At 70.0% G+C, this 40,924-nt stretch carries 36 protein-coding genes (1 of these 36 running past the window's edge); 11 read left to right on the top strand and 25 right to left on the bottom strand.

From position 1 onward, the window contains the following. Nucleotides 1-562: 562 nt before the first annotated feature. The 3 genes from ACZ4QV_RS04160 to thyX form a co-directional block, all read right to left on the bottom strand. The gene (locus ACZ4QV_RS04160) at nt 563-2,248 is read right to left on the bottom strand and encodes a ribonuclease J (protein WP_361145355.1); all 1,686 of its coding nucleotides are present in this window, start codon (nt 2,246-2,248) and stop codon (nt 563-565) included. Between the two features lie 113 nt (nt 2,249-2,361). Then, nucleotides 2,362-3,261 (bottom strand): 4-hydroxy-tetrahydrodipicolinate synthase, encoded by a 900-nt coding sequence (gene dapA / locus ACZ4QV_RS04155; protein ID WP_361145357.1) that lies wholly within the window; start codon nt 3,259-3,261, stop codon nt 2,362-2,364. Between the two features lie 236 nt (nt 3,262-3,497). Next, nucleotides 3,498-4,256: an FAD-dependent thymidylate synthase gene (thyX, locus tag ACZ4QV_RS04150; RefSeq protein ID WP_361145359.1), complete on the bottom strand. Its 759-nt coding sequence runs from the start codon at nt 4,254-4,256 to the stop codon at nt 3,498-3,500. Between the two features lie 234 nt (nt 4,257-4,490). Between thyX and ACZ4QV_RS04145 the strand changes: the two genes are divergently transcribed. Together ACZ4QV_RS04145 and ACZ4QV_RS04140 are read left to right on the top strand one after the other, a co-directional pair. Beyond that, complete coding sequence (locus ACZ4QV_RS04145) at nt 4,491-4,730, top strand: hypothetical protein (protein ID WP_030023054.1); 240 nt, start codon at nt 4,491-4,493, stop codon at nt 4,728-4,730. A gap of 125 nt (nt 4,731-4,855) precedes the next feature. Next, nucleotides 4,856-5,437: a hypothetical protein gene (locus ACZ4QV_RS04140; RefSeq protein WP_361145362.1), complete on the top strand. Its 582-nt coding sequence runs from the start codon at nt 4,856-4,858 to the stop codon at nt 5,435-5,437. A 114-nt stretch (nt 5,438-5,551) separates the two neighbouring features. Here ACZ4QV_RS04140 and ACZ4QV_RS04135 read toward each other — a convergent pair whose 3' ends face one another. The 6 genes from ACZ4QV_RS04135 to eccD form a co-directional block, all read right to left on the bottom strand. Next, the gene (locus ACZ4QV_RS04135) at nt 5,552-6,004 is read right to left on the bottom strand and encodes a hypothetical protein (protein ID WP_467762543.1); all 453 of its coding nucleotides are present in this window, start codon (nt 6,002-6,004) and stop codon (nt 5,552-5,554) included. A gap of 12 nt (nt 6,005-6,016) precedes the next feature. Further along, the gene (dapB, locus tag ACZ4QV_RS04130) at nt 6,017-6,769 is read right to left on the bottom strand and encodes a 4-hydroxy-tetrahydrodipicolinate reductase (protein ID WP_467762542.1); all 753 of its coding nucleotides are present in this window, start codon (nt 6,767-6,769) and stop codon (nt 6,017-6,019) included. A 70-nt stretch (nt 6,770-6,839) separates the two neighbouring features. Next, nucleotides 6,840-8,219: a M16 family metallopeptidase gene (locus tag ACZ4QV_RS04125; protein WP_361145370.1), complete on the bottom strand. Its 1,380-nt coding sequence runs from the start codon at nt 8,217-8,219 to the stop codon at nt 6,840-6,842. Beyond that, on the bottom strand, nt 8,216-10,426 hold the full coding sequence (locus ACZ4QV_RS04120; RefSeq protein WP_361147285.1) for a polyribonucleotide nucleotidyltransferase: 2,211 nt from the start codon (nt 10,424-10,426) through the stop codon (nt 8,216-8,218). The genes ACZ4QV_RS04125 and ACZ4QV_RS04120 overlap by 4 nt, the downstream gene beginning before the upstream one ends. A 300-nt stretch (nt 10,427-10,726) precedes the next feature. Next, nucleotides 10,727-11,014 carry a 30S ribosomal protein S15 gene (gene rpsO, locus ACZ4QV_RS04115; protein WP_003982664.1) on the bottom strand — a complete coding sequence of 96 codons (288 nt, stop codon included), beginning with the start codon at nt 11,012-11,014 and terminating at the stop codon, nt 10,727-10,729. Between the two features lie 198 nt (nt 11,015-11,212). Next, nucleotides 11,213-12,688 (bottom strand): type VII secretion integral membrane protein EccD, encoded by a 1,476-nt coding sequence (gene eccD / locus ACZ4QV_RS04110; RefSeq protein WP_361145373.1) that lies wholly within the window; start codon nt 12,686-12,688, stop codon nt 11,213-11,215. A gap of 281 nt (nt 12,689-12,969) precedes the next feature. Between eccD and eccCa the strand changes: the two genes are divergently transcribed. Then, nucleotides 12,970-16,926 (top strand): type VII secretion protein EccCa, encoded by a 3,957-nt coding sequence (eccCa, locus tag ACZ4QV_RS04105; RefSeq protein ID WP_361145376.1) that lies wholly within the window; start codon nt 12,970-12,972, stop codon nt 16,924-16,926. A gap of 129 nt (nt 16,927-17,055) precedes the next feature. Here the strand turns inward: eccCa and ACZ4QV_RS04100 are convergent, their stop codons facing one another. Both ACZ4QV_RS04100 and ACZ4QV_RS04095 read right to left on the bottom strand, forming a co-directional pair. Next, complete coding sequence (locus ACZ4QV_RS04100; RefSeq protein WP_467762541.1) at nt 17,056-17,838, bottom strand: WXG100 family type VII secretion target; 783 nt, start codon at nt 17,836-17,838, stop codon at nt 17,056-17,058. Next, nucleotides 17,835-18,143: a WXG100 family type VII secretion target gene (locus tag ACZ4QV_RS04095; protein WP_361583689.1), complete on the bottom strand. Its 309-nt coding sequence runs from the start codon at nt 18,141-18,143 to the stop codon at nt 17,835-17,837. The genes ACZ4QV_RS04100 and ACZ4QV_RS04095 overlap by 4 nt, the downstream gene beginning before the upstream one ends. Before the next feature lie 272 nt (nt 18,144-18,415). Here ACZ4QV_RS04095 and ACZ4QV_RS04090 point away from each other — a divergent pair, with 272 nt between their 5' ends. The 4 genes from ACZ4QV_RS04090 (at nt 18,416) to ACZ4QV_RS04075 (ending at nt 24,323) form a co-directional block, all read left to right on the top strand. Next, nucleotides 18,416-18,844 carry a hypothetical protein gene (locus tag ACZ4QV_RS04090; protein WP_361145385.1) on the top strand — a complete coding sequence of 143 codons (429 nt, stop codon included), beginning with the start codon at nt 18,416-18,418 and terminating at the stop codon, nt 18,842-18,844. A gap of 469 nt (nt 18,845-19,313) precedes the next feature. Then, entirely contained in the window at nt 19,314-20,576 is a 1,263-nt protein-coding gene (locus ACZ4QV_RS04085; protein WP_361638693.1) for a hypothetical protein, read from the top strand. 145 nt (nt 20,577-20,721) lie between these two features. Continuing rightward, nucleotides 20,722-22,917, top strand: a complete 2,196-nt coding sequence (locus tag ACZ4QV_RS04080; RefSeq protein WP_361638691.1) for an ATP-binding protein — start codon at nt 20,722-20,724, stop codon at nt 22,915-22,917. Beyond that, on the top strand, nt 22,914-24,323 hold the full coding sequence (locus ACZ4QV_RS04075; protein ID WP_361145393.1) for an SUKH-4 family immunity protein: 1,410 nt from the start codon (nt 22,914-22,916) through the stop codon (nt 24,321-24,323). The genes ACZ4QV_RS04080 and ACZ4QV_RS04075 overlap by 4 nt, the downstream gene beginning before the upstream one ends. Before the next feature lie 74 nt (nt 24,324-24,397). Here the strand turns inward: ACZ4QV_RS04075 and ACZ4QV_RS04070 are convergent, their stop codons facing one another. The 4 genes from ACZ4QV_RS04070 to ACZ4QV_RS04055 form a co-directional block, all read right to left on the bottom strand. Continuing rightward, nucleotides 24,398-24,712, bottom strand: a complete 315-nt coding sequence (locus ACZ4QV_RS04070) for a hypothetical protein (RefSeq protein ID WP_361145396.1) — start codon at nt 24,710-24,712, stop codon at nt 24,398-24,400. 154 nt (nt 24,713-24,866) lie between these two features. Then, nucleotides 24,867-25,505, bottom strand: coding sequence for a hypothetical protein (locus tag ACZ4QV_RS04065; protein ID WP_361583704.1), 639 nt, complete (start codon nt 25,503-25,505; stop codon nt 24,867-24,869). Between the two features lie 159 nt (nt 25,506-25,664). Continuing rightward, on the bottom strand, nt 25,665-26,237 hold the full coding sequence (locus tag ACZ4QV_RS04060) for a hypothetical protein (RefSeq protein WP_361638689.1): 573 nt from the start codon (nt 26,235-26,237) through the stop codon (nt 25,665-25,667). Continuing rightward, nucleotides 26,237-26,920, bottom strand: a complete 684-nt coding sequence (locus ACZ4QV_RS04055; protein WP_467762540.1) for a hypothetical protein — start codon at nt 26,918-26,920, stop codon at nt 26,237-26,239. The genes ACZ4QV_RS04060 and ACZ4QV_RS04055 overlap by 1 nt, the downstream gene beginning before the upstream one ends. Nucleotides 26,921-27,392: 472 nt before the next feature. Here ACZ4QV_RS04055 and ACZ4QV_RS04050 point away from each other — a divergent pair, with 472 nt between their 5' ends. Beyond that, a complete protein-coding gene (locus tag ACZ4QV_RS04050) occupies nt 27,393-27,737 on the top strand; it encodes a WXG100 family type VII secretion target (RefSeq protein ID WP_361638685.1) in 345 nt (114 codons plus the stop codon). 150 nt (nt 27,738-27,887) lie between these two features. Beyond that, on the top strand, nt 27,888-28,880 hold the full coding sequence (locus tag ACZ4QV_RS04045; protein ID WP_361618258.1) for a WXG100-like domain-containing protein: 993 nt from the start codon (nt 27,888-27,890) through the stop codon (nt 28,878-28,880). 151 nt (nt 28,881-29,031) lie between these two features. Here ACZ4QV_RS04045 and ACZ4QV_RS04040 read toward each other — a convergent pair whose 3' ends face one another. From ACZ4QV_RS04040 to ACZ4QV_RS03995, 10 genes are all read right to left on the bottom strand, one after another. Then, on the bottom strand, nt 29,032-30,150 hold the full coding sequence (locus ACZ4QV_RS04040; protein ID WP_467762539.1) for a WXG100-like domain-containing protein: 1,119 nt from the start codon (nt 30,148-30,150) through the stop codon (nt 29,032-29,034). A 30-nt stretch (nt 30,151-30,180) separates the two neighbouring features. Continuing rightward, nucleotides 30,181-30,522, bottom strand: a complete 342-nt coding sequence (locus ACZ4QV_RS04035) for a WXG100 family type VII secretion target (protein WP_467762538.1) — start codon at nt 30,520-30,522, stop codon at nt 30,181-30,183. 474 nt (nt 30,523-30,996) lie between these two features. Then, on the bottom strand, nt 30,997-31,197 hold the full coding sequence (locus ACZ4QV_RS04030; RefSeq protein ID WP_467762537.1) for a hypothetical protein: 201 nt from the start codon (nt 31,195-31,197) through the stop codon (nt 30,997-30,999). A 95-nt stretch (nt 31,198-31,292) separates the two neighbouring features. Further along, nucleotides 31,293-32,633: a type VII secretion-associated serine protease mycosin gene (gene mycP / locus ACZ4QV_RS04025; protein WP_361583725.1), complete on the bottom strand. Its 1,341-nt coding sequence runs from the start codon at nt 32,631-32,633 to the stop codon at nt 31,293-31,295. Between the two features lie 90 nt (nt 32,634-32,723). Beyond that, entirely contained in the window at nt 32,724-34,211 is a 1,488-nt protein-coding gene (locus tag ACZ4QV_RS04020; RefSeq protein WP_467762536.1) for a hypothetical protein, read from the bottom strand. Nucleotides 34,212-34,213: 2 nt separating this feature from the next. Beyond that, on the bottom strand, nt 34,214-34,543 hold the full coding sequence (locus ACZ4QV_RS04015) for a hypothetical protein (RefSeq protein ID WP_361583731.1): 330 nt from the start codon (nt 34,541-34,543) through the stop codon (nt 34,214-34,216). Then, on the bottom strand, nt 34,543-35,682 hold the full coding sequence (gene mycP / locus ACZ4QV_RS04010; RefSeq protein ID WP_361145433.1) for a type VII secretion-associated serine protease mycosin: 1,140 nt from the start codon (nt 35,680-35,682) through the stop codon (nt 34,543-34,545). The genes ACZ4QV_RS04015 and mycP (ACZ4QV_RS04010) overlap by 1 nt, the downstream gene beginning before the upstream one ends. Before the next feature lie 324 nt (nt 35,683-36,006). Next, nucleotides 36,007-36,300 carry a WXG100 family type VII secretion target gene (locus ACZ4QV_RS04005; RefSeq protein WP_030024340.1) on the bottom strand — a complete coding sequence of 98 codons (294 nt, stop codon included), beginning with the start codon at nt 36,298-36,300 and terminating at the stop codon, nt 36,007-36,009. A gap of 134 nt (nt 36,301-36,434) precedes the next feature. Beyond that, nucleotides 36,435-36,758, bottom strand: a complete 324-nt coding sequence (locus ACZ4QV_RS04000; RefSeq protein WP_125053955.1) for a WXG100 family type VII secretion target — start codon at nt 36,756-36,758, stop codon at nt 36,435-36,437. Nucleotides 36,759-37,032: 274 nt separating this feature from the next. Then, entirely contained in the window at nt 37,033-38,661 is a 1,629-nt protein-coding gene (locus tag ACZ4QV_RS03995; protein ID WP_361145437.1) for a type VII secretion protein EccB, read from the bottom strand. A gap of 375 nt (nt 38,662-39,036) precedes the next feature. On the opposite strand from ACZ4QV_RS03995, the gene eccE reads away from it, so the two are divergent. Further along, the gene (eccE, locus tag ACZ4QV_RS03990; RefSeq protein ID WP_361145439.1) at nt 39,037-40,257 is read left to right on the top strand and encodes a type VII secretion protein EccE; all 1,221 of its coding nucleotides are present in this window, start codon (nt 39,037-39,039) and stop codon (nt 40,255-40,257) included. Then, nucleotides 40,257-40,924, top strand: partial view of a hypothetical protein gene (locus ACZ4QV_RS03985; protein ID WP_361145442.1) — the 5' portion only. 181 nt of this gene lie beyond the right edge of the window; the window shows 668 of its 849 coding nt (coding positions 1-668); it begins with the start codon at nt 40,257-40,259; the stop codon falls past the right edge of the window. Before eccE ends, ACZ4QV_RS03985 begins: the two co-directional genes overlap by 1 nt.

Below are 40,924 nucleotides of genomic sequence, written 5' to 3'. Positions count from 1 at the left end.
CATCCTCCGGCGTGTGCCGGTGGACGGGGTATCAACATATCTGGCGTTGACTTTTGGCACGCTGTTGAGTTCTCAAGGAACGGACGCTTCCTTTGCGCCTGTCTCACCAGGCTCTCCGGGCGCTTCCCTTCGGTCTTGCGTTTCCGACTCTATCAGATCCTCGCGGTCCTGATTTTCGCCGGTGCGTTTCGGCCTTTCGGCTTCTTCGCGGTTCCAACCTTACCAGATCCGTTCGGCGTTTCCGCTTTCCGTTTCCGGCCCCTGCTGGAGCGGGGCGACCGTCCGGCTTTCGCTTTTCGGCCTTTCCGACTCTATCAGATCCGATTCCCAGTCCGTTGCCGGTCTGAATTCGTTTCCGATTTCCGTCGGAGGGTTTTGCCTTTCGGCTGTTCCGACGCTATCAGATTTCTCCGGGCCGGAATTCCGTCCCGTCGGGAGGTCGTCCGGACGCGCAGGCGTACCGGGTTCCCCTTCAGGCGGAGCCGTAAACGTACTGGAGCGGGGCGCCCGGATGCAAATCCGGTTGCCCCGCTCCCGTACCTGTGCAGGCGGCCCCTGGGGGTCAGACCTCGACGACCACCGGGAGGATCATCGGGCGCCGGCGGAAGTTGTCGGAGACCCACTTGCCGATGGCCCGGCGGACCAGCTGCTGGAGCTGGTGCGGCTCCGCGACACCGTCCTGGGCGGCCTTGGCGAGGATCTCGTCGATCTTGGGCATCACGGCGGCGAAGTCCGCGTCGTCGATGCCCGAGCCGCGGGCCTGGATGTGCGGCCCGCCGACGATCTTGCCGGTGCTGGAGTCCACGACCAGGAACACCGAGATGATGCCCTCGTCGCCGAGGATGCGGCGGTCCTTGAGGGAGGACTCGGTGACGTCGCCGACCGACAGGCCGTCCACGTACACATATCCCGCCTGAACCTTGCCGACGATCTTGGCGACACCCTTGACCAGGTCGACGACCACGCCGTCCTCGGCGATGACGATCCGGTCCTTGGGGACGCCGGTCAGCGCGCCGAGTTCGGCGTTGGCGCGCAGATGGCGCCATTCGCCGTGCACCGGCATCAGGTTCTTCGGCTTGCAGATGTTGTAGAAGTACAGCAGTTCGCCGGCCGAGGCGTGGCCCGAGACGTGCACCTTGGCGTTGCCCTTGTGGACGACGTTGGCGCCCCAGCGGGTCAGGCCGTTGATGACGCGGTAGACCGCGTTCTCGTTGCCCGGGATCAGCGACGACGCGAGGATCACCGTGTCACCGGGGACGATGCGGATCTGGTGGTCGCGGTTGGCCATCCGGGACAGGGCCGCCATCGGCTCGCCCTGGGAACCCGTGCAGACCAGCACGACCTCGTCGTCCGGCAGGTCGTCGAGGGCCTTGACGTCGACGACCAGCCCGGCCGGGACCTTCAGATAGCCCAGTTCACGGGCGATGCCCATGTTGCGGACCATCGAGCGGCCCACGAAGGCGACCCGGCGTCCGTACTCGTGTGCCGCGTCCAGGATCTGCTGGATGCGGTGCACATGGCTCGCGAAGCTGGCGACGATGATGCGCTTCTGGGCACCCGCGAAGACCGTGCGCAGCACGTTGGAGATGTCGCGCTCGGGCGGGACGAAGCCCGGGACCTCGGCGTTCGTGGAGTCGGACAGCAGGAGGTCGATGCCCTCCTCGCCCAGCTTGGCGAACTTCGGGAGGTCGGTCAGGCGGCGGTCCAGCGGGAGCTGGTCCATCTTGAAGTCGCCGGTGTGCACGACCATGCCCGCGGGGGTGCGGATGGCGACCGCGAGGGCGTCCGGGATGGAGTGGTTGACCGCGACGAACTCGCAGTCGAAGGGGCCGATGGCCTCCGTGTCGCCTTCCGCGACCTCCAGCGTGTACGGCCGGATGCGGTGCTCCTGGAGCTTCGCCTCGATCAGGGCGAGGGTCAGCTTGGAGCCGATCAGCGGAATGTCCGGCTTTTCGCGCAGGAGGTAGGGGACACCGCCGATGTGGTCCTCGTGGCCGTGCGTGAGCACGATGCCGTCGATGTCGTCGAGGCGGTCCCTGATGGACGAGAAGTCCGGCAGGATCAGATCGATTCCGGGCTGCTCCTCCTCCGGGAAAAGCACTCCGCAGTCGACGATCAGCAGCCGACCGCCGTACTCGAAGACCGTCATGTTGCGGCCGATCTCACCCAGGCCGCCGAGGGGGGTGACGCGCAGGCCGCCCTTGGGGAGCTTCGGCGGCGCGCCGAGCTCAGGATGCGGATGACTCAAAAGACTCTCCTCACCACACACGCCACGTCGCCGTGAGGCACACGTGGCGCGCATGACATTCGTGCACTTGCGGTTTGGCGGTTGTTTTCCATGTTCAGTTGTGAAGTCTGTGGTTACAGCTGTACCCCGCCGGCGGCGAGATCGCGCTTGAGCTGTTCGGTCTCGTCCGCCGACAGTTCCACCAGCGGCAGGCGCAGCGGCCCGGCGGGCAGGCCCTGGAGCCCGAGCGCGGCCTTGGTCGTGATGACGCCCTGGGTGCGGAACATGCCGGTGAAGACGGGCAGCAGCTTCTGGTGGATCTCGGTGGCCTTGGTGACGTCACCGTGCAGGTGGGCGTCGAGCAGGGCGCGCAGCTCGGGCGTGACGACGTGGCCGACGACCGAGACGAAGCCGACGGCGCCGACGGACAGCAGCGGGAGGTTGAGCATGTCGTCGCCGCTGTACCACGCGAGGTTCGAGCGGGCGATGGCCCAGCTGGCGCGGCCGAGGTCGCCCTTGGCGTCCTTGTTGGCGACGATGCGCGGGTGCTCGGCGAGCCGCACCATGGTCTCGGTGTTGATCGGCACACCGCTGCGGCCGGGGATGTCGTAGAGCATGACCGGCAGGTCGGTGGCGTCCGCGATGGCGGTGAAATGCCGGAAGAGACCTTCCTGCGGCGGCTTGCTGTAGTACGGCGTCACGGCGAGCAGACCGTGGGCTCCGGCGTCGCGCGCGGCGCGGGCAAGCTGGAGGCTGTGGTCGGTGTCGTTGGTGCCGGCTCCGGCGACGACGAAGGCCCGGTCTCCGACCGCATCCACCACGGCCCGGACCAGCTGGGCTTTCTCCGCATCGCTGGTGGTCGGTGACTCACCGGTGGTGCCGTTGACGATGAGACCGTCGTTGCCGGAGTCCACCAGGTGCGTGGCGAGCTGCTGCGCACCGTCGAGGTCGAGAGCGCCATCCGCCGTGAACGGCGTGACCATGGCGGTCAGCACCCGCCCGAAGGGGGTCTGCGGTGTGGAAGTCGGAGCCATGGGCACCACGCTACTCGTAGCTCACCTCGGGTCGCGCCCCTGGGGAGCCGGGATGTGGACTCCGGCACTGCTTGCTCGGGGGTTCAAGCAGTGCCGGGTCCGTTTCTTCAGCGTAGATGAACTTCTCGAAATGCCGCAATACGGACACCTGGCACGTCTGTGCGGTCCGGTACGGCCCCGAAGGGCGACGGCCGGTCCGCACACCGGTCCGGCGGGTCGCCCGCGGGGCCGGGGCCTTACGGGGCGATACGGCCGTTGGCGTTGAAGGCGGCGTGGGTGAGCGGCATCAGGCGGGCCCAGTGGGCCTCCATCTGCTCGCCGACCATCTCGATCTCGCGCTGCGGGAAGGACGGCACGGCCGCGAGCTCGTGCTGCGTGCGCAGGCCGAGGAAGTGCATCAGCGAACGGGCGTTGCAGGTCGCGTACATCGAGGAGAACAGGCCGACCGGCAGGACCGAGCGGGCCACCTCGCGGGCGACGCCGGCGGCCAGCATCTCCTGGTACGCCGCGTACGCCTGCCGGTAGGAGTCCTCCATGACCTTGCCGGTGAGCGCGTGCTGCTCGGGGGTGCCCTCGACGAACTCGTACTTGCCGGGGCGGCCCTGCTGGACCAGCTTGCGGGACGCGTCGGGCACGTAGAAGACCGGTTCGAGCTGACGGTAGCGGCCGGACTCCTCGTTGTAGGACCAGCCGACGCGGTGCCGCATGAACTCGCGGAAGACGAAGATCGGCGCGCTGATGAAGAAGGTCATCGAGTTGTGCTCGAAGGGGCTGCCGTGCCGGTCCCGCATCAGGTAGTTGATCAGGCCCTTGGAGCGCTCCGGGTCCTTCTGCAGCTCCTCCAGCGACTGCTCGCCGGCGGTGGAGACACGGGCCGCCCACAGCACGTCACTGTCCGCGGCGCTGTGCTTGACCAGCTCCACCGTCACTTCGCTCCGGAAGCTGGGGGCTGTGCCTTCGGAGCTTTCGACGCTCTCGGCGGGGGTAGGGGACACCGACGGTTCCTTCCGTTCATTCCACGTGGCGCGCCCCAGCCTACGGCCCGCCACCGACAGTCCCGGAAATACGACAGGATGCCGCGTACCGTACAAAATCGGACTCTGTCTCGCCCGGCTCGTCCTGTGGTTGATATTTTTCACAGAACTTGCAGAAAACGGGCACCAAACGGGCGCGACAGACGTCTAACCCTGTGACAGTGCCCACTTCGAGGTTCCAAGGAGAGCCCGCTCATGTTCCGCCGGCGAGAGCCAGTGCCGTTCGCCTTCGTCGCCGAGGCCGACCGGTTCCGCAGCAATGTCGCGCCCCCGCCCCGAGAACGCGTCAGTCGTGCCCAGCTCGCGGGCCGGTCCCTGATCGGCCTGACGGTCGTCGGCGGTCTCGCCGGCGCCCTGCTGCTCGGCGTCCCGGCGCTCCAGCAGGAGACCGGCGGTGTCGGCACGCACCAGTCCGAGGCGGCGCACGGCCGCTGATCCGGCCGGGCGGTCCGCGCGCTGTCGTCGCGCGTGCCGCCCGGTGCGAAGTGGTTCCGGCACGTAAGTCTCGATAACCTCACCGGTCACAGCCTTCATCTGCGTGCCTGGAGTGAGGATCCGCCGTGCCCCTGACCTTTCTGACGGCCGACCGCGACCTCGACGACCAGGCCGATCAGGCACTCGAAGCGCCGTTGCCCCATGCGGGGCCGGACCGCTGGCGCCGTCCCTACCGTCCGGGCCCCGGACGCGTGGGGGCGGCCGCCGTGCTTCTGCTGCTGTCCTCGTTCGTCCTGCTGTCCGCGGTGATCATCGTGACCGCCGGGACGCTGCCCGCCGCCGCCGTCTGCGCCGGTGTCGCGGTGCTGATCATCGCGCTCGCGTTGCGCTTCCTGCGGGTGGGGGTGTGGGTGAGCGCCCACGGCCTGCGCCAGGTGGAGCTGCTACGGACGACGACGCTGCGCTGGAGCGAGGTCGCCGCCGTCCGTACGGCCCAGCGGCCGGTGCGCTGGCTGGGTCTGCCGCGGACGGTCCAGGGCCAGGCCCTGGTGGTCGAGCGGCAGGGCGGCAGCGCGCTGCGGACGCTCGTGACGGACCACAACGCGGACTTCCTGGCGCGTCCCGAGGCGTTCGAGCTGGCCGCGGACGTCCTGGAGGCGTGGGCGGCGGAGTACGACGGTAGCCGCGCCGAGCCGTCCTGCCGGTGACCGCAGGCCGGGAAGTCCTGCCGGTAGCCGCAGATCGGGGCCGGCTCCTGGTGGGAACCGGCCCCGGTGGGCAACGGTGCCCGTACGGCTCAGGCCGTACGGGCACCGCGTCGTTCAGGCCCGTACGGGCTTGCCCTCGTGCAGGGCGATGGCCCGCTGCATCGCCTTACGGGCCCGCGGGGTGTCCCGGGCGTCGTGGTAGGCGACCGCCAGCCGGAACCAGGCCCGCCAGTCCTCCGGCGCCTGCTCGGTCTCGGCACGTCGCCGGTCGAAGACCTCGTCGGCGGAGTCCCGGTCGATACGACCGCCCGAGGTGCGCTTCAGCTCGTCGACCGGCAGCCCGCCCTCGGCCTCCAGCTCGCGCGCGAGGCGGCCTGCCTTGCGGGCGAACTGGGTGGTGTGCCAGAGGAACCACAGTCCGATGAACGGCAGGATCAGGACAGCGACGCCGAACGCGACGGTCAGCACGGTGCCCTGCTCGATGAGCAGGACGCCCCGGCTGCCGACGAGGACGAAGTAGACGACCAGGACCGCCGCGAGGACGCAGTAGGTGATCTTTGCACGCACGCGCGAACCCCGTCAGTCCAGGTCGAGGAAGTTCTCCAGGCCCATGGTCAGGCCGGGAGTGGTCACCACGCGGCGCACGCCGAGCAGGATGCCCGGCATGAAGCTGCTGTGGTGGAGCGAGTCGTGGCGGATGGTGAGGGTCTCCCCCACCCCGCCGAGCAGCACCTCCTGGTGGGCCAGGAGACCGCGCAGCCGTACGGAGTGGACGGGGATGCCGTCCACGTCCGCGCCGCGGGCGCCGTCCAGCGCGCTGCTGGTGGCGTCCGGCTGCGGCGGGCAGTCCGCGGCGGCACGGGCCTCGGCGATCAGCTTGGCCGTGCGGGCCGCGGTGCCCGAGGGCGCGTCGGCCTTGTTCGGGTGGTGCAGCTCGATGACCTCGGCCGACTCGAAGAACCGGGCCGCCTGCTGCGCGAACCGCATGGTCAGCACCGCGCCGATGGAGAAGTTCGGGGCGATGAGCACGCCGGTGCGGGGCGACGCGTCCAGCCAGGTGCGCAGCCGCGCGAGGCGTTCGTCGGGCCAGCCGGTGGTGCCGACGACCCCGTGGATGCCGTTGCGGACGCAGAACTCCAGGTTCGCCATGACGGCGTCGGGGTGCGTCAGCTCGACCGCGACCTGGGCGCCGGCCCCGGTCAGCGTCTCCAGCCCGTCGCCCCGGCCCAGGGCCGCGACCAGTTCCATGTCCTCGGCGGCCTCGACGGCCCGTACGGCCTCGGAGCCGATGCGGCCCTTGGCGCCGATGACCGCCACGCGCAGCTTGCTCATCGTTTCCCGCTCTCTCTTTCCCAGTACCAGTGGGTACGCCTGGTACCTCCGGTACGCCTGATACGAAAGGTCAGGCGACCGCGTCGTGCAGCCGGTCCGCCTGCCGGTCCTTCAGCGGGCCGATGACGGACAGCGACGGGCGCTGTCCCAGTACATCGCGGGCCAGTTCCCGTACCTCGTCCGGGGTGACCGCCGCTATCCGGGCCAGCATGTCGTCGACCGACATCTGGGCGCCCCAGCACAGCTCGCTCTTGCCGATGCGGTTCATCAGCGCGCCGGTGTCCTCCAGGCCGAGCACGGTGGAACCGCGCAGCTGCCCGATCGCGCGGCGGATCTCGTCGTCCGTCAGGCCCTCGTCGGCGACCTGGTCGAGCTGGTCGCGGCAGATCTTCAGGACGTCGTCGACCTGGTTCGGGCGGCAGCCCGCGTACACGCCGAACAGACCGCAGTCGGCGTAGCCGGAGGTGTACGAGTACACGCTGTAGGCCAGGCCGCGCTTCTCCCGTACCTCCTGGAAGAGGCGGGAGCTCATGCCGCCGCCGAGGGCCGTGTTCAGCACGCCCATGGCCCAGCGGCGGTCGTCGGTCCGGGCCAGGCCCGGCACGCCGAGGATCACGTGGGCCTGCTCGGACCTGCGGTTGAGCAGTTCCACGCGGCCCGCCGTACGGATGGTGCGGGAGCCGTCGCGCGGGGCCATCGGCACGGCGTCCGTACGGTCGAGGGCACCGGCCTTCTCGAAGGCGGCGCGGACCATCCGGACGACCTTGGCGTGGTCGACGTTGCCGGCGGCGGCGACGACCAGGCGGGTCGGGTCGTAGTGCTTCTTGTAGAAGCGGCGGATGCGCTCGGGGGTGAGGGCGTTGACCGTGTCGACGGAGCCCAGGACCGGGCGGCCGAGGGGGGTGTCACCGAGCATGGTGTGCGCGAACAGGTCGTGCACACAGTCGCCCGGGTCGTCCTCGGTCATCGCGATCTCTTCGAGGATCACGCCGCGCTCGGCGTCGACGTCGGCGGGCTCGATGAGCGAGCCGGTCAGCATGTCGCAGACCACGTCGATGGCGAGCGGCAGGTCGGTGTCCAGCACCCGCGCGTAGTAGCAGGTGTACTCCTTCGCCGTGAAGGCGTTCATCTCACCGCCGACCTCGTCGATCGCGGCGGAGATGTCGAGCGCGCTGCGCTTCCTGGTGCCCTTGAAGAGCAGGTGCTCCAGGTAGTGGGTGGCGCCGTTCAGCGAGGGGGTCTCGTCACGGGAGCCGACATTGGCCCAGATCCCGAAGGTGACGGAGCGGACGGAGGGCAGGGTCTCGGTGACCACGCGCAGGCCGCCGGGCAGGACCGTCTTGCGGACCGTGCCGGCGCCGTTGGTGCCCTTGAGAAGCGTTTGGGTACGGGCGACGGCCCGCCCCTCCGAAGAGGTGCGGGCCGTCGTCCGTGAGCTACGGGACGTCACTTGGCGGCGTCGTCCTTCGCCTCGTCCTCGCCCTCGATGACCGGAGCCAGCGACAGCTTGCCGCGCTGGTCGATCTCGGCGATCTCCACCTGGACCTTGGCGCCCACGGCGAGCACGTCCTCGACGTTCTCGACGCGCTTGCCGCCGGCCAGCTTGCGGATCTGCGAGATGTGCAGCAGACCGTCCTTGCCCGGCAGCAGGGAGACGAACGCACCGAAGGTGGTGGTCTTGACGACCGTGCCCAGGTAGCGCTCGCCGACCTCCGGCATGGTCGGGTTGGCGATGCCGTTGATCGTGGCGCGGGCGGCCTCGGCGGCCGGGCCGTCGGCGGCACCGATGTAGATGGTGCCGTCGTCCTCGATCGTGATGTCGGCGCCGGTGTCCTCCTGGATCTGGTTGATCATCTTGCCCTTGGGGCCGATGACCTCACCGATCTTGTCCACCGGGATCTTGACGGTGATGATGCGCGGCGCGTTCGGGGACATCTCGTCCGGAACGTCGATCGCCTCGTTCATCACGTCCAGGATGTGCAGGCGGGCGTCGCGGGCCTGCTTGAGGGCCGCGGCCAGCACGGACGCCGGGATGCCGTCCAGCTTGGTGTCGAGCTGCAGGGCGGTGACGAACTGCTTCGTACCGGCGACCTTGAAGTCCATGTCGCCGAACGCGTCCTCCGCACCGAGGATGTCGGTGAGGGCGACGTAGTGCGTCTTGCCGTCGATCTCCTGGGAGATCAGGCCCATGGCGATGCCGGCGACCGGGGCCTTGAGCGGCACACCGGCGTTCAGCAGCGACATCGTCGAGGCGCAGACCGAGCCCATCGAGGTGGAGCCGTTGGAGCCCAGCGCCTCGGAGACCTGGCGGATGGCGTACGGGAACTCCTCGCGCGTCGGCAGCACCGGCACGATGGCGCGCTCGGCGAGCGCGCCGTGGCCGATCTCGCGGCGCTTGGGCGAGCCCACGCGGCCGGTCTCACCGACGGAGTACGGCGGGAAGTTGTAGTTGTGCATGTAGCGCTTGCGGGTCACCGGGGAGAGGGTGTCCAGCTGCTGCTCCATGCGGAGCATGTTCAGGGTGGTGACGCCCAGGATCTGGGTCTCGCCACGCTCGAACAGCGCCGAGCCGTGCACCCGCGGGATCGCCTCGACCTCGGCGGCGAGCGTACGGATGTCCGTCACGCCACGGCCGTCGATGCGGACCTTGTCCTTGATGACGCGCTCACGCACGAGGGACTTGGTCAGCGCGCGGTAGGCGGCGGAGATCTCCTTCTCGCGGCCCTCGAACTGCGGCAGCAGCTTCTCGGCGGCCACGGCCTTGACGCGGTCCAGCTCGGCCTCGCGGTCCTGCTTGCCCGCGATGGTCAGCGCCTGGGCCAGCTCGCCCTTGACGGCGGCGGTCAGCGCCTCCAGGACGTCGTCCTGGAAGTCGAGGAAGACCGGGAAGTCGCCGACCGGCTTCGCGGCCTTGGCGGCCAGGTCCGACTGGGCCTTGCACAGCACCTTGATGAAGGGCTTGGCGGCCTCCAGACCGGCGGCGACGACCTCCTCGGTGGGGGCCTCGGCGCCGTCCTTGACCAGCTGGATGGTCTTCTCGGTGGCCTCGGCCTCGACCATCATGATCGCGACGTCGCCGTCCGGGAGGACACGGCCGGCCACGACCATGTCGAAGACCGCGTTCTCCAGCTCGGTGTGGGTCGGGAAGGCGACCCACTGGCCGTCGATCAGCGCGACCCGGGTGCCGCCGATCGGGCCGGAGAAGGGCAGGCCGGCCAGCTGCGTGGAGCAGGAGGCGGCGTTGATCGCGACCACGTCGTAGAGGTGGTCGGGGTTGAGCGCCATGATCGTCTCGACGATCTGGATCTCGTTGCGCAGGCCCTTCTTGAAGGAGGGGCGCAGCGGCCGGTCGATCAGGCGGCAGGTGAGGATCGCGTCCTCGGAGGGCCGGCCCTCACGGCGGAAGAAGGAGCCGGGGATCTTGCCGGCGGCGTACATGCGCTCTTCGACGTCCACCGTCAGGGGGAAGAAGTCGAGCTGGTCCTTGGGCGTCTTGGACGCGCTGGTGGCCGACAGCACCATGGTGTCGTCGTCCAGGTACGCGACGGCGGAACCGGCGGCCTGCTTGGCCAGGCGGCCCGTCTCGAAGCGGATGGTGCGGGTGCCGAAGGAGCCGTTGTCGATGACGGCTTCGGCGTAGTGGGTCTCGTTCTCCACCAGGGATATCTCCTCGTCTGCGTCAACCGCCCGTGTGGCGGTGGACCTTCGTCGGTGGAGCGCCGGGGTTGCGGGCCGGTCTTCGATCGAAGCACCCGGATACGGGGTCGCGCGGTTCGTCCGCGCGCCTTCCGGGGGCCACTACCGAGGACCGGCGGCTGAAAGGCGCTCCACCTCTTCGCTATGGCGTTATGGGACCAGACTACAAAGCTCCGGTCCACCGGGCAGGGGACCGGACGTCCGGTACGTACGGCAAAGGGAGCGGCCCCCGGGTGTGGGAACCGCTCCCTTCACGTCGTCTTACTTGGCGCCCGCCGCACCGCGGCGGATGCCCAGGCGCTCGACCAGCGCACGGAAGCGCGTGATGTCCTTCTTCGCCAGGTACTGCAGCAGGCGACGGCGCTGGCCGACGAGCAGCAGCAGACCACGGCGGGAGTGGTGGTCGTGCTTGTGGACCTTGAGGTGCTCGGTCAGGTCCGAGATGCGGCGGGACAGCATCGCGACCTGGACCTCGGGGGAGCCGGTGTCACCCTCCTTGGTGGCGAACTCGGCCATGATCTGCTTCTTCGTAGCGGCGTCGAGCGACACGCGGTACTCCTCTTGATGTCCATCGGCCCGCGAGCGCCCCTGGATCGACTTCACAGGGGATCTTGGATGACTCAACAAAGGCCGTCACCCAGAGTACCAGCTGCAAACGGCCCCCCGACCGGGCGGTCGGGGGGCCGTGCGGACGGGTGACCCCCTGTCGTGGGCGGGTCATCCGTACGAGGAGCTTTTCGCGGTCTCCTACGAGGAGCCGGTCAGACCGCGCACGGTGCCGTACACGTCCAGTACCGCCAGGCACAGCGGCACCAGCGACAGCAGGACGACGCCGTCGAAGATGTCGAAGACGCGGCCCCAGAAGGGGGTGACGCCCTTGCGCGGGACGACCAGGCCCACACCGACCAGGATGGCGGCGCCGGCCGCGATACTGCCGGAGAACCAGACCGTACGGACGTTGAGCGGGCCGGAGTCGCCGAAGCGCACGAGGTCGGCGATGACGTCGACCGGCGGGTGCAGCGCGATGCCCAGGATGAGCAGGACGACCGTCAGGATGCCGGCGATCGTCAGGCAGGCGACCTGCGCGGTGTAGTCGAAGAGCCGGGCCCGCAGCATGATCGTGATGCCGGCGGCCAGCGCCAGCAGCTGTGCCCAGCTGTTGTCGGAGAAACCGAGGACGACGCCGGCGGCGCCGACGACCAGCGCGGAGCAGCCGGCGACCAGGCCGAGCAGGAGTTCGTGGCCGCGCTTGGCCTGGTTGCCGATCTTGACGAAGTCGACGGACTCGGTCGCCGCGCCCGGCTCGCCGTCGTTGTGCGGACCGGCGGCGATCTGGTCGGGCGACTTGTAGCCGATGGGCAGCCGGGCGAAGCGCGAGGACAGGCCGGGCAGCCAGGCGACCACCGCGATGGCGACGACGGCGGTGACCGCGGCGACCTCGCGCGGCTCGGCCTCGGTGAGGATGGCGGCGAAGACCGCGAGGGTGCCGATGGTGGCCAGGAAGGCGGCGGCCACGAAGGGCGCGTCGCCGCGCGGCAGGAGGACCACCAGCAGTACGGACGCGATCAGTACGGTCACGCAGCCGACCAGGAACTGCAGCCGGCCGGGGCCCTCGCCGTCGGCCACCGGCATGATCCCGGAACCGGCGATCAGCAGGTGCGGCAGCGACGCCAGGCCCAGGGCGATGGACGAGGCGTGGTCGTCGTAGACCCGGGCCCGTACGCCGGACAGGGCGACCAGGACGATGCCGGTCACGCCGGCGATGATGCCGGGCAGGCGGTGCATGTCGCGGTCGGCCGGGTTGGAGAACCACAGAGCGAACGCCATCATGACGAGCAGGAGCACGCCGGCGGTGAGGCCGACGATGTTCATCAGGTCGTCGCTCCACCGGTTGCGGTTGCGCTTGACCGCGGAGGCGACGGCGTCCGAGACGTCGTCGAAGACGGGCAGCGGCAGCGACTCGGCGAACGGGCGCAGCAGGAGCAGGTCGCCGTCGAGGATGCGCTGCTGGGCGAGTGACTGGCCGGCGTCCAGGACGGTGCCGTCCCGGCGCACCAGGTGGTATCCGGTGGGGGCGCCCTCCGCCTGGGACTGACCGGAGAGTCGCAGGATCTCCGGATAAATATCGACGAGTGCGACATCCTCCGGCAGTGCCACGTCGATCCGTGCGTCCGGCGCGGCGACTGTGACCCGGCAGAAGCCGGTGCCTGTAGTCGTGCTCACCTGGCGGTTCCCCCTATCCGTTGGGCAGTTTGTCGCGTGCGTGCCTTATATATAGGGGCGCCGCCACCGTGCCTTATATATAGGGACGTCGTTACGGGGCCTTGGGCGCGCTCGCGAGGCGTCAGCGTACCCCCCAATTAGGCCGCCGCCCCACCCGCCCCGGCACTTGACCGTTAACAGTAGGATCAACGCCTGCGTCGGGCCATGGACTTGGTCCGGGGGACCGTCGAACCAACGGGGGCGGTCCGAGACTGCGAGATGCATGAAGGACTGATGCCTCGGTGAGCGTTGTCATCGTCAAGCGCCCGCCCCGCGCGCTTCCACCTGATATCCCCGGTGAGGAGTTGACGCTCGAAGCTCCGCCGGAGCTGCCTCGCGAAGGCGAGGACAACATGCTGATGAACCTCATGCCGATGATGGGCATGGCGGGTTCGGCGGGTTTCCTGTTCATGGGCACCCAGCCGTTCATGAAGATCATGGGCGGCGTGATGGTGGTTTCCACCCTCGCGATGGCTATTGTCCAGATCGTCAAGGCCCGCCAAGGGCCTTCCGGGCAAATGCTCCAGGAGCGCCAGGATTACCTCAAATACCTGGCGCAGAAGCGAAAGGAAGTGCGGCGCACCGCGCGCAAACAGCGTGACGCGCAGCTTTTCCTCCACCCCGATCCGGGGCAATTGTGGGCGGTCGTAGCCGAAGGCAAACGGGTGTGGGAACGCCGCCCGTCCGACCCCGACTTCGCACAAGTACGGATGGGGCTGGGCCCGCAGCAGCTCGCCACTCCCCTGAAGGCGCCGGAGACCGCGCCGGTCGACGAACTGGAACCGCTCACCGCGCACGCGATGAAGGAGTTCCTCGACAAGCACGGGTATCTGGACCAGTTGCCGCTCGCGGTCTCGCTGCGGGCCTTCTACCACCTGACGGTCTCCGGCGACCCGGACACCGTGTACGGGTCGGCGCGCGCCATCCTCGCGCAGCTGTGCACCCTGCACTCGCCGGAGGACCTGGTCGTCGCCGTGGTGGCGGCGCCGGGCGCGCAGGCCGAGTGGGAGTGGACCAAGTGGCTGCCGCACGTGCAGGACAAGACCACCGACGGCGCCGGCACCCGCCGGCTGGTCGTCGGTGACCTGGGGGAGATCGAGGAGCTGCTCGCCGAGGAGCTGGAGGGCCGCGGCCGCTTCAACCCGCAGGGCACGCCGGTCACCGACACCCCGCACGTGGTGGTCGTGCTGGACGCCGGCGAGGTGCCGATGGACTCGGTGATCGCCGGGGCCGAGGGCCTGCAGGGCGTGACGATCCTGGAGGTCGTGCCGGGCGACCTGGACGAGATCCGGGGCGGACTGGCCGTGCAGGTGTGGCCGGGCAAGCTGGTGCTGGAGTCGGCGGGCGGCGCGGTCTACAACGGGACCGTGGACACCCTGTCGGTCTCCGAGGCGGAGTCGCTGGCGCGCCTGCTGGCGCCGCTGCGGGCCGGTTCGGGCGCCGACGGCGAGGAGCCGCTGCTGTCCAACCTGGACTTCACGGATCTGATGAACATCGGCGACGCCGGTTCGGTGGACGTCTCGCGCACCTGGCGCCCGCGCACGCTGCACGAGCGGCTGCGCGTGCCGATCGGTGTCGACAAGGACGGCCAGCCCGTCATGCTCGACATCAAGGAAGCGTCCCAGGAGGGCATGGGCCCGCACGGCCTGTGCGTCGGCGCGACCGGTTCCGGCAAGTCCGAGGTGCTGCGCACCCTGGTGCTCGCCCTCGCGGTCACCCACTCCTCGGAGACGCTCAACTTCATCCTCGCGGACTTCAAGGGCGGCGCCACCTTCACCGGCATGTCCGAGATGCCGCACGTCGCCGCGGTCATCACCAACCTGGCCGACGACGTCAGCCTGATCGACCGTATGCGCGACTCGATCACCGGTGAGCTGCAGCGCCGTCAGGAGCTGCTGCGGTCGGCGGGCAACTACGCCAACATCACCGACTACGAGAAGGCCCGCGCCGCCGGCGCCCCGCTGGACCCGCTGCCCTCGCTGGTGATGGTGCTCGACGAGTTCTCCGAGCTGCTGACCGCCAAGCCGGACTTCATCGACATGTTCATCCAGATCGGCCGGATCGGCCGGTCGATGGGTGTGCACATGCTGCTCGCCTCGCAGCGCCTCGAAGAGGGCAAGCTGCGCGGCCTGGACACCTTCCTGTCCTACCGGCTGGGTCTGCGGACGTTCTCCGCCGCCGAGTCCCGTACGGCGATCGGCGTGCCGGACGCGTACCACCTGCCCAACGTGCCGGGTTCCGGCATCCTGAAGTACGACACCGAGACGATGGTGCAGTTCAAGGCCGCGTACGTGTCGGGCCCGTACCGCGGTCCCGGCGCCGGCGGTGGCGGCGGTGGCAGCCGTACGAGCCGGATGCCGGTGCCGTTCACGGCGTCCCCGGTGCTGGCGCCGATCGTCGAGGAGATCATCGCCGAGGAGCCGTCGCTCACCCAGCAGCAGGACGACGCGCTGGCCGACACCGTCCTGGACGTGATCGTGCAGCGGATGCAGGGCCAGGGCCCGCCGGCGCACCAGGTGTGGCTGCCGCCGCTGGACGAGTCGCCCACCGTCAACCAGTTGCTCCCGGCGCTCGCCGTCACGCCCGAGCGGGGCGTGCACGCCCCGGAGTACACGGCGCTCGGCAAGCTGGTCGTGCCGGTCGCGCTCGTGGACAAGCCGTTCGAGCAGCGGCGCGACGTGATGTACCTGGACTTCTCCGCCGGCGCCGGTCACGGCCTGGTCGTCGGTGGTCCGCAGTCCGGCAAGTCGACGCTGATCCGTTCCGCCATGGCGGGCTTCGCGCTCACCCACACCCCGTCCGAGGTGCAGTTCTACTGCCTCGACTTCGGTGGCGGCGGCATGCTGGCCATGGAGGGGCTGCCGCACGTCGGCGGCGTCGCCTCCCGGCTGGACGCGGAGAAGGTCCGCCGTACGGTCGCCGAGGTCGTCGGCATCCTCAACGCGCGCGAGGAGTTCTTCCGCGCGAACTCCATCGACTCCATGGGGACCTACCGCCAGCGGCGCGCCGCCGGCGCGTTCCCGGACCAGAAGTGGGGCGATGTCTTCCTCGTCATCGACGGCTGGGGCACCTTCAAGACCGACTACGAGCAGCTCGACCCGGTCATACTGGACATCGCCAGCCGCGGTCTCGGCTTCGGCATCCACCTGATCCTCGGCGCCTCCCGCTACACCGAGGTGCGGCCCGCCCTGCGCGACCAGCTGCTGAACCGCGTCGAGCTGCGGCTCGGCGACCCGATGGAGTCGGAGTTCGACCGCAAGCGCGCGGAGAACGTGCCGATGGGCCGCCCGGGTCGTGGCCTCTCCCCCGAGAAGCTGGACTACCTGGCGGCGCTGCCCCGTATCGACGGCGTCCAGGAGGCGGAGAGCCTCAGCGACGGCATGGCGCACCTGGTGGCCACCGTCAAGGAGCACTGGCAGGGCGAGCCCGCCCCGAAGGTGCGGATGCTGCCGACGCTGCTCCCGGCGAGCGACCTGCCCAAGGGCAGCGACTACCCGGAGCACGGCATCGCGATCGGTGTCGACGAGACGACTCTGTCGCCGGCGTTCATCGACTTCGAGACCGACCCGCTGCTGGTGATCTACGGCGAGAGCGAGTCCGGCAAGTCCTCGCTGCTGCGTCTGATCGCCAAGCAGATCGCGGAGCGCTACCCGTCGGACAAGGCCCTCATGGTGGTCTCCGACTACCGGCGCGCGCTGCTCGGTGAGATCCCCGAGAGCCACATGTACAAGTACTGTGCGGCGGGGCCGCAGTTGCAGGAGGTCATCACCGGGCTGGCCGGTTCGCTGGGGCGCCGGATGCCGGGCCCGGACGTCACGCCGGAGCAGCTGCGCAACCGCAGCTGGTACGACCTGCCGGACGCGTTCGTGATCGTGGACGACTACGACCTGGTGGCGACCAGCAGCGGCAACCCGCTCCAGCCGCTGCTGGAGTACCTGCCGTTCGCCCGCGACCTGGGTCTGCGCCTGATCCTGGCGCGCAGCTCCTCGGGGGCCGGACGCTCCTCCTTCGAGCCCGTGATGCAGCGGACGAAGGAACTCGGCGCCCAGGGTCTGATCCTGTCGGGCGACCCGGGCGAGGGGCCGCTGATGGGCAACATCAAGGCGACCAGCCTGACACCGGGGCGTGCGCACTTCATCACGCGCAAGCGCGGTGCGCAGTTGGTGCAGACCGGGTGGCTGCCGGCGCACAGCGGCTGACGGGCGGTCCGGCGCCGTCGCGGCGCCGGACGAAAGCGGTGGGGCGCCTCTCCTTCGGGAGGGGCGCCCTGGCGCTTTTCCGGGTGTGAGTGTGCGGGTGGGTGCGGGCGTCGGGGCGGGGCTCCGGCTTCAGCCGAAGGCGCCGTGGCGGCGGACGTCGTGGGACGGGGGGTTGGCGTCCTTGTCGGCCTTGTCGGCCTTGTTCTTGGTGTTGGGTTGTTCCTGGGGGCTGGGCTGTTTCTGGGTACTGGGCCGTCCCTGGAGGCCGGGCCGTTCCTGGGGGCCGGACGGCTTTTCGGCGGACGGCGCCTTGGGGGGCGCCTCGGAGGCGCCGTCCGCGGCCGCGGTCTCTCCCGTACGTACCCCCTTGGCCACGCCCGCGCCGCCCCGTGCGTTCTTCGGTCCGGTCTGCGGCGGTCCGAAGGGGTCGGGCCCCTGAGGCGCGCTGGAGGTCTCCCACTGCGCCGTCAGCGGAGGCCGCTGCCCCCGGCCGCCGCCCTTGCCCCCCTTCCCTCGGAAGGCGCCGCCCAGCGATGTGGCGAGCTGGCCCAGGGCCATGAAGCCGTACGCGGTCTGCGTACCGGACGACTGCGCGCCGTTGTTCTGGGAGGCGTCCGGTGCGGCGTCGTGAGCGCCGGAGCCCACGCCCGCGTGCGCCCCCTTGTCCTGGGAGGCGGCGTTCTCCAGGTCGGCGGCGGCGAGTTCGAAGGCCGGCAGGGTCTCGTCGACGGACCGCTTGAGCTGGTGCCACTCCGCCGCGAACGCCTCACCCGCGGGGCCCTGCCAGTTGGCGGCCGCTGCCTTGCCCACCTGCCGGTCCAAGTCCCGCACCAGGCCGTCCAGGTGCTTTCCCATGTCCCGCCAGCCGGCTGCCGCCTCGTGCAGGGCTTGGGGGTCGCGCTGCTCGGTCACTGGACACCCCGGATCGCCTTGACGAGTTCTTCCTCGGCCGTGTCCGTCGACACGGCGGTCTCCCGGAGGCCGTCGGCGACCTCCGTCAGCCGCTCCCGCAGCTGTTCCAGGGCGCGTTCGGCCTGCTCGTACAGCTCCAGGTACGGTCCGGCCGCCTCGCGTGAGCCGAACCCTTCGCACAGCGCCGCGGCGTCACTGCGCCGTCTGAAAGCGGTCAGCTGACGGCCCAGGTCGTCCGCGGATATCTCGAACTCGGTACCGAGCTTGTGCAGCTCCTCGGTACTGATCCGGACCTCGTCTGACATCTTTTCTCCCCGAATTGATTGGCGCGGCGCGAATGACGCGGCTCGAAAGCGGCGACGGCCTGCCGGACAAGTCCTCAGGTCTAGCACACCCGGATAGCGACCGACCGGCACGTCCGGAGCGGCGGGGCGGCAGTACGGGGCGGGAAAAGGGACCAATATCCCGCAATGCCAACAAGCCTCCTTGACGAGTGGTTCCGATCCGTCATTAGACTCATGACGCCGGTGCAGCACACGCGGTTGCTGTACCACCGAGTTCACCGGGGGCAGAAGACATGAACGGCACGAACGGCGCGGGCAATGAGCGGCAGATCCAGGACGCGGATCTGATGGACGTCGCCCAGGATCCCGAACAGGCGCACCGGCTGCGCAAGGCCCTGCAGACGCTGGCCACCAACCCCAAGGTCGGCGGAAAGCTCCAGGAGATGGCTCAGGAGGTGCTTTCCGGGCGGATCGGCATGAAGGACGCCATCCAGTCCGAGGAGTACATGGGCGCCATCGGCGACCGTATGAACGAGATGCGGCGGGCGGCGGAGAACCAGACGCAGGCCGAGCGGGAGGCCTCCCGCGAGCAGTTCGCGAAGTGGCAGAAGGAGCAGGAGGCCAAGGAGGACCAGGAGCGCGCCGAGCGCGACGGGCCTTCGGGTGCCATCGTGACGGGGCCGCGGCGGGGCGGCCGGGGCGGGTCGAGCCACCGGGACTGACCCTGCGGGCCCGGCTGTCGGTGGCCGGGCCCTGCACGTCGTCCGGCGTACGGAGTCGGTTCTTTGACGCCTTCGGCGGCTTGACGGCTTCGTCGGGTTGGACGGGTTGGACGGCTTCGGCGTCCTGGACGGTTTGGGCTTCTCTGGGTCTTCGGCGCGTTCGGCGTCTTTGGTGCCGTACTCCTCGGGGCCCGGCTCGTCACCATGTTTTCCCGCTTGTCCGCTCTCCCGTCCGGTGTTTGACCGCATACGCCGGTACGTGATCTTCCCTTGTCGACGCATGCCCGCTCTTGTCTGCGCTTGTCTTAGTTGGACTGCGCTTGCCTGAGCTTGCCTGCGCTGGATGGGAACTTGACCGGCATTACTATCGTGCGCGATCGCGTGCCGGAGAAGCGCACGCGGGAGAGAGCGGAGCAAAATGCCACATATTCGGGTGCTCAGTAAGGGCGCGCGGATCACGGCAGGCGCTTTGTGCCTGCTTTTCCTCCTGCACACCCTGTACTGGCTCGGACATGATCTTGTGACGCTCGGGCCCGGCACGCTGTGGGACGTATGGACGGGAGGCACGTCCGCCGGTCTCGGCGGTGCCCCGATGGCCGCCTATCCGGTCACGACTCCGTACGAGCTGGGCCTGGCCCTGCTGCAAGGCGCCGCCGCGGTAACCGCGTTCGCCGGGAGGCGGCCGGCCGGCGGGCTGCTCGCGGTGGCGACGGCGCTGACGTTCTCCCTGCGGGTGCAGGCCATCGTCAGCACGGGCAGCCACACCTCGACCGACCGCTGGTTCCTCGGCGCGGGCGACATCGACGACTCCACCCTCATGGCCGTCTTCCTCTCCGCGGGCGCGCTGGTGCCGCCGGCACTCGTCGCCGCCGTCGTCCTGCCTGCGGGTATCCGGGCCTGGCCGCGCCCCGGCCGGGCGCCCGGCCTGCCTCCGGTACGCCCCGGCGGCCCCGCGGGCCCCGTGTCCGCGATCGTGCTGGGCGCGTTCACGCTCCTGTGGGTGATCTGGATCTGCTACGCGCTGGCGGAGTCCCTCGGCAGCGGGCCCGGGGCGTCGCTGGAGATCCTGTTCACCGGCCGCGGCGTGCTGAGGGCCATGCTCGGCATGGCGCCCGGCTGGGCCTGGCTCACTTTCCTGCCGTTGTGCGCGGTCGGCGCGCTCCTGGCCGCCACCCGCCGGGTCTCCGCCCGCGGCTTCGCCCTCGGGACGGCGCTGGTCCTGCTGCCGGTCGCCTTCCTGAGCCTGATCGGCTCGCTCCGTACCGGCACGCTCTTCGAGCTGGGTGACGTCGCGCCGGGCGGCGTGCTGCTGGGCCGGGTGCAGATGCTGGTGGAGCTGGTCGGTTCGGTGGTGGTGCTGGTGCTGATGGGGCGGCCCGGGGTGCCGGTTCAGTCGGGGGCACCGGGACTGCCGGGGGCTCCGGGGCCAGGGATGGCGGGGGTTCCTGGGTTCACGGTTCCTGCTCATGGGTCTGGTCCTGGTCGTGGCCAGGGTGTGCCAGGGCCCTATGCGCCGGGGGCCATGGACGCGCCCGCGTACGGGCCGGTCGGAGGGCCGGTGCCGGGCGCCCCGGCCCCTGGTGGCCACCAGGGGCCGCCCGCGCGACATCAGGGCCCTCCAGGAGCTCCCGGATATCAGGCGCCTCCTGGCTACCAGGCGCCGGGCGGGTTCCAGACGCCCGGCGGATATCCGCCGCCGCAGGGCGGCTTCGGCCCGCCGCCCGCGGGCTGACCCTGCTGACCTGGGCTTCGGCGGGCAGCGGCGCCGGTGTCAGTGCCGGATCGTAGGATCAGCCAGAAGTCGAGGAGAGCGGACGTCAGAAGGCGGACAGCGGAAGTCAGAAGGCGGAGAGCGGAAAGCGGAGGGCGAAGGATTCATGGGGGACGAGGAATTCATGCACGCCACGGGCGAGGAGCGCGGCGGTACGGGGGGTTATGCGCCGCATCCGTACATCGGCGGCCGTACCGCCGTCCTGCGTGCGCTCGCCGCCTGGCGGATGCAGTGGCCCGGCGCCCCCCGGGTCGTCGTGCTCACCGGCAGCCCCGGCAGCGGGCGTTCGCACCTGGTGGCCGGCTTCCTCATGCTGTGCGACCCGGAGCACCGCAAGCGCCTGCCGCTGGACGACCTGGATCCGACGACCGTACCGCCCGACCTGCCCGCCCCCGCCGTAGCCGCCCCCGAGGGCCGCACCGCCGGACAGGTCCTGTGGACCCTCGCCGACCACTTCGGCCTGGCCGCCACCCGCGGCGCGGACATCGTCCCCGGACTCGCCGCTGCTGCCGGCCCGGTGACGGTCGTCGTGCCGGACGTCGACCGGGCGGGCCCGGTGCGGGCCGCCGACGAGCCCGCGCGCCTCGTACGGGACGTGCTGAAACCGCTCGCGGAGACCGGCACGGTCCAGCTCCTCGCCGACGTGCCGCGGGCGCTCGCCGCCGAGGTGATCGCGGCCCTGCCGTCCGGCCAAGGACAGATCATCGACCTCGACGAGCCGCGCTGGGCCGACCCCGAAGGGCTCGTCCACCAGGTGGAGACGTCGCTCGCCCCGGAGGCCGACGCCCCGGCCCTGCCGTACACCGAAGACCCCGGGGCGCGCCGGGCGCTCGCCGAGGCCGTCGCGGAGCGCGCCGACGGCAACCGGCTGACCGCGCGGCTCGCCGTACGGTGTGTCTTGATGCGGCCGGAAGGCTTCGACCCGTCCGACGGGTCACACCTGCCGGGCAGTGTGGACGAGGCGCTGGACCTGCACGCGCGGCGGCTGGGCGCCGACCCGCGGACGTTGCGGCTGATACTGGCGCCGCTGGCACTCGCCGAAGGGGCCGGGCTGCCGCTCAGGCTGTGGGGGCCGCTGGCGTCCGCCGTCGCCGGGCGCGACCTGACCGAGGAGATCGCGGACGGGATGCTGCTGGCGGGGCCGTTCGTCGAAGCGGCCGGGGGCCCCGGGGATGCCGACGGTGCCGGCCGTAAGCTGCTGCGCCTCGTGCATCCCGGCGTCGCGGACGCGGTTCGCGCCGGACTGGCCGACGCGCGCGACGCGCAGACTCGCATCGCCATGGCGCTCCTGGAGGCGGTGCCGGAGCAGGACTGGTCCCGCGCCGACCCGTACGTCCGCGACCACCTCGCCGCGCACACGCTGGCCGCCGGTCTGCTGCCGCAACTGCTCACCGACCCGGGCCTGTTCGCGCATGCCGACCCGGTCGCGCTGCGTACGGCGGTCGAAGCCGTGCCGTACGAGACCCTGGGCGCTCCCGCCCGTACGTACCTGCGGACGGCGCCGCTGCTCACCCGGTCCCAGGCGTCCGTCGTCATGCGTGCGGCGCTCCTGGAGACGGCCTTCGTCGAGGACGGCCTCGGCCCGTACGCGGACGCGGTGCACGCGCTCGGACTCGGCCTGCCGTGGCGCACGCTGTGGAGCGTGCCGCTGCCCGGGGTCACCGGCGTGACGGTCGGCAGCCTGCCGCGGACTCCCGCCGCCGGGGGCGTGGCCGGTCCGGACCCGGCCGGTACGGACCCGATCGGTACGGCCCCGCCCAGTACGCATACGGCCGGTACGGACCCGGTCGTCGCCGCGCTGCCGGTCGCCGTCTTCGTCGTTCCCGAAGGCACCCCGGGCTCCCGTACGGTCTTCGCCGGAACCGGTGCCGAGTCCAAGATCGGCTCTGCGACCGGGACCGGAGAGACGGATGGCTCCGCCGTGCTCGTCCACCAACTGCTGGGCCCGGGGCTCGTGGACGCCGACCCGGCACAGGTCCTGCACCCCTCGGAGGACGTACGGGCAGCGGCGCCGCTCACGCTGAGCCAGGGCGCGGACTACGTCCGGGTGTGGGACCGGCAGCGTACGGAGGTGGTGGCCGCCCTCGTCAGCGATGTCCCCTTCACGGACGCCGACCTTTCACCCGAGGGCGTCCTGGTCGTCGCCACGGAGCGCGGCGTCAAGGCGTTGCAGATCCCGCTGCCCGCGCCCCCGCCCGCCTCCGCACCCGTCTCCGCGTCCCTCTCCGCCCCCGTACCCGCCCCTGCTCCCCCTGCCGACACCCCCGCCGGTCCGCACGGCCGCGAAGGAGACCGCACGTGATCACCCAGGCGCAGGCCCAGGCCACCGCCGACCGCTGGCTCAATCCCGAGGGGCACCAGGGCCCGCGGCGCCAGGTCGGTATGGAGGAGTTCGAGCTCGGCTGGGTGGTGTGGGCGGTTCCGCCGCCGCCCGAGGTCGATCCGGCGACCGGCCTGCGGCGGCCGCCGGCGGAGGTGGGCAACGCCTGTGGCGTCGTCGACCGGGCCGGCGGTGAGCTGACCGTCTGGCCTTCCGTACCGGTCGAGGAGGTCGTCCGGATGTACCGCCAGAAGCACGGCGCGGACAGCGGTACGGGCAGCGGCGCGCACGGTGATGCGGGCAGCGTCACGGGCAGTGGCACGGGCAGCGATGTGGGCAGCGGGACCTCCGCGGCGACGCCCGCCGGACCGCCGGTCACCGGCCCCGGCAACACCGCCGTCGCCACGTACGACGACCCGTCCAGCGGCGCCGAGACGAACCTGGTGCGCGTGTCGCGCCCCGGCCTGCCGCCCGCCGAGTACCAGCTCTTCGACGAACTGCGGCGCATCGGCGTCCGCGGCGAGGACGTACGCGCGGTCCACACCGACCTGCGTCCCGCCCTGTTCCCCGGCGGCTACACCGGGAACTTCGTCTTCCGCGCCTTCCCCAACGCCCGTTTCTCCTGCACCGCGGGGTACGGCGCGACGCCCGAGGAGCGCGCCGAGGGCGTCGCCGGACTGCTGCGGCACGTCGAGATGACGCACCAGCTCTCGGGGCAGCAGCCGCCGCCGCGACCGCACCGGCTGCCGGTCCCGTCGCCCGACAGCGTGCCGCGGGCCGAACCGGTACGGGACGTGGCGCTCGGCAAGCAGCTCGCCGAGGTCTTCGGCCCGCAGGGGGTGTTCCGCCCGGACGCCGACGACATCGCGGGCACCGCGCTGCCCGAGGCCGCCAAGAAGACGCTGACCTGGGCCGGGCTGCCCGTGGAGGTGCCGTACTTCTTCACCGCCGACCAGGCGGGCCGGGCGCCGGCCGGCGGCCTGTTCACGGACGCGGCGACGCAGCTGCGCTCGATCGGCACGGAGGCCTCCGAGGCGACGCTCGGCCATCTGGCGGGCCATGTCCGCATCGGTACGGACGGCGCCTACCTGGTCACCGTCCAGTGCACGGCGCCGGAGGAGAGCCGGACGCTGATCGGCGCGGTGTGGGCGGTCCAGCCGTCTTCGGGCGGCGGCCGGTTCGTCAACGCCTCCCTCGCGGCGTTCCTGCGCTCCCTGGCCCTGCTGACGACCACTCGGCAGCGGATGCGGGGCATGGACCCGCGCGCGGCGGGGGCGGCGGTCGCCGCCTTCCAGGAACAACTGGTCGCGATCGACGCGTGGTCCCTGGACAGTGACAAGAACTGGTGGTCCCTGGTCGTCGAGCAGATGTGGCACGGGCTGTTCTGACGACGACCTGAGCCCTGCCGGGCGCCGGGCGCGCGGACCCGCCGGGGTGGGAGGCGAGAGGCGCGGCGGGGCTCTCAGGGCAGCAGCAGCCAGTCGGCGGCGAGGGCCGCCGCCAGGCCCAGGCCGAGCAGCCAGGTGCCCAGCCGGGTACGCCCGTTCCGGCTCAGCTCGATCACGACCCCGCACAGGATCAGCGCGGCCCCGTACACCCCCACGACCAGGACCGACGTACGGCTCGCGAGGCGGATCACGAGCACGGCCGCCATCGCGGCCATCAGCACGGAGGCCAGAACGATCCGGACCTGCCGGGCCTGACGAGGAGTCAGGCTCACGCGGCGGGCGGTCGGGGACGGTTCATCGGCATCGGCGGCATCGGCGGGTGCGTCCATGAGCGGGAATGGTACGGGACGGCTGTTCGGTCCCGTACGGCTGTGTTCGCCTCCGCCGTTCCTCTCCGCCGGTCTTCTCTGCCGCTCCCCGGCTTCCGGCCCTCGCTGCCTGCTTTGCGGCTTCCGGCTCTTGCCTCCGGCTCCCGGCTCCCGGCTAAGTGAAGAAGAGCACCGCGCCGGACAGCACCGCGCCGATCAGCCCCGCTGCCATCAGCCCGACCATCAGTGTCCGCAGCACGCCGGGGCCGACCGACCGCCACGCGTCGTCGAAGCTCGGGGCGCTCCGGAAGCGGTAGCCGGTCACCGTGCAGAGCACGCCCAGGACGAGGACGACCAGCCCGCCGCAGAGGCACAGCACGCCGTTGGCCAGCCGGTTCCAACTGTGCTGGACGTAGCTGGAGCGGCCCACCTGGCGTACCTCGATCAGGTCGCCCTCCTTGAACCGGTGCCAGGAGTCGACGCTGGCGTTCAGGTCCTTGGTCCGGCCGTCGTCCGACCGGAACGTGCCGTAGCACTGGATGTCGCGCGTACGGTTCCCCGAGTGCTGCTTGTTCGCGTAGTGGTAGTCCGTGGCGCACGCCTCCACGGTGATCTTGCCGGGGCTGCCGTCCACCCACACCGAGTACGGGCCCACGTAGACGCCGATCGCGATCAGCAGCAGCGCGGCCAGCAGAACGCCCACCCCGATCAGCCGCCCCAGGCCGCGCTTCACCTCGTCCCCCACACCCGGCGCATCGCCCGCACTGGAGGCATGGGACGCGCCTGACCTGGTGTGTTCCGACTGTGCTGCCATGGTCAGCGATCCTTTCCAGGGGCGTGCGAAGGTGCAGGACGAACGATGCACGCGTCGGTATGCCGGTCATGCCGCGCGTACGGGGGTGTACGTGCTTCCGCGATGTGCCGAGCCTACGGCCCGCGCGCACCCGCCCGGCCGGCCAGGCGGTCCGCAGCGTCACCCGTAATGCTGCAAAAAGAGAAAGACGGCTGTACCAAGGATGCCCACCCCGGTGACGGACAGCAGCAGCGGGCGCAGCACCGTCCCGCCGGGCAGCCCGTCCCAGCCGTCGCCGAACGGCCGTCCCCGGCGCGCGCCGAAGCCGGTGAGCAGGCAGAAAGCACCCGCCGCGAGCATCGGCAGGGACACGGACACCCCGGCGGCCCGGCCCCACACCTGCTTCCGGCCGGTGGCCACGTGCGTGCCGTCGTCGCCGCTCTGTACGGGGACCCGGGCGCCCGCCGGGTACACCGTGTCGGGGTGGAACGCCCCGAAGGGATTGACCGTGCGGGCACCGTCGACGTCCCGATCGGCCCGGAAGGTGCCCGTACAGCTGATCGTCCGGCTGCCGTGACGGCCGCTGCCGCCGACCGTGTACCGCTCCTTGCACTTCTCGACGGTGTACGTGCCCTGCGTGCCGGTGTGTCCGGCGGCGAGGGCCGCCCCTCGGACCGAGATCGCGCAGACCGTCACCCCCAATACCACCAGGACGAGGCCGACGGCCCGCCCGATCACGCTCGGCGGCGGCATCAGACGATCCCGTCGATGAGCAGCACCGCGCCCGCGCCGAGGGCGGCCAGGCCGCCGGTACCGGCCAGAACGGCGCGGACCGCCGTACCGCCGGGTACCCCGCGCCAGGCGTTCCGGAACTTCGGGCCACGACGTGCGCCGAAGCCGGTGAGCAGGCAGAACACTCCGGCCACGAGCGCGCACACGGAGACGCAGACGATGGCCGGGCTCTGCCGGGTCCACTGCCCGTCGATGATGACGAATTCGTGGTCCGTCTTCTGGACCGCCAACTGCTTGCCGGGCTCGAACTTGGCGCCGGTCTCCACCGTCGCGTCCTCGACCGTGGCGCCGCCCCGGCCGCCCTCGTCCTCCCGGCCGCCCCCGTCGTCCAGGTGGCCGCGGCCCTCCCGGCCCTCCCGGTCGTCCCGGAAGGTACCTGTACAGGTGACGACGGGCCGCGCGTGCCGGTGGCGGGACGAACCGACGCGGTCGAACTGCGTGCGGCAGTCCTGGACGGTGAGCGTGCCCGCGTCACCTTTGCGGCCGTTCGCGTACCCCATGTCCTTGGCGGTCATCCCGCCGAAGAAGAGCCCGGCGAGGACCAGACCGGCACCTACGACCCTGCCCGCCGAGGACGGCAGCCGGGCCGACGGGCGCATGCGTAGGGGCGACGGGCGCGGACGGAAGAAGGGCTGCGTTGGCATGGAGAGACCGCGTTGCTGTGGGGGACGAGGGGCGTGCTGGGGTGGGGGACGAGGAACGTGTTGAGGCGGAGGGCAGCGCCGGCCCGCTCGGCAGTCGTACGCCACGCGCACGCACGCCACCCCGGGCGCGCGGCCTCTTGACCGGGCAGGTACCAAAACTTAACCACCTCTTTCCCCGTCCGCACCACTCCCTCCCGTCTCGCATTCCGGCCGCCGCCAACATCCCAGCACGGTCAATCCCCCCGAATTCGAGCTTCATTCGAGCGGATTACGCAGCCATATGCCGCCCAACAGCCTGTCGGCGGCGCCCCGTTGGAATCCTTTCCCGACCCCTGCCCCCCCGGGGAACGCGGGCCGCTGGCCCGGCGCCCGCCCACGCGGAGCCGCCTTGACATGCCTGCGTTAAGAACACATAAAGTGGTCACGCCGGGCCTGTCGGGAGACAAACGCGCCAGGCGCGAATGACAGGGCAATGACGGGGGCCGTGATGGCGGGCAAGGCATTCGACGTGGATCCTGAGGTGCTGCGCACCCAGGGACATGCGTTCGTGAACATCGGTACGGAGTTCGGCAAGGCCGCCAAGAAACTCAAGGACGACCTGGAGGGCCTCGGAAAGCCCTGGGAGGACGCCGACTTCGGCGCGGCCTTCGACGTCATCTACACCCCGATCCGCGACGGCATGTTCACCTCCATGGATTCGCTGGGCGAACGCATCGAGGACATCGGCGACAAACTCCAGGGCATGGCCCGTACCTACACGGCCTCCGACGAACAGGGCGTCCAGGTCGTCAGCTCGGTTTCCCGCCCCGCCGTCTGAGAAATACCGCCGGTCCGTGCGGCCATAGACGCGGCCCTACGCAGCCGTGCCCATGGCCGTACGCATCGCCGCGCCCGTGGCCGTACGCATGGCCGTCAACACGATCACTCCAGCCGCACACGGCTGCAACCGCACGGGGGACGATCAACTGTGTCACTGACACTGCCGAGCGAGGTCGCCTGGGTCCTCGGGCTCCTCGGGTACGACTGGCCGCAGGCCGACGAGGACGCGCTCTTCAAGTGCGCCGAGACCTGGCGCACCTTCGCCGCACAGGTCGAACAGGCGGCCTCCCAGGGCTCGTCGGCGGCGAACGAGGTATTCGGGGCGAACACGGGCGAAGCCGTCGACGGATTCACCAAGGAATGGGGCGCCTTCTCCGGCGGCTCCGGTTCCGACCACTATCTGCGGGACGCCCGGATCGCCGCCGAGACCATCGCCCTGGCTTTCGACGCGGCCGCCATCGCCGTACTCACCGGCAAGATCGCCATTATCGCGCAACTCGTCGTCCTCGCGGTGGAACTCATCGCCGCACAGGCGGCCGCCCCCTTCACGTTCGGGCTGTCCGAAGCGGGTGCGGCAGGCGCCACACAAATCACCCGCGTCGCCGTCCGCGAGATCCTGAACAAGATCAAGCAAGAGGTCGTCCAGGCCGTCACCAAGGCCATGGAACACGCGACGATGGACGCCATCAAGGAGCTGGCCAAGAAGGCGGTGTCCAAGGAAGCCCGACAGTTGGCCATGGACTGTGCCAAGAAGACGGTCAAGGACACGGTCAAGGAGACCGTCCAGGACAAGGTCGTCGAAGAAGGCAAGGCGAAGGCCACCGAAGCCGCCACGGAAATGGGACAGAACGTCGCCCAGCAGGGCATCGAGAATCATTTTGGTGCCCGTGACGGCATGGACTGGGGTGAAACCGCCGACATCGGCAAGGAAAAGGCCGGCGAATACGTCGACGGGCTCAAGGAAGGTGCCCAGAGCCTGGCCGCCCCCCGGACCTACGTCGACCACGCCCGGGAGGACCTCACCCACCGCGGCCTCGACGCGGCCCAGAAACACGTGGACCACCGCACGGGCGGCGCCGCGACCCGCCACCAGGGCGTCACCGACGGCGCGAGGGATTCGGTGCAGGCTGTGTTCGGGTGAGGGCCTGAGGCGTGCGGGGTGCGGGCCTCGGCGCACGGCGAGGTGCGGGCCTCGGCGCGGCGGCGGGGGAGGCTGCGGGGCGTGGCGGGAAAGGTTGCGGGGCGTGGGCGCCACACGCCCTTCGCGCTGAGCCCTCAGGCTTCAGCGGGCCTCACCCGAAAACAGCCCGGACGTCCTCCGCGACACCGGGCTTCCCCCCACCGTCACCACCACCTCCACTTCCTTCTCCACCTCCACTTCCTTCTCCACCTCCACTTCCTTCTCCACCTCCGCCTCCTCCACCCCCGTCTCCGCCACCACCTCCCCTCCCGGACTGAACGGCCTCCCTCGCCCTCACCGCCGCGACATTCGTCCCCGCCTCCGTAGCGCCGTCGAGCAACCGGTCACGATGAGTCGCGGGGTCGAGGAGACCGGCCAAGCCCCCCGCCCTCTCCCCCGGGCCACTCGGTGCGCCGACGACGTACTCGCCGGCGGTGAACTCACCGCCCCGCACCGTGCCGAACTGCTTCGCGCACTCCTCCCGGGCACCGTCCACGGTGTCGCCCAGATCGATGCCGGCGCGGGCGCCGAAATGGCTCTCGATCCCCTGCTGGGCGATGTTCTGCCCGGCCCCGGTCACGATGTCGATGGTCTTCTCCTTGGCGGGATCGACCACGACGTCCCGGACGGCCTTCCGCGCGTAGTCCGTCGCGAAGTCCTTGACCTGGTGCTTCACGAAGTCGGAAGCGATCTCCCTGACGCCCTTCTGCGCGGCGTCCGCCATCGCCTCGGTGACCGCTTCGACGACCTCCCGCTTCAGCGTGTCCAAGAGCCGTCGCACCATGAGGCGGGTGGCCTGAGTCACCCCCAGGGCCCCGATCTCCGAGAGTCCGAAGGTGAAGGGCGCCGCGGCCTGCGCCGCGATGAGTTCGACGGCCAGCACGACGAGCTGCGCGACGACTTCGGCCTTCGCGGCGAATACCGCGGCCGCCGCCACCTCGAACGCGACACCGATCACCTGCGCCGCGATCCGCGCGTCGGTCAGGTAGGAGCCCGGGCCGCCCGAGAAGTCCTCCCACTCACCCAAGAAGCGGCGCACCGCCTCGCCCGAACTGCCGCCGACGACCTCCCGTACGGCGCATCCGCCCCGCCCGTCGGTCCGTCCGACCTGGGCCGCGAAGTCCAGCCAGCCCCGCCCGCACTCCATGAGCTTGTCCTCGTCGGCCTCGGGCCACTGGTACCCGAGCAGATCGAGCACCCATACGACCTCACCGGGCAGCGTCAGCGCCACGGCCGCCTCCTCCCCGGACGCCTGCCACCATCACAGCCCCTGAGACGTCGGGTACGAGCGCGACACCTGCCCGACGAGCCGCACGCCCTCCCCCTCAGCCGCCTCATACCTCCTCGCCATTTCCTGGAGGTTCTCCCCCATTCCCTCCATCCGCTTCCCGAGCGAATCCATGGAAGCGAACATGCCGTCCCGGACCGGCTCGTACACCATGGCGAACGCCTCCGCGAACTCAGCGCCCCGCCATGGCGACCCCAACCCCTGCAACGTGTCCCGCAGCCGCTTCGAAGCGCTCCCGAACTCCGCACCGATGTGGACGAACTCTCCGCCCTGACGCCTGATCCCATCCGTATCGACATCGAATGCCCTGCCCACCACACAGCCCCCACTCGAACAATCAGCCGGCGAAAGAGGCGGCGAAATCACCGCCCCCTGATGAAGTGCCGCGAGCCTTCCACTCCACCGCAGGACCGGCAAACAGCCGTCCGCCGCACGCACCCGCCCCACCCCGTTCGCACGCCCGATCCATCACCCTCCAACCCCCCGACGCCCCACCGCTCAGACAATCCGAAGAAACCTTTACCGCGCCACGACCAAGCCCCTCCGACCCAAAACCACCTACCCACCCCCACAGCGCCACCCAGTCATTCCCGCACACCCACCCCCAAGAACCAGTCACCCCCAGACCAACACCCGAAACAAACAGCACACACCCACACCAGCATCAATCACCACTCATCCGAGCGAACAACGTGCACGCAGCTGACAACCTTGCCGCCCCTTCCCTCGTAAGCACAGAGTGGGGCCCACAACGAGCTGCGGACCCCTCTTCATAGTTGCGCGACGCGGCTACTGCCGCGACCGCACCGACAGCCAGCACCCTGGTGCGGCATCGGGGTACTCAGGCGAAGAGCTGCCGGCATTTCCTGTAGCAGCCACGAGCAGAACGTCCTTCGGCAGGGCGTAGCTGATCGCTTTCTTCTCATCGAGGTCGATGGCGGCACCCGATCCGAACGCCACCGCCATCGCGGTGCCGTTTCTGAAAAGCAAGAAGGGTCCCACAGCCCGAGGACTGTGGGACCCGTGGGGAAAGGCTCCCGCGAAGAAGTATTCGGCGGCGGAGCCTGCCCAAGCTCACACGTTTTCTACTGGCCCGGAGGCTGGTTGGGGGGCGCCGGCGGCGGATAGCCGCCGGGAGCGCCGGACTGCTGGTAGGGGCCGGGCTGCTGGTAAGGACCCTGCTGCTGGTAGGGGCCGGGCTGCTGCGGCGGGTAGTAACCCGGCCCGCCAGGACCGCCGTAACCGCCACCGGGGGGCGGGCCGTTACGCTTCTTCTTCCTCTTCTTCACCAGGATGACGATCGTGGTGATGATCGCCAGAACAATGAGCGAGAAGGCCGCAATACCAATGGCCGCCTTGGTGTTGCTGTTGTCTTCTTCTTCCTTCCAGCGGTCCTGGTTCGCGTTCCCGTTGGGAGGTTGCTCCTGCCCCTGGGCTTCAGGAGCCTTGAGCGGGCCGTTCTTCGATCCGGCGGGGATGTTCTTGGTGAGAGCGTCATAGGGACGGATGATCCCGTACCCGTAGTACGCGTCCGGAGCCGTGCCCGAAGCCGTAGACGGGAACCGCGCGGTCTTGGTGAGCCGATTCGCCACCTGCCCTGCCGTCAGGTCCGGGAACTTCGACCGGATCAGCGCTGCGGCACCGGACACGTAAGCAGTCGCGTCGGACGTCCCACGGGTGTACTGATACGGCTGACTGGCTGCGGCCGAACGGATTTGCCTACCCGGAGCGCTGAGGAGAAGGTGCGGCCCGTAATTCGAGTCCTCCCAGATCTTCCCTTCCTGGTCGACCGCGCCAACAGCCAACACACCCGGCTCTGCAGCCGGGTAGTAATAGTGCGCCGACCTGTCGTTTCCCGATCCCGCGATCAGCAGAACGTCCTTGGAGGCGGCGTAGGCGACTGCCTGCTTCTCGTCGTCACGGAGCGACCCCACACCCGCGAACGACATGTTCACTACCTTGGCACCGTGGTCAACGGCATACCGCAAGGGTTCAGCCAAGGTGTTCGTGAGGGTGCTTCCGTCCGAATCCCAGTTCTTGATGGGCAGAATCTTGGCGTCAGGGGCCAGGCCCTTGACGCCTTGGGAACCACCGCTCCCATGCCCGTGGCCGGCGATGATCGACGCCATACCAGTGCCGTGGTTGTTCCGGGTTTCGCGGTCAGCCGGGTCCCCACTGGAGAAGTTCTTGCCAGGGAGCACGTTGCCCGCCAGGTCCGGATGGCTCCCGTTCACGCCATTGTCGATGACGGCGACGGTGACGCCTTTCCCTGTGGACTGTGACCACGCCTTGCCCGCACTCAAATAGTCGAGCGCCCATTGGTCGTCTCTGACCTGGTCTGCCGAAGCAGCCGACGCAGTGCCGAAGAGCAGCGCTCCCGCCACCGCCGCGCCGCCCACCGCACGCAGCGTTCGCGTGAAGCTCATGCCGTACACCTCTCCTCTGCAGGACGGGGCCCACAGCCCTAGGACTGCGGGCCCCGTCTTGGTTCCGCCGGCTACTGGGCCAGATCGGCCCTACTCGATGACCTTGGGCGCCACATTACGCTCGGGCGTCCAGGTCTCCTCATCTTCCACAAGGTAGTCGGGGCGCTCGCCGTTCGGGCCGTTCTCCTTGCCCTTGGCGCCGTGTGCGCCCGGCATTCCGGCCATGCCCATCGGGCGACGACCGCCGCCTGCGCCGGACTGCGTACCACCACGGCTACGGTGCAGGCCCGAGCCGCCCTGCCCGCCGGCGCCGGCCTTGCCACCGGTACCTCCGACGACGCCGCCCTTCTGCCGGGCCAGCGCCCCTCCGCGTCCGGCTACGGCTCCCTTGGCTCCGCCGCCCGCGCCTGCCGCGCCTCCCATGCCGGGTGCGCCGGCACGTCCGCTGCGGGATCCGGCACCAGCGGCACCGCCGCCGCCCGTACCCGACCGGCCGGCCACCGTGCCACCGGGCATGCCGCCACCCGGAATGCCCGTCGCTCCGGGGCCGCCGCCACTCAAGTGACCGCCGCCGCCACCGACGCCGCTCAGGCCCCCGCCCCCGTTGAGGCCACCGGCACCGCCACCGTTGAGGCCTCCGCCACCGGAGCCGCCTCCGGGGAGACTGTTGAGGCCGGTCCCCACATGCGGAAGGGTCGATGTCTTGGGCGGAGTCGTGCTCCCGACCCCGCCGGAAATGCCGCGCTGACGCGGAGCTTCCAGATCACCGGGCGAGGTATATCCCGGCCCCTTGGAGGAAGGGAGAGATCCCTTCGGCGTGGACGGCTTGGGCCGGTTGACCACCCCATCGGGCAGCGGGACAAAAGGCGGAGGAGGGGGCGTGTCACCCGGCGCCGGTACCTCGTTGTCCCCGACACCACGGCCCTGCGGCTTCCCCATCGCTGCCGCGTTCGACCGATACGCCGACCCCAAGTACTCCATCATGACCGCAGTCTGAAGCTGACGCTCCTTGCCCTCCGACAGCTCTCCCGAGTTGCCGTTGAGGACGTCCGTGGTGTCCTTGCCCTGCTGGAGTTCGTGGATCGCCTTCGAGTCGTCGCGTCCACCCTTCGAACCGAAGGTCACCACTTTGAGTGCGTAGTTGCCCGCGGCGTCGAGGTTGCTCTCCGTACCGGAGGGCTTCTCCATCGCGTCGATCTTCTTCTTGTACTCCTCCAGCGTGTGTCCGACGCCTTCCATGACGTGGTGCATGTTGGACGCGTACGGCGCCGAGTTGCCGATGTTCTGGCTGATCGTGTTCGCGCGCTGCCGGAATCCCTCGGCGGCCTTACCGCCCCAGTGTTCGAGGACTTCCTTGACGGCGTCGTCGAACTCCTTCCGCAGGCCGCCTCGTCCGTCTTCGCCCACGAGAGTGTCGTGGATCCACTTCCAGTTGACGGCGATTTCTTTGACCTTGCCGGGGTTGGCGTGCGCCACCATGGCCTTGAGCTCGTCCATGTCGCGCTCGTAGAACTTGGTCTCGTGCTTCGCGTAGAAGCACCCCTTGTCGGTGGTGACTCCCCCATTGCTTTCCGACATGGTTACTTACCCCCGGGGTTCAGCGCGTTGTGAACGTCGTACTCGCGGTCGTGGTAGGCGTCCTTCGTCTTTGCCGTCTTCTGGCTCAGGTCATCGACGAGATCAGCGAGCTTTTTGAGGATTTGATCGTCCATGAACGCCTTCATCTCATCGTGCGCCCGCCGGAGCTCCTCCTCCTCCCGAAAGCCGGTCCCCAGCGTCCCGGCCGGAAGGAACGTGCTGTGTCCCGCCTTGCTCTTGGCCTCCGTCATGGCCCTGAGCACTCCGTTGAGCTTGCGCCCGACGGTGTCCAGCGCTTCGAGATCGACGTAGTACTCGTCGCTGCTGCCCATTAATGTCCTCCCCGTGTGTTCAAGGTGTTCTTGCGGCGCCAGTCGCGCAGGGCGATCGAGGTGCCGACGACCGTGGCGACGGCCAGAGCGCCGCCGCCGATGATGTAGAGGGCGATGCGGGCCTGTCGTTCCTCGGTGGATTCGCCGATGGTCAGGGCGGCCGCCTGGATGTCGGCGCCGTTGTCGGCGCGGCCGGAGTCGGTGTCCGGCCGGGGTTCGCCGGTCGGCTTGGTCTTGTCGTTGAGGGCCGCTACGGGGTCGACGACGCCCCAGCCGATGTTGTGGTCGCGATCCTTGCGGACGCGTTCGGCGGTCTTCTCCAGGTGCCAGATGATCTCGCGCGGCTTCCACTGCTGGTGCTCGGCCTTGTTGCGGCCGATCAGGAGGGCCGCGGCGCCGGCGGCGTACGGAGCGGCGAAGCTGGTGCCCTGGTCGACGCAGTTGCCGCCGTTGGGGACGGTGGAGACCATGTCCACGCCGGGGGCGGCGATGTCGACGAAGGCGCCTGCCTGGGAGAAGGGGGCGCGCTCGTTGTTGCGGTCGGAGGCGGCGACGGCCAGCACGTTGGAGTTCTCGAAGGCGGCCGGGTACATGCTCTGCTCGGCGCCGCTCGCGCCGCCGTTGCCCGCCGAGGCGACGATCAGGACGTCCTTGGCCTCGGCCCGGGTCACCGCGGCGTGCAGGCCGCTGAGGAGCGCGGGGTTCGCGTTGGTGCCCTGGGAGATGTTGATGATGTCGGCGCCCGCGGCGACCGCGTCGTCTATCGCCTTGGCGAGACTCGCGGCCGTACCGCCCTTTTCCTTGTCCGTCTGCTGGAAGGGGATGATGGTCGCCTTGGGAGCGAGGCCGTAGAAGCCGGAGCCGGCCTTCGTACGGGCGGCGATGATGCCGGCGACCTTGGTGCCGTGGCCGACCTGGTCCTCGGTGGGCTTGCCCTTCTCGACGTAGCTCTTGCCGCCGCTGATCGCGCCGCGCAGCTGCTCGTTGCCGGAGTCGACGCCGGTGTCGATCACGGCGACCTTGACGCCCGTACCTTCTCCGTAGGCCCACATCTGCCGGGTGAGCAGGCGCTGCAGCGACCACGGGGTCTCTTTGATGTCGTCGGTGCCGAACGTGCACTGGCCACTGTTCAGGGGCACGTTCGGGTCCGCGAACGCCGGCGCTGCCGTCGCGCAGGACAGGGCGACGGCCGAGGCCGCACCGGCCAGTGCTACCGCCGCGCGTCGGCGGTGGCCGGCCCGGTGACCATTGGCGCGAGATCCCACGAGGTGTCTGCTCTCCGTGTGTGGCGGATTCGGGAAGGTGAGGGGGAGGAACCGGGGAGGCGGTGGAGGAAGCGGGTGGACTGCGTGAGGGCGAGCGCACTGGTGCAGCGCGCCCGCCCTCATTCACCACTGTGCGAGCCTTCGTGGCTGCTCAGCCGTTGTGCCGTGTCCGTTCCCGTCGCGATGGACGGGGACGGATCAGCCGCCCCAGATGCTGGCGTTCTTGGACTCGGTGCTCTGGTAGTTCTGAGCGGCCTGGTCCAGGGCCTTGGCGATGGCTTCCAAGGTCGAGTGCAGGGAAGCCGCGCGCTGGTCCCACTCGCGCTGACGGGCCTGGTAGCCCTCCTGCGCGGCACCTTCCCAGCTGGCGGCGATCTTCTTGACACCCGACTCGAGGTCGTCGAGCTGGGTACGGATGTTGTTGGCCGTTCCGCGCACGTCGGAGGCGGCCTGGGAGATCGTCGCGAAATTGACGAGGATCTGGCCGGACATGAAGTCTCCTCGGGGAGTTGAGCTGAGATCGATTCACATGCCGCAGCAGACCGGCCGGCCCACGGTCCGCCGGGGCGGTGGGCCGGTGTGTGCTGCGGCGAAGTGGGCGCGCCGCGGAGTGCGGCGCGGTCCCGTCATCCGAAGGGCGAAGCCTGCGCGGAGACGTGGGACATCGTCTGAGCCTGCTCCTCTTCCGAGGCCACGTAGTTCTTCGTGGTCGAGTCGATCGCTTCCTTGATCTCGTTCAGCAGCTGGTTCAGGCGCTTGGCGTCGTCATTCACCTGGGTCTGCAGCTGGTGGTACGAGGTGGCGGCAGCGCCCTTCCACCCGGACGTGATGCCCTCGACGACCCCGTTCAGGCGAGTGATCTCGCCCTGGATCGACTGGTTGACGGAGGAGATACGGCCGCTGAATGCGACCATCTCCTCCTCAGTGGTTGTGAACTGCTGACCAGCCATAAGTCAACGTCCCCCATGAGACTCGTACGTCGTGCCGGGGGACTGACGTGAAGTGAGCCCCCGGTCGGCATCTTCTGTTGACGCCTTCCGCCACTTTAACCACTCCATACGCCTGTTCCCAACAGCGGGTGGGCGGTTGTGACGGGATCACAACAAAGGCAACTGGCCGATCGCGAATGCCAATTCGATGGAAACGGACAGATGCCTTTGTTTCGGTCAAGCGGGAAGGTGGAGCAGCTCCTTCGGATGTGAAGGAACAGTGCGGGTCAGGAGGTCAGGAGCTCTGTGGCTTCTTGGCGCTCTCGACATCCAGCTGCGGCCCTTCCGACAGCAGCTGCGACCACGCCTTGTCCACCGTCGGCGGGCGTACGCTCTCGTATCCGAGGTGGATCTGCGCCTGATCGCGCGCCTTCTCCGCATTGCCCGCCTTGGTGGCGCTGTCGTTGCTGCGCGGCACCGAATACCGCAGACCGGTGTCGGTCACCAGGAAGAGCGTGCCCTCCTTGGCATTCCCCGTCACCTGCTGGTACAGCAGGCCGCTGCCGGGCGTCACGTAGGAGGCCGAACCGGAGGCGATGGTGGCCGGGTAGTCCTTGCCGACCCAGGTGGTCATCTTCGGCACGGCGCCGCTGAAGCCGAGCGCCTTGCCCGCGCCGTTCGCGTACTCCGTGCTGGTGCCGTGGTAGACGCTGCAGGCCACGCTCGCGCCCTTGCCGGAGTCGCCGATGCCGGAGCTGCGCCGCGTCGCGGCGGCGTTGGCCATGCTGACAGCCTCGGAGGGCCACAGGGCCGTGCCGGGGAAGTTGCCCATGAACTGGACGACCTGGTCCTTGTCGTCACGCTTGGGGGTGATGCTGTCGGTGGACACCTTGATGACGTCCATCTTTTCGCCGCCCTTCTTGACGGCGGTCGCGTTCGGCCCCTCCAGCAGCAGCTTGGCCTGGAAATTCGTGACCTTCTCCAGGCCGTCGGCGGTCACCACGTACTTCTGGCTGTCACCGGCCTGCAGGACGTTGCCGATGACGCTGTAGTTGCTCGGTACGCCCTCGACGGCCGCCCGGGTGCCCGCCTTCTCCACCCGGGGCATGGTGAGCGGCATCTGACTCTTGATGAGGGTGTTCATCCATTCGGAGGTCACCTGCTGCGGCTGCGCGTCACCGAAGATGACCTGGCGCAGCTTGTCGTCCTGCTGCTCCTTGACGGCCGGCGAGGGGGCCTTGCCGCCGAGGGCGTCGAATCTGAAGGCCACGCCGTTCTCGTCGACCAGGTACTTCTCGCCGTCCGGGTCCTGGACGTACAGCGCCTGGTGCAGGTCCAGCTTGCCGTGGTCGAGCACCTTGGCCTTGTCCTTGCCGCCGAGGACGAACACGGCCTGCTGGGACTTGCTGTTCTCGCCGCTGCCGGGACGGTCGCAGACCGCCCACACCTTGGGGGTGCCGGCCTCCTTGTCGGTGGGCAGCCGGTCGGGGGCGTACGGGATTCCGATGGCCGGGCCGTGCGGAATCTTTCCGTCGAGTTCCTCTTCCTTCACCTTTACGACCTGAAACTTCTTCGGGTCGAGAAGGAGTTTGGCGGAGGCCAGGTTGAGGATCGGGTGGAGAAGTTTCTGATTGCTGCCGTTTTCGCCCTTGCTGTTCAGTACGACATAGCGGGTGGTGGACTTGTCGCCGACGATGACGTTTTGCGCCGGCGTGTCCCAGCCCTTCGGGGCGACCGGCTTGAGGATGCCACAGGCGCCGAAGCCCACGGTCACCACCAGGCCGAGCAGGATGCTCGGGAGCACCGCCTTGAGCGGCCGCGGCGCGCTCTCGATCGAGCCGTTCGGCAGCGGCTTCAGAAATGCCGCAGTCGTCCGCTTTCGAGCGAACGAATACGCATTCAGCTCGTCCCGACGTGATGCCATTGTTGCTTTCTCTCCCCGCCTGTCGGATCCACCGTGGACCGCCCCCGGCACTCGGGCCGCAGCGCCCTCTACTATGCCGTGTGTCGATCGACCCGTACGGTACGGGTGCCACCTTCCGGTGCACCAGTCTCGACGACGGTACTGAGGCCGGGAAGACATACCGCTCAGAGGCACAATGCTCGGAGCCACACCACCAGTAGAGGAGCAGGCCGGGGGATGTCCAGCGCCACCAGGGCTCGACGCCGCAATGGGCGGCAGCAACAGCAACAGCCTTCCGTTGCGCCGCATTACGCGGGAAATGCGGGCCAAAACGGTATAGCTCCGGGCAATGGAGGAAATCAAGACCGCGGAACCGCGGACCGGCCGGCCGGACCGGTGGCACCCCGGCTGCGCGCACAGGCCGGAAGCATCGGCGGCGTCCGTGTCCAACAGCTCGCGATCATCGAAATCGCCGCGGCGCTGGTACTGGTGGGATGGGCGATCCACCCCGTGGCCCTGACCGTCGCGGCGGTGCTGGCGGCCGTACTCGTCGTCTTCGCCCTCGGCCGGCGCCGGCGCATCCCGCTGCCGGAGTGGATCACGACGGTGCGCGCGATGAAGCGCCGGGCCAAGCGGAGCGGTTCGGCCGCGGGCTCCGGCGGCGTCGACCCGGCCTTCGCGCCGCTGGTGGAGTGCGACCCGGCGCTGCGGACGTACGAGTACACCGACTCCGACCAGCGGGCGATCGGCTTCGTCGGGGACGGCACGTTCCTGACCGCCATCGTCCAGTTGGAGGGCCGCGACGAGCCGCTGCGTCCGGCGAGCGGCGGCCGTCAGCTGCCGATGGACGTGCTGCACACCGCGCTGGACGTGGAGGACATCCACCTCGAATCGGTGCAGTTCGTCCAGTACACCCAACCGGCCCCGGCCCCGCACCTGCCCGAACAGGCCGTCGCCGCCCGCTCCTACGCGCCGCTCCAGGCGCAGACGAAGACACCCGCCCTCCAGCTCACCTGGATCGCGCTGAAGCTGGACCCGGAGCTGTGCGCGGAGGCCATCGAGGCGCGCGGCGGCGGCCTCGACGGCGCGAAGCGGTCGCTGCTGCGCGCCGCCGACCAGCTCGTCAGCCGCCTCTCCGCGCACGGTGTACGGGCCAAGGTGCTCGCCGAGCGCGAGGTGGTCGCCGCGGTGGGCACCGCGGTGTGCGTCAGCCCGCGGGCCGCGAACGGCGCGATGGGCCGCGACGGCCGTGCCGCGCGCCGCACCCAGGAGACGGTCCGCGCGATGCGCTGCGACGACCGCTGGCACACCACGTACTGGATCGGCCGCTGGCCCCAACTGGGCCAGGGCGGCACACCGCTCGCGGACGTCGTACAGCTGCTGAGCAGCACCCCGGCCATGGCCAGCACCTTCTCGCTGACCGCCGCGCACGGCAGCGGCCGGGCGCCCGCCATCTCCGGCTACGTCCGCCTCTCGACCCGCAGCGAGAACGAACTGACCGCCGCGCAGGGCGAGTTGGAGCGTCGTTCCGGCTCCGCGAAGGTCGGGCTCGTACGGCTGGACCGTGAGCAGCTCCCCGGCCTTCTGGCCACGCTCCCCCTCGGAGGTACCCGCTGATGGCGACGCCCACCTACCAGCCCCGCGCCACTCCGAGCAGCGACGGCTGGCGCAATCCCCCCATCGGCGGCGCGCCCGCGGGCGGCGGGCGGCGGCTCTCGCACGAGCCCCGGCCCGACGAGCGGCAGTCGGCGTCCACCGGGCCGCGCCCGCAGCCGGGCTTCGGCCTGAAGGGCCCGCGGCGCAGCCCGCACGTCCTGACGCCGGAGTCGCTCGGCTCGCTGACGCTGCCGGTCGCCGAGGACGGTGTCGTCATCGGTATCGACCCGCAGAACCAGCCCGCGGTGGTGAACCTGCTGCGGCCCAGCCCGCTCGAAGTGGTGCTGGTGGGCAGCATGTGGCTGGCGCAGGTGCTGTCGCTGCGTACGGTCGCCACCGGCGCGCGGGTCGCGGTCGAGACCGCGCGGCCGCCGGCCTGGGCGCAGATGGCGCAGGCAGCGGGCGGCGGCCAGCAGTGCGTATCGGTGCACGACGTACGGCAGATCGCGCCGCAGGGCCCGTCGGTCTCCAGCCCGGTCCTGGTCGTACGGGACATGGGCGCGCGGCCCCCGCGCAACCAGCTGGCGCCCGGCCCCTGGCAGACCACGCTGACCGTGCTGCCCTTCCTGGGCCCGCGGTCGCCCCAGCTACTGGCCCGCGCCGACCTGGTCTGCCTGCAGCGGCTGTC

The organism is Streptomyces sp. NPDC026394 (genome assembly GCF_055567735.1).
Note: the sequence above shows the minus strand (reverse complement) of the source record. Positions and strands in the feature narration are given on the sequence as shown.

Bases quoted from the DNA above. Each gene is read 5' to 3' on its own strand.
- dapA (WP_361145357.1), bottom strand. From the start codon at position 3,261: ATGGCTCCGACTTCCACACCGCAGACCCCCTTCGGGCGGGTGCTGACC.
- ACZ4QV_RS04145 (WP_030023054.1), top strand. From the start codon at position 4,491: ATGTTCCGCCGGCGAGAGCCAGTGCCGTTCGCCTTCGTCGCCGAGGCC.
- dapB (WP_467762542.1), bottom strand. From the start codon at position 6,769: ATGAGCAAGCTGCGCGTGGCGGTCATCGGCGCCAAGGGCCGCATCGGC.
- ACZ4QV_RS04095 (WP_361583689.1), bottom strand. From the start codon at position 18,143: ATGTCAGACGAGGTCCGGATCAGTACCGAGGAGCTGCACAAGCTCGGT.
- ACZ4QV_RS04090 (WP_361145385.1), top strand. From the start codon at position 18,416: ATGAACGGCACGAACGGCGCGGGCAATGAGCGGCAGATCCAGGACGCG.
- ACZ4QV_RS04080 (WP_361638691.1), top strand. From the start codon at position 20,722: ATGGGGGACGAGGAATTCATGCACGCCACGGGCGAGGAGCGCGGCGGT.
- ACZ4QV_RS04070 (WP_361145396.1), bottom strand. From the start codon at position 24,712: ATGGACGCACCCGCCGATGCCGCCGATGCCGATGAACCGTCCCCGACC.
- ACZ4QV_RS04065 (WP_361583704.1), bottom strand. From the start codon at position 25,505: ATGGCAGCACAGTCGGAACACACCAGGTCAGGCGCGTCCCATGCCTCC.
- ACZ4QV_RS04060 (WP_361638689.1), bottom strand. From the start codon at position 26,237: ATGCCGCCGCCGAGCGTGATCGGGCGGGCCGTCGGCCTCGTCCTGGTG.
- ACZ4QV_RS04055 (WP_467762540.1), bottom strand. From the start codon at position 26,920: ATGCCAACGCAGCCCTTCTTCCGTCCGCGCCCGTCGCCCCTACGCATG.
- ACZ4QV_RS04050 (WP_361638685.1), top strand. From the start codon at position 27,393: ATGACGGGGGCCGTGATGGCGGGCAAGGCATTCGACGTGGATCCTGAG.
- mycP (WP_361583725.1), bottom strand. From the start codon at position 32,633: ATGAGCTTCACGCGAACGCTGCGTGCGGTGGGCGGCGCGGCGGTGGCG.
- ACZ4QV_RS04020 (WP_467762536.1), bottom strand. From the start codon at position 34,211: ATGTCGGAAAGCAATGGGGGAGTCACCACCGACAAGGGGTGCTTCTAC.
- ACZ4QV_RS04015 (WP_361583731.1), bottom strand. From the start codon at position 34,543: ATGGGCAGCAGCGACGAGTACTACGTCGATCTCGAAGCGCTGGACACC.
- ACZ4QV_RS04005 (WP_030024340.1), bottom strand. From the start codon at position 36,300: ATGTCCGGCCAGATCCTCGTCAATTTCGCGACGATCTCCCAGGCCGCC.
- ACZ4QV_RS04000 (WP_125053955.1), bottom strand. From the start codon at position 36,758: ATGGCTGGTCAGCAGTTCACAACCACTGAGGAGGAGATGGTCGCATTC.
- ACZ4QV_RS03995 (WP_361145437.1), bottom strand. From the start codon at position 38,661: ATGGCATCACGTCGGGACGAGCTGAATGCGTATTCGTTCGCTCGAAAG.